The sequence below is a fragment of the Pseudoalteromonas sp. Z1A8 genome, assembly GCF_011378855.1.
GTDB lineage: Bacteria > Pseudomonadota > Gammaproteobacteria > Enterobacterales > Alteromonadaceae > Pseudoalteromonas.
In genome coordinates, this window is sequence record NZ_WTLB01000016.1 from 1 (window position 1) to 57,671 (window position 57,671).

Annotated in this window: 54 protein-coding genes and 1 tRNA gene (1 of these 55 running past the window's edge); 34 read left to right on the plus strand and 21 right to left on the minus strand. The window is 38.7% G+C overall.

Annotated elements, in window-relative coordinates; genetic code table 11:
• Nucleotides 1–126: 126 nt before the first annotated feature.
• Entirely contained in the window at nt 127–3,930 is a 3,804-nt protein-coding gene (gene putA, locus GQR55_RS08090) for a bifunctional proline dehydrogenase/L-glutamate gamma-semialdehyde dehydrogenase PutA (RefSeq protein ID WP_166420183.1), read from the minus strand.
• 169 nt (nt 3,931–4,099) lie between these two features.
• Between putA and GQR55_RS08095 the strand changes: the two genes are divergently transcribed.
• Nucleotides 4,100–4,582 carry a winged helix-turn-helix transcriptional regulator gene (locus tag GQR55_RS08095; protein ID WP_166420184.1) on the plus strand — a complete coding sequence of 161 codons (483 nt, stop codon included), beginning with the start codon at nt 4,100–4,102 and terminating at the stop codon, nt 4,580–4,582.
• A 76-nt stretch (nt 4,583–4,658) separates the two neighbouring features.
• On the opposite strand, the gene GQR55_RS08100 is transcribed toward GQR55_RS08095, so the two are convergent.
• From GQR55_RS08100 to GQR55_RS08130, 7 genes are all read right to left on the minus strand, one after another.
• Nucleotides 4,659–5,648 (minus strand): sensor domain-containing diguanylate cyclase, encoded by a 990-nt coding sequence (locus GQR55_RS08100; protein WP_165740718.1) that lies wholly within the window; start codon nt 5,646–5,648, stop codon nt 4,659–4,661.
• A 243-nt stretch (nt 5,649–5,891) separates the two neighbouring features.
• Nucleotides 5,892–6,266 carry a DP-EP family protein gene (locus tag GQR55_RS08105; protein ID WP_166420185.1) on the minus strand — a complete coding sequence of 125 codons (375 nt, stop codon included), beginning with the start codon at nt 6,264–6,266 and terminating at the stop codon, nt 5,892–5,894.
• Nucleotides 6,267–6,288: 22 nt separating this feature from the next.
• A complete protein-coding gene (locus GQR55_RS08110; RefSeq protein ID WP_166420186.1) occupies nt 6,289–9,543 on the minus strand; it encodes a winged helix-turn-helix domain-containing protein in 3,255 nt (1,084 codons plus the stop codon).
• A gap of 161 nt (nt 9,544–9,704) precedes the next feature.
• Entirely contained in the window at nt 9,705–10,541 is an 837-nt protein-coding gene (locus tag GQR55_RS08115; RefSeq protein WP_166420187.1) for a mechanosensitive ion channel family protein, read from the minus strand.
• A 38-nt stretch (nt 10,542–10,579) separates the two neighbouring features.
• Complete coding sequence (locus GQR55_RS08120) at nt 10,580–11,323, minus strand: LrgB family protein (RefSeq protein WP_166420188.1); 744 nt, start codon at nt 11,321–11,323, stop codon at nt 10,580–10,582.
• The gene (locus tag GQR55_RS08125) at nt 11,316–11,669 is read right to left on the minus strand and encodes a CidA/LrgA family protein (protein WP_166420189.1); all 354 of its coding nucleotides are present in this window, start codon (nt 11,667–11,669) and stop codon (nt 11,316–11,318) included. The genes GQR55_RS08120 and GQR55_RS08125 overlap by 8 nt, the downstream gene beginning before the upstream one ends.
• A gap of 71 nt (nt 11,670–11,740) precedes the next feature.
• Nucleotides 11,741–12,532 carry a crotonase/enoyl-CoA hydratase family protein gene (locus GQR55_RS08130; protein WP_165727562.1) on the minus strand — a complete coding sequence of 264 codons (792 nt, stop codon included), beginning with the start codon at nt 12,530–12,532 and terminating at the stop codon, nt 11,741–11,743.
• Nucleotides 12,533–12,898: 366 nt separating this feature from the next.
• Here GQR55_RS08130 and GQR55_RS08135 point away from each other — a divergent pair, with 366 nt between their 5' ends.
• From GQR55_RS08135 to GQR55_RS08145, 3 genes are read left to right on the plus strand one after another with little or no spacing between them, the layout of a single operon-like run.
• Nucleotides 12,899–13,219 carry an HI1450 family dsDNA-mimic protein gene (locus tag GQR55_RS08135; RefSeq protein WP_007581697.1) on the plus strand — a complete coding sequence of 107 codons (321 nt, stop codon included), beginning with the start codon at nt 12,899–12,901 and terminating at the stop codon, nt 13,217–13,219.
• A 42-nt stretch (nt 13,220–13,261) separates the two neighbouring features.
• The gene (locus GQR55_RS08140; RefSeq protein WP_007581700.1) at nt 13,262–14,074 is read left to right on the plus strand and encodes a DUF481 domain-containing protein; all 813 of its coding nucleotides are present in this window, start codon (nt 13,262–13,264) and stop codon (nt 14,072–14,074) included.
• Between the two features lie 25 nt (nt 14,075–14,099).
• Entirely contained in the window at nt 14,100–14,582 is a 483-nt protein-coding gene (locus tag GQR55_RS08145) for a hypothetical protein (protein ID WP_008168001.1), read from the plus strand.
• 41 nt (nt 14,583–14,623) lie between these two features.
• Here GQR55_RS08145 and GQR55_RS08150 read toward each other — a convergent pair whose 3' ends face one another.
• Both GQR55_RS08150 and GQR55_RS08155 read right to left on the minus strand, forming a co-directional pair.
• Complete coding sequence (locus GQR55_RS08150; RefSeq protein WP_007581704.1) at nt 14,624–15,109, minus strand: peptidylprolyl isomerase; 486 nt, start codon at nt 15,107–15,109, stop codon at nt 14,624–14,626.
• A 12-nt stretch (nt 15,110–15,121) separates the two neighbouring features.
• Nucleotides 15,122–16,033 carry a folate-binding protein YgfZ gene (locus GQR55_RS08155; RefSeq protein WP_166420190.1) on the minus strand — a complete coding sequence of 304 codons (912 nt, stop codon included), beginning with the start codon at nt 16,031–16,033 and terminating at the stop codon, nt 15,122–15,124.
• 164 nt (nt 16,034–16,197) lie between these two features.
• Between GQR55_RS08155 and GQR55_RS08160 the strand changes: the two genes are divergently transcribed.
• Both GQR55_RS08160 and GQR55_RS20175 read left to right on the plus strand, forming a co-directional pair.
• A complete protein-coding gene (locus GQR55_RS08160; RefSeq protein WP_024598759.1) occupies nt 16,198–16,449 on the plus strand; it encodes a succinate dehydrogenase assembly factor 2 in 252 nt (83 codons plus the stop codon).
• 55 nt (nt 16,450–16,504) lie between these two features.
• Nucleotides 16,505–16,861 carry a hypothetical protein gene (locus tag GQR55_RS20175; RefSeq protein ID WP_231615048.1) on the plus strand — a complete coding sequence of 119 codons (357 nt, stop codon included), beginning with the start codon at nt 16,505–16,507 and terminating at the stop codon, nt 16,859–16,861.
• Here GQR55_RS20175 and nadB read toward each other — a convergent pair.
• The gene (gene nadB, locus GQR55_RS08165) at nt 16,836–18,446 is read right to left on the minus strand and encodes an L-aspartate oxidase (RefSeq protein ID WP_166420191.1); all 1,611 of its coding nucleotides are present in this window, start codon (nt 18,444–18,446) and stop codon (nt 16,836–16,838) included. The genes GQR55_RS20175 and nadB overlap by 26 nt on opposite strands.
• Nucleotides 18,447–18,692: 246 nt before the next feature.
• On the opposite strand from nadB, the gene rpoE reads away from it, so the two are divergent.
• The 10 genes from rpoE (at nt 18,693) to pdxJ (ending at nt 27,401) form a co-directional block, all read left to right on the plus strand.
• Nucleotides 18,693–19,274, plus strand: a complete 582-nt coding sequence (gene rpoE, locus GQR55_RS08170; RefSeq protein WP_002958721.1) for an RNA polymerase sigma factor RpoE — start codon at nt 18,693–18,695, stop codon at nt 19,272–19,274.
• Between the two features lies 1 nt (nt 19,275).
• Nucleotides 19,276–19,893 carry an RseA family anti-sigma factor gene (locus GQR55_RS08175; RefSeq protein ID WP_166420192.1) on the plus strand — a complete coding sequence of 206 codons (618 nt, stop codon included), beginning with the start codon at nt 19,276–19,278 and terminating at the stop codon, nt 19,891–19,893.
• 4 nt (nt 19,894–19,897) lie between these two features.
• Nucleotides 19,898–20,848 carry a MucB/RseB C-terminal domain-containing protein gene (locus GQR55_RS08180; protein WP_166420193.1) on the plus strand — a complete coding sequence of 317 codons (951 nt, stop codon included), beginning with the start codon at nt 19,898–19,900 and terminating at the stop codon, nt 20,846–20,848.
• Nucleotides 20,849–20,867: 19 nt separating this feature from the next.
• Nucleotides 20,868–21,317, plus strand: coding sequence for a SoxR reducing system RseC family protein (locus GQR55_RS08185; RefSeq protein WP_166420194.1), 450 nt, complete (start codon nt 20,868–20,870; stop codon nt 21,315–21,317).
• Nucleotides 21,318–21,592: 275 nt separating this feature from the next.
• Entirely contained in the window at nt 21,593–23,380 is a 1,788-nt protein-coding gene (gene lepA, locus GQR55_RS08190) for a translation elongation factor 4 (protein ID WP_166420195.1), read from the plus strand.
• A gap of 16 nt (nt 23,381–23,396) precedes the next feature.
• On the plus strand, nt 23,397–24,332 hold the full coding sequence (gene lepB, locus GQR55_RS08195) for a signal peptidase I (protein ID WP_024589998.1): 936 nt from the start codon (nt 23,397–23,399) through the stop codon (nt 24,330–24,332).
• Between the two features lie 2 nt (nt 24,333–24,334).
• Complete coding sequence (gene rnc, locus GQR55_RS08200; RefSeq protein ID WP_166420196.1) at nt 24,335–25,012, plus strand: ribonuclease III; 678 nt, start codon at nt 24,335–24,337, stop codon at nt 25,010–25,012.
• Nucleotides 25,002–25,934 carry a GTPase Era gene (gene era / locus GQR55_RS08205; RefSeq protein WP_007581730.1) on the plus strand — a complete coding sequence of 311 codons (933 nt, stop codon included), beginning with the start codon at nt 25,002–25,004 and terminating at the stop codon, nt 25,932–25,934. The genes rnc and era overlap by 11 nt, the downstream gene beginning before the upstream one ends.
• Nucleotides 25,935–25,954: 20 nt before the next feature.
• Nucleotides 25,955–26,647, plus strand: coding sequence for a DNA repair protein RecO (recO, locus tag GQR55_RS08210; RefSeq protein WP_010553211.1), 693 nt, complete (start codon nt 25,955–25,957; stop codon nt 26,645–26,647).
• Between the two features lie 22 nt (nt 26,648–26,669).
• Nucleotides 26,670–27,401, plus strand: a complete 732-nt coding sequence (gene pdxJ, locus GQR55_RS08215; protein WP_166420197.1) for a pyridoxine 5'-phosphate synthase — start codon at nt 26,670–26,672, stop codon at nt 27,399–27,401.
• Between the two features lie 244 nt (nt 27,402–27,645).
• On the opposite strand, the gene barA is transcribed toward pdxJ, so the two are convergent.
• Nucleotides 27,646–30,420 (minus strand): two-component sensor histidine kinase BarA, encoded by a 2,775-nt coding sequence (barA, locus tag GQR55_RS08220; RefSeq protein WP_166420198.1) that lies wholly within the window; start codon nt 30,418–30,420, stop codon nt 27,646–27,648.
• A 109-nt stretch (nt 30,421–30,529) separates the two neighbouring features.
• Here barA and rlmD point away from each other — a divergent pair, with 109 nt between their 5' ends.
• The 5 genes from rlmD to eno all read left to right on the plus strand — a co-directional run bounded on the left by rlmD (nt 30,530) and on the right by eno (nt 38,191).
• A complete protein-coding gene (gene rlmD, locus GQR55_RS08225; protein WP_166420199.1) occupies nt 30,530–31,855 on the plus strand; it encodes a 23S rRNA (uracil(1939)-C(5))-methyltransferase RlmD in 1,326 nt (441 codons plus the stop codon).
• An 8-nt stretch (nt 31,856–31,863) separates the two neighbouring features.
• Nucleotides 31,864–34,020 (plus strand): GTP diphosphokinase, encoded by a 2,157-nt coding sequence (gene relA, locus GQR55_RS08230; protein WP_166420200.1) that lies wholly within the window; start codon nt 31,864–31,866, stop codon nt 34,018–34,020.
• A gap of 2 nt (nt 34,021–34,022) precedes the next feature.
• Nucleotides 34,023–34,820, plus strand: coding sequence for a nucleoside triphosphate pyrophosphohydrolase (gene mazG / locus GQR55_RS08235; protein ID WP_166420201.1), 798 nt, complete (start codon nt 34,023–34,025; stop codon nt 34,818–34,820).
• Nucleotides 34,821–34,982: 162 nt separating this feature from the next.
• Nucleotides 34,983–36,617 carry a CTP synthase gene (locus tag GQR55_RS08240; protein WP_010553216.1) on the plus strand — a complete coding sequence of 545 codons (1,635 nt, stop codon included), beginning with the start codon at nt 34,983–34,985 and terminating at the stop codon, nt 36,615–36,617.
• Between the two features lie 275 nt (nt 36,618–36,892).
• Nucleotides 36,893–38,191 (plus strand): phosphopyruvate hydratase, encoded by a 1,299-nt coding sequence (eno, locus tag GQR55_RS08245; RefSeq protein WP_024589994.1) that lies wholly within the window; start codon nt 36,893–36,895, stop codon nt 38,189–38,191.
• 301 nt (nt 38,192–38,492) lie between these two features.
• On the opposite strand, the gene mutH is transcribed toward eno, so the two are convergent.
• Nucleotides 38,493–39,164, minus strand: coding sequence for a DNA mismatch repair endonuclease MutH (gene mutH, locus GQR55_RS08250; RefSeq protein ID WP_166420202.1), 672 nt, complete (start codon nt 39,162–39,164; stop codon nt 38,493–38,495).
• 530 nt (nt 39,165–39,694) lie between these two features.
• Here mutH and rppH point away from each other — a divergent pair.
• The 13 genes from rppH (at nt 39,695) to GQR55_RS08315 (ending at nt 51,593) form a co-directional block, all read left to right on the plus strand.
• Complete coding sequence (gene rppH / locus GQR55_RS08255; RefSeq protein ID WP_002958704.1) at nt 39,695–40,213, plus strand: RNA pyrophosphohydrolase; 519 nt, start codon at nt 39,695–39,697, stop codon at nt 40,211–40,213.
• Nucleotides 40,214–40,242: 29 nt separating this feature from the next.
• Nucleotides 40,243–42,507, plus strand: a complete 2,265-nt coding sequence (gene ptsP, locus GQR55_RS08260) for a phosphoenolpyruvate--protein phosphotransferase (RefSeq protein WP_166420203.1) — start codon at nt 40,243–40,245, stop codon at nt 42,505–42,507.
• 89 nt (nt 42,508–42,596) lie between these two features.
• Entirely contained in the window at nt 42,597–43,406 is an 810-nt protein-coding gene (locus GQR55_RS08265) for a sulfite exporter TauE/SafE family protein (protein ID WP_166420204.1), read from the plus strand.
• Nucleotides 43,407–43,419: 13 nt separating this feature from the next.
• Nucleotides 43,420–44,223, plus strand: a complete 804-nt coding sequence (gene lgt, locus GQR55_RS08270; protein WP_007583122.1) for a prolipoprotein diacylglyceryl transferase — start codon at nt 43,420–43,422, stop codon at nt 44,221–44,223.
• A gap of 10 nt (nt 44,224–44,233) precedes the next feature.
• Nucleotides 44,234–45,085, plus strand: a complete 852-nt coding sequence (locus tag GQR55_RS08275; RefSeq protein ID WP_166420205.1) for a thymidylate synthase — start codon at nt 44,234–44,236, stop codon at nt 45,083–45,085.
• A gap of 23 nt (nt 45,086–45,108) precedes the next feature.
• Nucleotides 45,109–45,987: a UTP--glucose-1-phosphate uridylyltransferase GalU gene (galU, locus tag GQR55_RS08280; protein ID WP_166420206.1), complete on the plus strand. Its 879-nt coding sequence runs from the start codon at nt 45,109–45,111 to the stop codon at nt 45,985–45,987.
• A 330-nt stretch (nt 45,988–46,317) separates the two neighbouring features.
• Complete coding sequence (locus tag GQR55_RS08285) at nt 46,318–47,589, plus strand: IS4 family transposase (protein WP_166420207.1); 1,272 nt, start codon at nt 46,318–46,320, stop codon at nt 47,587–47,589.
• Nucleotides 47,590–48,052: 463 nt separating this feature from the next.
• Nucleotides 48,053–48,736: an SPOR domain-containing protein gene (locus GQR55_RS08290; protein WP_166420208.1), complete on the plus strand. Its 684-nt coding sequence runs from the start codon at nt 48,053–48,055 to the stop codon at nt 48,734–48,736.
• A 78-nt stretch (nt 48,737–48,814) separates the two neighbouring features.
• Nucleotides 48,815–49,399 carry an SPOR domain-containing protein gene (locus GQR55_RS08295; RefSeq protein ID WP_166420209.1) on the plus strand — a complete coding sequence of 195 codons (585 nt, stop codon included), beginning with the start codon at nt 48,815–48,817 and terminating at the stop codon, nt 49,397–49,399.
• Nucleotides 49,400–49,454: 55 nt separating this feature from the next.
• The gene (locus GQR55_RS08300; RefSeq protein WP_166420210.1) at nt 49,455–50,048 is read left to right on the plus strand and encodes a FlgO family outer membrane protein; all 594 of its coding nucleotides are present in this window, start codon (nt 49,455–49,457) and stop codon (nt 50,046–50,048) included.
• A 13-nt stretch (nt 50,049–50,061) separates the two neighbouring features.
• Nucleotides 50,062–50,763, plus strand: a complete 702-nt coding sequence (locus GQR55_RS08305) for a FlgO family outer membrane protein (protein WP_166420211.1) — start codon at nt 50,062–50,064, stop codon at nt 50,761–50,763.
• Between the two features lie 8 nt (nt 50,764–50,771).
• The gene (locus tag GQR55_RS08310) at nt 50,772–51,446 is read left to right on the plus strand and encodes a FlgO family outer membrane protein (protein ID WP_166420212.1); all 675 of its coding nucleotides are present in this window, start codon (nt 50,772–50,774) and stop codon (nt 51,444–51,446) included.
• 72 nt (nt 51,447–51,518) lie between these two features.
• A tRNA-Arg gene (locus tag GQR55_RS08315) sits at nt 51,519–51,593 on the plus strand.
• A gap of 86 nt (nt 51,594–51,679) precedes the next feature.
• On the opposite strand, the gene GQR55_RS08320 is transcribed toward GQR55_RS08315, so the two are convergent.
• The 8 genes from GQR55_RS08320 to GQR55_RS08355 form a co-directional block, all read right to left on the minus strand.
• Complete coding sequence (locus tag GQR55_RS08320; protein WP_166420213.1) at nt 51,680–52,042, minus strand: hypothetical protein; 363 nt, start codon at nt 52,040–52,042, stop codon at nt 51,680–51,682.
• Between the two features lie 236 nt (nt 52,043–52,278).
• Nucleotides 52,279–52,713: a type II toxin-antitoxin system antitoxin SocA domain-containing protein gene (locus tag GQR55_RS08325; RefSeq protein WP_166420214.1), complete on the minus strand. Its 435-nt coding sequence runs from the start codon at nt 52,711–52,713 to the stop codon at nt 52,279–52,281.
• A gap of 459 nt (nt 52,714–53,172) precedes the next feature.
• Nucleotides 53,173–53,373 (minus strand): hypothetical protein, encoded by a 201-nt coding sequence (locus tag GQR55_RS08330; RefSeq protein WP_166420215.1) that lies wholly within the window; start codon nt 53,371–53,373, stop codon nt 53,173–53,175.
• Between the two features lie 14 nt (nt 53,374–53,387).
• Nucleotides 53,388–53,741, minus strand: a complete 354-nt coding sequence (locus GQR55_RS08335; protein WP_166420216.1) for a replication endonuclease — start codon at nt 53,739–53,741, stop codon at nt 53,388–53,390.
• A gap of 37 nt (nt 53,742–53,778) precedes the next feature.
• A complete protein-coding gene (locus GQR55_RS08340; protein WP_166420217.1) occupies nt 53,779–54,372 on the minus strand; it encodes a DUF4303 domain-containing protein in 594 nt (197 codons plus the stop codon).
• Between the two features lie 116 nt (nt 54,373–54,488).
• Nucleotides 54,489–55,421, minus strand: a complete 933-nt coding sequence (locus GQR55_RS08345) for an exopolyphosphatase (RefSeq protein ID WP_166420218.1) — start codon at nt 55,419–55,421, stop codon at nt 54,489–54,491.
• 144 nt (nt 55,422–55,565) lie between these two features.
• The gene (locus GQR55_RS08350; protein WP_166420219.1) at nt 55,566–57,014 is read right to left on the minus strand and encodes a dihydrolipoyl dehydrogenase; all 1,449 of its coding nucleotides are present in this window, start codon (nt 57,012–57,014) and stop codon (nt 55,566–55,568) included.
• Between the two features lie 82 nt (nt 57,015–57,096).
• Nucleotides 57,097–57,671, minus strand: the 3' portion of a protein-coding gene (locus tag GQR55_RS08355) for a glutathione peroxidase (protein ID WP_166420220.1). The gene runs 154 nt beyond the window's last position; only the last 575 of its 729 coding nucleotides appear in the window; its start codon lies beyond the right edge, outside the window; its stop codon occupies nt 57,097–57,099.

Below are 57,671 nucleotides of genomic sequence, written 5' to 3' on the forward strand. Positions count from 1 at the left end.
AGATCTGATCATGACATTGAGATTTAGTTCAAAAAAATCCCCGCTAATTTCTTAGCAGGGATTTGTGTATAAGAGACAGCTTTTCAGTGCCTTTTTTTACTTATTTAACTGAAAATATTAAATAGTTTATTCATCGTCTTCAACAAGTGTCATTAGTGATGTGTTACCACCAGATGCCGTTGTATCAATACTAATTGTTTTTTCAGTAATTAAGCGCTTGATTAACGTATCGTAATACTCAGAGCTAATTACTGGTAAAATTGCACCTTTACGCTGTGCAAGCTGCTGGCTAAAGTAGCCTAAGCGAGACGAACGAGCTGCAACTACCGCACCTGCTAAATGAGGGTGAGCCAAAATAGCTTGTAACTGATTAGGTTTAGCTACTTGGAAAACACCTTCAGCAACACCTGTAGAAATAAACTTATCTCTAAAGGCAACGGCTTCATCATAAAACAGCTCAGACGCTACAGTAATTACCGTATTACCTGCGGCAATAGCGGTAATGATAGACAATGCCCAAAAGTTGAATGATGTGCTCTTATCTGCATAACACACCACACAACCACGCGCTTCTAGATGAAGTGTATTAGACTCACCCGTTGGCCCAGGCAGGGTAGTAAACTTACGCATGTGTTTTTCAAGGCGGTTAAGCTGAGCACGTGCTTCTGAAAGTGTTAATGCTAAATCATCTGCTAAGTCGTCGATAATTTCTACCGTCGCGATTTTAGCAAGCAACTGACGTACAGCCGAAACACGGTCGTTTAATGGTGTTGCACGCCAAATTTTTTCATCACGCATTGAGTTAGCCATCAGCTTTTTAACTTGCTCATTTGCACCGCTGTAGTGGTGTAAATCAAGTTCGTCAGGCGTTAGGTTAGTCATTTGTACGTTATCTGGAGATGCTTTTTCTTTCACTAAACGTTGTAGGTAGTTAGGGCCACCGGCTTTAGGGCCAGTACCTGATAAACCACGGCCACCAAATGGTTGCACACCAACAATAGCACCAATCATGTTACGGTTAATGTAAACGTTACCGGCACGTGACATTTTAGCTAGGTACTCACAACGCTCTTCAATACGTGAATGAACACCCATTGTCAGGCCGTAACCAGTGTTATTAATTTGGTCAATTACGTTATCAATGTCATTCGATTTAAAGCGAACAATATGAACACATGGGCCAAATACTTCACGTTTAAGTACTGATAAGTCTTTAATTTCGTATAAACGAGGAGCAAAAAAGTATGCGCCATTTTGCGTATTATCAGGAATTTTACATTCGTAATGAAGTATAGAATTACCTTTTAAGTACTCAACGTGTTCGTTTAAGTTTTTAAGTGCTTTTTCATCAATTACCGGACCAACATCAGTTGATAGTAATGATGGATCGCCAATGTGTAACTCAGCTAGAGCGCCTTTAAGCATTTCGATAATGCCATCTGCTACGTCATCTTGAATGAATAAAACACGAAGAGCAGAACAACGTTGCCCAGCACTTTGAAAACCAGAACTGATCACATCGTCAACTACTTGCTCAGGAAGCGCCGTTGAGTCAACAATCATACAGTTTTGGCCACCTGTTTCTGCAATTAACGGTACTTGAATATCGTTACGTGCAGCAAGTGTTTGAGAAATTAATGTGCCTGTTTCAGTAGAACCGGTAAACATAACTGCTTGAATGCGTTCATCAGGAACAATTGTTTTGCCTACTTCAGAACCGCGAGCAATAACAGGTTGAACAACATGCTCAGGTAAACCAACAGAGAGCATTAGTTCAATTGCACGAATTGCTATTAAACTTGTTTGCTCAGCCGGTTTAGCAATTACAGTATTACCTGTAACAATGGCTGCTGCAACTTGGCCTAAGAATATTGCAAGCGGGAAGTTCCACGGGCTAATACATAAAATAACACCACGGGCTTCAAAACGCTCATCTTGTGATAGCTCTTCAGCGCGCGCTGCGTAGTAGCGACAAAAATCAACTGCTTCACGTACTTCATCAATACCGTCTTGCGCTACTTTACCTGCTTCTTTAATACAGATAGCAACGAGCTCATCGTGATGACGCTCTAAAATATCAGCAACACGACGCAGTAAATTAGCACGGTCTTTTACTGGTGTTTGTGACCATGGTTCAAGTGCAGCTTCAGCATTAGCCAGTAATACTTTCATTTCTTCGCCGGTTTGCAACTTAACGTGACCGATGATTTCTTTGTGATTCGCTGGGTTTTTAACAGCCAATGAGCCTTCAGGTACTTGGCTTTGCTCAATTAAGTGCTCGTTAAACCATGTTTCAAGATTCTCTTTGAAAGGGGTAATAACGTTAATATCGGTTAAGTCCATGCCTTTAGAGTTAGCACGTTCTTCACCGTATAAATCAATTGGCATTTTAATTTGCGTATTGTACTTGTTACGCAGGCCTTGCAGTGTTTCTACAGGATCTGGTAGCAATGATTCAACAGGTTTTGTTGTATCTACAATGGCGTTTACAAATGATGAGTTAGCACCATTTTCTAATAAACGGCGAACAAGGTATGCAAGTAGGTCTTCGTGTTGACCAACCGGTGCGTATACGCGGCACTGAATTTTTTCCTCGTTTACGATTTGGTCGAATAATGACTCACCCATACCGTGCAAACGTTGAAATTCAAAACCGGTGTTGTCGCCTTTCGCTACTTCTAAAATAGTCGCTGCAGTGTAAGCGTTGTGCGTTGCAAATTGTGGATAAAGTACGTCGCGCGCTTCAAGCATTTTGATTGCACATGCTTTGTAAGAAACATCGGTAGTCGCTTTACGTGTAAACACTGGGAAGTGCTCTAAACCATCTTGTTGAGTGGTTTTAATTTCTGTATCCCAGTAAGCACCTTTAACTAAACGTACCATCATCTTACGGCCAACACGGCTTGCAAGGTCCGTTAGCCATTCAATTACAAAAATAGCGCGTTTTTGATACGCTTGAACTGCTAAACCAAAACCTTGCCAATCACCAAGATCTTCATCACTGAATACCGCTTCAATTACATCTAGTGAAATATCTAGACGGTCAGCTTCTTCGGCATCAACTGTAAAGCCGATATCGTATTTTTTAGCGGCAAGTGCAAGTTCTTTTAGCTTTGGTACAATTTCTTCCATCACGCGGTCTTTATGAGTGAACTCATAACGCGGGTGAATAGCAGAAAGCTTCACTGAAATACCAGGGCTCTTTACAGGACCACGGCCGTTTGCCGCTTTACCAATAGCATGAATTGCATTCATGTAGCTGTCAAAGTAACGCTTCGCATCTTTCATTGTGCGCGCGCCTTCGCCTAGCATATCGTAAGAGTATACATACCCTTTTTGCTCTGTATCGGCAGCACGTTCAATTGCTTCGTCAATGGTACGACCCATAACGAATTGCTTGCCCATAATTTTCATTGCAAAATTTACAGACTTACGAATAACTGGCTCACCTAAACGACCAATAGTCTTTTTAAGCATGCCGAACTGTTGTTCTTTCGTTTTGTCTGTGTAGTTAACCATTTTACCGGTAACTAATAATCCCCAAGAAGACGCGTTTACAAATAAAGAATCGCTGCTTCCTAAATGAGAGCTCCAATCACCTTTCGCTAATTTGTCGCGAATAAGTACATCTTGAGTTGCTTTATCTGGAACACGAAGCAGCGCTTCGGCCAAACACATTAATACAACGCCTTCTTCACTAGAGAGTGAAAATTCATTTAAAAGCGCATCAACACCGCCTTGCCCATCTTGCTCTTTACGAATGTTTAAAACAATTTGGCGGGCTCTTTCCCAGGCACGACTTCGTGCTTTTACGCCTACTTCTGCAAGCGGTAAAATATGATCAATAACCGCATTTTCATCTATGCGGTAGAAGTCACGGATTCTTTGTCTAATAGGACAAATCGTTGTTAAATCGCCGTTGAATAACATAAGCAACCCTCAGGAGTGTTAAGAATTATAGTAAAATTAATTACCAATAAATTACCAGTGATATTGTGAGTGCATTCTAATTAAAATTCAGCAGAATATGCTGGTTAAATTTCGCGATTTACGATAATTTACAGGGTATAAATTTAACTTATCCGCATAAAATTCTGTTATGACAATTCCAAATAGATTACGCATGCTAGATCGTATTGATTTAGCCATACTAGACGTTCTTCAAAAGAACGGCAGAATTTCTAATGTTAACCTCGCAAAGCAGGTTAATTTAAGCGCCAGCCCGTGCCTAGACCGGGTTAAACGTTTAGAGCAAGAAGGCTATATTGAAGGCTATTACGCCAAGCTTAGCGAAGCTAAACTTAATCAGAGCTTAGTAGCGCATGTTCAAGTATCGCTTGTTGCTTCAAATACTGCTGTATTTAAAGTCTTTAGAGAGCACATATTAAGGATAGATCAAGTAGTCGAATGTGACATGGTGGCAGGTGGCTATGATTATTTATTAAAAATCCGTGTTTCTAATATGGAAGAGTACAGACAAGTGCTAGGTGACTTAGTCGATATACCTGGCGTGGGCACTCATCATACTTATATGGTGATCGAAAAAATTAAAAAAGACGAAGGGTTGTTAATCGACATTTAGGCATCCCTAAAATAATAAAACCGCCAAGTGCGGTTTTATTTCAGTACATAAAGGCTCTATCAATATAGGTCGTACATTACCTTATACATAATTTATTACGACCTTCCGACTTCGCTCTATATAACGCCGTATCAGCCGCGCATATTAATGCTTCCGATGTCCTGTACTGATTATCGTATTCACACGCAATGCCTTGGCTCACACTAATTTTTACATTTGGTGGCAGCCCAATATCTCTAAAATTAATGTTGAGTATTTTTTCTTGAATACGTTTTGCGATCATTTCTGCATTTGAGATATGTGAGCGGGGTAATACAACAGCAAATTCCTCACCACCATAGCGAGCTACTAAGCTATCCTTGGAGGGTAGGCATGCTTCAATAGTTTGCGCTACCTTTTGTAAGCATTTATCACCTTTAACATGACCAAAACTATCATTAAACAGTTTGAAAAAATCAATATCGATTAAAATAAAACTCAAAGGTTGTTTGTTTACGATGCACTCTTGCCAATTTTTAATAATCGTTTTCTCTAGGGTGCAGCGATTAGCGACGCCAGTGAGGTGATCTATTTTGGCTATGTTCTCGAGTACTTTATACTTTTTAACATGCTTTGAAATGTCATGCATAATACAAATAAATAAAGGTGTATTGTTTGTGGTTGATGCAGGCATACAAGAAATTGAAAGTTCTATATCTAAACAGTTGCCGTTATTTTTTATTATTTTAACTTCTTTGGGACCATGATTGAGTGGTGTTTGATAATTATTTTTCCAACTTTCAAACATGTAAGCATAGTCATCGCGATATTGCTCTTGTAAGCAATCATGCCATTTTCTACCTATTAATAAATCTGACGTCACGTTAAAAAAACGTGCTGCAACGGGGTTTACTGATTCAAACACGCCATCTGCATTAACAATAAAAATAGCATCGGCCATGACATTCGTGACATTAATAATAGCGCTTATTTTTTCATTGTTAACGGTGTTAGAAATGCTGCTCATTAATGCAGATACAGCATTGTCGGCGTTGTTTGCTCTGCTATTTTCATTATTGTTAGACATGGTGTTGCTCATTTTTATTGTTAATGAAACTTTATGTCTAGTAGTTTATTTAATTTATGTTTTTTAAACCTTTCGGTAACCTTCTTTTTTAAGTTGTTGATTTTGCTGTGTTTTGTAAGGTGGTGCCTTTACTCAGTTTTTCATTATGCCTAGAGGGGGCGAAAAGGTGGTTAGTTTATAAAAAATTGCACAGGGATAAATCAGCTCTGTGCAATTTAAAAGTCAATAATTAAGCGTTGTTAGTTAGAGTATATCATCATTTTCAACCTGAGGATCGGCGCTTTCATAGGCTTTGCCATTACACTCAACATTAAAAATTAAACATACAGTACCGAAGTTTTTAGCTGTATCTGTGATGGTGATTGCTTGGCGGTTATCGCTTAGTTTATAACTAAAGTCTTCTGCACATGCTCCCACTTTATTAGTAATTGTTGCCCCTGTGAAAACAAAACCTTGTTCAATCGCCACTTTATCTAAGCTATAAATACCTGCAGTTTCTGTTCTGACAATTCCACCGCCAGTTGCTGGTTTGCCACCCCTAGAGTAGCTAAAAATAGCTTCATTATTGTTTAGCTCAATGTTTACTGTAAAGTTAATTTGCTCTTGATTGTTATTCATCTTATTTCCTTTTTGCTAATTGCTATAGCTGAAAATTAGTAATACCTAAGTTAACTAGGCTTAATTTTATTTCTGAGATTTCGTTTTCCCTGTTTAAACAGGTATAAGCTTGAACTAGCGGGTAAGTTATTTTTACGCTTTGGGTTGCTTTTTTTATTTCAGAGAGCGCCATAAGTGTTTGTTCACAAAATTTAATTTTCAATGCTTCATCATTAATTAATTTAGCTTTTATTAAATTTACATTCGCTAAAATTATATTGTTCTTAATATCATTCATTTTCCATTGTTGGTTTTTATAGCGCTTACTATTTTCAAGCGTATTTAAAAGTTGTTTTGCTTTAAGGAATGAATATCTATTTATAAAATAATGAATCAGGTTTATTTGTGTATTAATAATTTTTATATTTGAAAGGTCATTATTATTAATAAAGTTAATAATATCATTGGTTTTTGTATCAATATCAGAACCATCAGATAGCATTAATTGAAGGGTAAGTGATTGATTGTACATAATTTGGAAGTAATTGTTTTTTGGATCTTGAAGTCGAGCTTTATTTATCGCATTAGTAGCTTGTATGGCCTTTTTATAAGCTTGGCGCTTATTTGTAAAATAGCTAAGTAAGTGACTTTGTTGAATATAAGTATTCGCAAGGCTTTTGAGTAAGCTAGCATCATTTGGGGTACGTTCTAGCATGTTGGTTAATTCATTAGAGGCATTATCAAACATGCTCATAGCTGTATTGAAGTTACCTAAACTTTCCTCAGTACTAGCAAGCCAACTAATAGTATCTGCTTTATCACGTAATAAATTTTTGTTGTTTGGTTTTAGCTCAAGAGCTTTATTTTTAAGGGCGAGCGACTCTGTAAAGCGTTGTTTCGCGGCAGTGTAGTTAAATTGCTTTAAATACAAAGACCCCAGCGAATTATGTGAATACGATAACTCCATAATCGAGTTGAAATCATTCGGTGCTAACGAATACATGATTTCACTGTAAGAGTGGTACTTTTTAAATAATGGCTCAGTAGCAGCATAATCACTTTTATCATAACTAAGCTGCCCTAACCAAAAGGCATTGGCACCCGCAAGTGTGAGTAGCTCTAAGTTGTTTGGCTGGATTTTTAATAATGCCTCAAGGCGGGTGCGGGCGTTTTCAAAGGCGGTGAAGGCTTCGTCGGTTTTACCGCGAGAATAAGCTACCTCTCCCATTGCTTCAAGAGTTTGTGCGTACTGAAAACGGTTGTTAAATTGTGCTTTATCATCGCTAAAGCTAAAAAGTGAACCTGATTCGTCTGTTTGATTTGTAAAATATTCAAGTGCTTTATTACTAATACCATCAAGTAAGTCCATACGCTTTACGCTACGTAATTTATCGGCAAAATCGCCGACCATAAAACCGAGCAGGCTTTCAGCTTCAAGTCGTTTTTGCTGCGCCTGCTGTTGTGCTTTAAAACTGGTGAAACTCATTAATAACGCAATAAATGTGAGTAAACAGAGTGAAAATATTGTGCCGCGTTTTATGTTTGTTTTAGTTTTAGTGCTTTTAATGGATCTTTTAATAAGTGCATGTTCGTTATCGTCAAGCTCGAATACATTATCGTTGAGTAGTGAAATAACTTCTTGCAGTGGTTTACCCGGTGCCAAAAGGTAAGCATTACTTTTACCTTCATTAATCCAGTTTTGTGCTTGGTGTTGTAAGCGGCTTTTTATTGCCAGTGCATCTTTATGGTCATTAATCCAGTTTTTTGCACGAGGCCATTGGCGTAACAGTGCCTCGTGAGCAAGACTAAAACAGGCTTCGCCATTTTGTAAGTGCGATACAAATAAACGGCTTTCTACCATGGCCTGCACAAATTCTTTTTGGCTTTTATTATTTAATGTTTGCCAACGCGCTGCTCGGCTAGTAATAGTTTTACCATCAGGGTTTAGGGTCACTAATTGCGATAACACGCTATTAAGTTGTTGCTGTTGCTCGCTGTTTAGGCTAATAAATACATCTTCTGCTTTTTTACCGATTGCGCCCTCAATACCACCTAGTTTTGTATAAACACTGTGTAGTAGCTCGTTATTATCACTGCGTTGTAAATACAGTTCCTGCAGTGTGTATTGCAGCATGGGCAGTGCGTCGGGGTTATTAGCTGTATCGGCGCAAAGTATTTCATCCAGTGGCGTTTGGGTTTCTGGGTCATTCGAGAATGTTAAATTAGCGGTTAACGCTGGCAGGCGAATAATTTGTTGTAGATCGTGCCTGTTTGGTGGTGTTAAATCGTAGTGTGCGCCATGAGCTTTACCTGCCATTAGGCTGGGTTGTTCAACCACTAAAGGATAAAAGTCGTTACGACACGCACTAAATACAATCACTGTTTTAGAGGTTGCTAAGCGCTCAATAACCGATAAAAAATGGCTGCGTGTTTCGCTACTAAATAAAGGAGAAGAAAGTAGCACTTCTAGGCGGTCAATAAATAAAAATAACTGCGGTGTTTTAAGTTGTGTAGAGGTTTTGCCAAGTGCAGCTTGTATGGCGTTAATTACGTCATCTATTGCCAATTCTAGTTGTTCTGCAAGTGTTTGCGCGCTTAATCCTTCAAACACAGGCAGGTTGTTTATATCCCAATCAAGCAGTGCGGAAGCTAAATCTAAAAAAAGCCTATTTTGATGGACGTCTGCAAAGTCGAGCTGAGCGTAGGAAACCACCCCAATGCCATTATAGCCTCGCTCATCAAGTAATTTAGGCAATATACCCGCATTTACAAGTGATGATTTACCTGTGCCACTTGGACCGAGTATTAAGCAAAAAGCACGACCAAATTTAACTTGGCTCGATATTCTATTGAGTAACGTTTCTATAGATTGATTACGGCCAAAAAATAGGTGTGTATCGCTTGGGTTGTAGGCGCTTAATCCTAAAAAAGGAGAGCCACCTTGCCATGTGTTTTCAGTTGTTTTTATGTCTTCAGCTAGAGGAAACTCAAGTTTTGCAATAACGCGGTAACCACGCTTTCGAATAGTTTCTATGTAGGTAGGTTCACTTGCTTTATCACCAAGGGCTTTTCGTAACTGTGTAATTGTTTTATGAAGCGGGTTATCGCCCACCTCAACATTTTTCCAGCATTGATCTAATAGCTCGTCACTCGTAACAATTTCGCCTTTTTGTAAGCACAGATGGACTAATACATCCATGGCTTTTGGTTCTAACTGTTTAGTTTTTTCTGCACGCTGAAGAGTATTTGACTGGGGATTGACTTGCCAATCACCTAAATAAAAAGGGCTGCGATTCATAATGGCTCATTATTGTTATTATGTAATTAAAGCGAGTGATTTGCCGACTTTTTTAACTAAGTCTTTATATTACAGATAAAATAACAAACAGATAAAGAGTTTTATGCAGTAAAAGTGGTTTATTGATGTGGGTAATTCAATATTGAGTTACCCACTGAGTTTTATGACTCTATATCGCTTTTATTTATAGTAACTACGCGTTGAGGGAATGGGATTTCAATATCAGCATTATTAATTGCTTTATAAACACCACCGTTAATAGCTAGCTTAGTTTCGATAATTTTAGTTGTAGGTACCCAATACCTGTAACTAATAGTTACGCCGCTATCAGCAAAACGTTCAATACCCACTTGTGATAACGGATTTTGTGCGACTAATTCGTGTGCTTTAAGTACGTCTTCAATAAGGCTAATCGCATTATCAGAGCAAGCACTATAGGCTATATCTATTTCACCTTTGACCAATGAGTAACTAAATGAGTTATGAAGTATTTCACCTACTATATGCTTATTTGGAATGGTGATTTCTACTTTTTCTTCATTGATTAAAATAGTGTAGCCAAGCTCAATTGTTTTAACTTGGCCGCTTACATTTTTAACTTCAATAGTATCACCAACAACAAAAGGTCGAGTGGCTATAATGGCAAGGCCCGCACCATAGTTAGAGAGCATTCCTTGCAGCGCTAAACCAGCACCTAAAGATGCAGCACCAATGGCTGCTACAAATGGCGTAACGCTGATACCTATTTTGCCAAGTGCAATAATTATAACCATTACAATTAGCAGTACTTTTACCACGCTACTGACAAAGCTAGTAAGCGTAATGTCAACGTTATGACGGGTCATTAACGCGGCTACAAATTTGGCAAGCTTTTGTGCTATCCACAAACCAATGAGGACGATAAAAATAGCGCCAACAATTTGCATACTGTAGGTAACCATATACTCAGTAAGCATGGTGTAATATTTTTCAAACTGTTCGATTTCAGAACTGATCATAAAGCGCTCTATGTTAGGGCTATGTTGTATTTTTCCAACTATAGCAAAATGTTGACTAAAAATGGATATAACAGCGGCACTATAATTGCTGTTAATAAAGCACTTAGCGCCATTGCAACTGAGGAGTAAGCGCCTACTTTTGGATGTTCAGCAATAGCAGCAGCAGTCCCAATTGCATGACAAGCTGTGCCCATTGCAACACCTTGAGATTCGTGATTAAAAATATTAATGAGTTTAAAAAGCATAAAACCAAATAAAGCGCCTAGTAAACCAATAAAAATAACTAAAGCCGCAGCAAGAGAGCTAATCCCCCCTAATGAGTCAGTAACAATTAAAGATATTGGGGTTGTGACACTGAGTGCGGCAACAGATGCACTTAGCTGCGCAGGCGCATTAAATAATATGCTTAGCAAAAATGCCACAACGGTTGCGTTAACAATACCTAAGCTACATGTTGCGACTATGAGTAATAGATTTTTTCGTACGTGTGTAAACTGCTGATATAAAGGAAGCGCTAAAGCCACAATCGCGGGCTCTAATAACCAGCTTAGTAATTTGCTGTGCGAGGCAAATTGCGTATAAGGCAAATTTAGATTAACTAGTAATAAAGCGATAATACTAATACTTAAAAATACGGGGTTAGTGAGCGATTTAAATACGCTGTTTTTTATACTTTGGTTTACGGCCCTTAGTGCTAAAAACAATACAATAATAAAAGGAATACTTAGCCACCATAAATTAGGCTGTAGCTCTGAAATAGCGGAAAAAGTAAAATTAGTCATTATTTTCTCTTCCCTTAAAGTACGCAATTACACTGCTAACAAGCAACAAGGTAGTTATAGGGACTAGCACCATAACTGAGGCTAAAAATGCCCAGTGCGACTTTATAAGGCCGAGATGTTCAATAAATCCCACACCCGCAGGAATGAAAAATATAGGCATAATATTTAAAATAGGGGAGGCGCATGGTTTTACATGTTGCTCTTTTACAATACCCGATAAGAGTAAAACTAATAAAATAACCATAGCGAGTAACGGTGCAGGAAAGCTTCCACCAATAAAGTGCATAATGAGTTTAGCACAGGCTAAACATAGTAAAATAATAGCGCTACTGAGCAGATATTTCATCAAAGTGGCTCACAGAAAAGATAAGAGCTTAACTTTAACAAATCAAACTCTTTTATGCATTGTGCAATAGTCTACCAGTGCTTTGTATTTGCGTAGGTTATATCTGCTTTTCCTTTAGCTTTAGCAATTGCTTTTTTAGTGTTTGGGTTTAGCAGTAAGCGAATTTGGCTTAAGGTTTCTTTAGCGAGTATTTTTCGTTGGTTTGGTTTATAGCTAAGTTGTGTAACACGTTTAATAGCAGCAAGCGTATCGGGTGAACGCTCAAGTAATGTATCGAGCATGTTTTGCGTTGCTTGCTGAGTATCATCGGTAAGTTTAGTAACCAAACCTAGCTCATTTGCTTGTTGTGCAGTGATTGGGTTTGCGTGGCTTGCAAGCCAAAGTGCTTGGTCGCGCTTAACTAAACCGCTCATCATTACATTTGCGCCCATATCGGGGCACAATCCCCAACGCGCTTCCATAATGGCAAGTTTGGCATCAATATGAACAACTCTGTAATCTGCCCCCAAAGCTATTTGCAAACCACCCCCTAAACAGTTGCCATCAATTTGTGCAATAACGGGCACACTAAGTGACTGCCAGCCTAATACTACTTTTTGCGCTAAATTTTGATTGCCTGGTAACCATTTAAGCAATAATTTCACTATGTTCATTGGTGTAGCCATTACTGCAGATATATCAAGGCCTGCACAAAAATGCTCGCCATCACCTTTTATTACCACAGCACGAATACTACGATCTCTTTTTATATTTTTAATGGCTTTGTTTAGCTCTACAAACATTTCAAAGCTTAATGCATTTTGTTTTTTTGCTCTGCTAAGCGTGACGGTTGCAATGCCATTTTGTTTTTCTAGTTTTATCATTACACACTCCTCTGACCTGTTGCTTGAGCTTATGTTGTTATAGGAATTAAGTAAAGTGACGGTATTTTTTAAATAAATGGAATTTATTGCTAAAGCCGTAGTCTTAAAGGATTGGTTTTAGATGAGAAAAAGCTAAACAATTCGAACCTAAGATAATAAAAATATTTTACGTTGTTATTTTAACTAAAATAATAAAAGTAATCTTTATATTCAATAGTTTAGGTGAATTGTTATTTGTCGATTTAGTTGTATGCTGAATAAAGCATGACTCGGTTACAAAAAAGTCAGTGTTTTACGTTTTTTTTTATCAAAATGATGATGAGATTTGATAATATAGCGCAACTTAAAAGCTTAAGGTAAGCACATATGTCGGGTCCACGTTTATATACGGTAGAAGAAGCTACTCACCAAGCTTATGATATTTTTTTAGAGTTAGCGCCAAATAACTTGAGTGAAAAAGATGTTGAAGACTTTAATGAGTTTAGAGAAGACCTAGGCTTTATTGAAGAAGACGAGCCAGATGACCAGTGGCAAGACTTTGTAGCCCTTGAAATAGAGCCAGAGCACTTTATTCAGGTGTTGGTTGGTTTAGAATTTGAAAATGATGATGTTTTGTTTGCTAAAATTTTGATTAGTCGTGATAAAGATGCTCCGTTTTGTCATATTTTATGGAAAGAAACTGAATAAGCAATACTGCTTATTTTTATAATTGTGTGCAGAGAGAGTATTGTGCGTAAGTATTTATTTTTAATTTTTTTAATAATTAGCAGCCCAAGTTGGGCCGTTGATCCATTTGAAGATTTTCATGAATATGGCAAGCTCTCTGATGAAGAAATTCATGAGTTACACAAAGGTGACATGTTCTATGGTGATACTGAATTTGGCTTTATTCTAAGTAAAGGTAACACCAATTCGACCAGTTTTAAGCTCAAAGGTAATTTATACCAAGACTTTGAAAAGTGGCGTAACCAATTTAAAATAGACTCTCTTTATAAGCGTGATGAGAACGATGAAAGCGGTGGCACTGATGTTACAGCTAATCGTGTTTTTGTATCAGCGCAAGGTAACTATAAAGTAGGTGTTAAAAACTCCTCATTTTTTATTTACGGTGATTACGAAGAAGATGAGTTTAGTGGACTTGATTTTAAAAGTACGGTGGCGACAGGCTATGGTGCACGTGTATATCAAGGCTCTAAAAACAAAGTAGATATTGATATAGGACCTGGTTTATACCGTTCAGTAGCGGATGAAGATTCGGATGTGAGCGAAGATGAAATTAATAAAACCGGTTATTTAGTACGTGTTGCAATGCAGTGGGAACGTTTGGTTTCTAAGCGTACTCGTTTTAATCAAGATGTGAGTATAGAGCAGTCGCTCTCAGGTCTTAATTCTCGCTTAAAATCGGAAACCGCACTAATAAGCCAAGTGATTGGTGCGGTATCACTCAAATTTACCTACATGTATCGTTATAATTCAAAACCCGAAGATGATAAACTCAAGTTTGACTCAGAGCTGAGTGCTACATTGGTGTACAGCTTTTAAGTATTTATTTAATTTAGAGAATATTATGTATCAGCATAAACAGTATGCGGTGTTTATCTTTTTTGTATTAGCGTGGATAGGCGGTTTTGTAGCGCTTGCATGGAACTTGTTAGGCGCTGATGGACCTTTAATGATATTTGCTGGGATTTTAGTGCTGGTGGGCTTTTTGTTCCATGGTCTAACAGTAAAAGTAGATGATAAAAAAATTAGCTGGGCGTTTGGCCCAGGCGTTGCAGGGCAAAGCATTGAGCTTGGCGAAGTAGTAGAAGCTAAGGCAGTTCAAAACTCTTACAGACACGGTATTGGTATGCGAATTACTCACGATGGTTGGGTGTATACAGTATCTGGCTTTAGTGCAATACAGCTAACGCTTAAAGATGGCACTTTGTATCGAGTTGGCACAAACGATCAAAAAGGTTTACTAGCCGCTCTAAAAGAAAAGAATGTATCAATCGCGCTGCCTAGTAAGGCAAAAACTGAAACGGTTAAGCGCAACAATATGATATAAAAAAAGCGCCCTAGGCGCTTTTTTCTTGGTTTAACAGTGTATTAGTGGTCGTGACCACACCCACCTTCACCATGTACATGACCATGAGTGAGTTCTTCTTCGGTTGCATCACGTACTTCTAGTATCTCTACATCAAAGTTAAGTGTTATGCCTGCAAGTGGGTTATTACCATCTACAATAACTTCTTCATCTTGGATATCGATGATCATTACTGATTGGTCACCATCATCTGTTGATGCACGAAATTGCATGCCGACTTCAATTTCCATACCTTCAAACATCGACTTAGGTACAGCTTGCATTAGGTTATCGTGGCGTTCGCCATAACCTTCATCAGGTTCAACTTTTACGCTAAGTGTGTCGCCTGGTTGTTTGCCTTGCAAAGCATTTTCTAGGCCTGAAATTAAGTAGCCTGTGCCAATGATAAAGTGTAGTGGCTCACCACCGAACGAGTTATCAATGCTATTGCCATCATTATCCATTACCGAATAATGCATTTTTACCACTTTGTTTGCCGCAACGATCATAGTCATTCCTATTTATTCATCTTCAAGAGAGTAGGGTAGAGGCAGAATGCTTAGCTCCACCTGAGGTGTGTGTTTTGCACGAAGTACCTGAGTTACATCAGTATCGTTTGGCAACACAACGAGGCCTGTTAATTTATTTGTTTGTTCATTAAAGCTTTGTGCAATAAGTTTACCCGCACGGCGCCAATTTTCGCCTAATTGGGTTTCTAAATCGGGCTCTGAAAGTATCCCTTCGCTTTGACCTGAAACTATATACATTGCACGCTTATTTTTACCTAGGTACTTCATGCGAGCCACAGTTTCTTGACCGGTATAACACCCTTTTTTAAAGCTTATACCGCCAATAGCATGTAGGTTTACCATTTGAGGAACATACTCGCCAATTGCATCTGCACTTAACTGAGGTTCACCTGCAAGCATAGATGCTTGTTGCCAAGGAGCTTCGTTATCAAGTGTAGATACGTCATCAGGCATACTAAACTGGCTATCGACCATCAATAAAACACGGTTATCAGCTAATTTTAGTGCTTTACCGCTTTCAAAGTCACACGCGCTCGCATCACCTTCAAAGTTAATATCAAGTTGTGCGAGTGCATCAGATAAGTCATCACCAATTAAGCCAATTAAACGCCTTGAACACTCGCTGATATCAACTTTTGCAAATACAGCATATTTTTTAAGTTCAGCTAACGATTTTTCAACTTCGGCTTGGCTACCCGCAAGGTAGTAGCTATCTTGATAAGAAAATAATTTAAATACGCCCCAAAGTTTACCTTTAGCGCTGCAATGGCCAGCCCACAAATAATTACTGCTGGTTAATTTATTTAGATCTTGAGTGATTTGCCCGTGTAAATAAGATAATTTATCAGCACCGCAGAGGCTAATAAGTTGATGAGATAACGGACATGCATAAACGCTCGACATAAAAACCTTCTTTGCAATATAAATGAAGTGACATAATAACGCAGTTGCTACGTATGGTACAGACAAGCACCTAATGGTGTGGGTTTATTATTTAATGAGAGATTAATAGCTGCTAAATAGGCTTGTGTTTGTTAAACTCGAGTCAATTAAGTATGAGGTTTAAAATGGTTGAAATTCATAGTAAAGCACGTATTCGTTGGGCTTGTCGTCGTGGCATGTTAGAGCTAGATGTTTTGTTTATGCCGTTTGTAGAAGAAGCATACGACTCTTTAAACGCAGAGCAACAGGCTATCTTTCAGCGTTTGCTCACGGAAGAAGATCCTGATTTATTTGCATGGTTTATGGGCCATCAAGAATGTAAAGATGAGCAGCTAAATAGCATGGTACAACTTATCTTAGACCGAGTTCGTGTATAGGTTTACGGTTACAAATAATAAAGCTGACCACAAACCTATTGTGGTCTTTTTTTGCATGCTGAGTTTAATATTATGCTTATTTTTAAGTTCAGTTTTAGCTATGATTTTTTGCTTGGTAATGAATGTGGTCGCTGGTTTTGTAGTTTGGCAAAAAGTGTTAGCAATTCACCCAAATCACGGCGTTATAATATTAGAACCTAAACTATTTCGATTTGAGGGTGAAGCTTTACAAGTTCAGGGCGAAATTAGTAAAAAAAGTCGCTTTTATGGCAATAGCATCTGGCTGCATATTAAGGGTTTTAGTAACAGCCATTGGCTAATAATTTCAGCCAATGGTGTTAATAAACAAAGCTATGCACGCTTAAAGCGCGCGGCTTTAAATGCGATTAATTTCGCTTTGGAGTCAAAATAGTCGGTGTTGGGTTTTCATTTTGTTCAGGGTAGTCAATTGTGTAATGCAATCCTCGGCTTTCTTTTCGCTCCATCGCACTTCTAATAATTAACTCAGATACTTGCACTAAATTACGAAGCTCAAGTAAGTTATTACTTACTCTAAAGTTTGCATAGTAATCGTGTATTTCTTGCTGCAGTAACTCAACTCTGTGTAATGCGCGTTCTAAGCGTTTAGTTGAGCGTACAATACCTACATAATCCCACATAAATAAACGTAGCTCATGCCAGTTATGGGTAATAACTATTTCCTCGTCTGAATTACTAACACGGCTTTCATCCCAATGAGGCAGTTCCATTGGCTCAGGTGCATGTTCAATTTTGCTTAAAATATCTTTAGCTGCAGCGTGGGCAAATACAATACATTCTAATAGTGAATTACTTGCCATACGGTTTGCACCGTGCAGGCCTGTATAAGCCACTTCACCAACTGCATATAAGTTATCGAGATCTGTTTTACCGTTAAAGTCAGTCATTACGCCACCACAGGTGTAATGGGCGGCAGGTACAACAGGGATTGCTTCTTTAGTTATATCAAGGCCAACACTTAAGCATTTTGCATAAATAGTAGGAAAGTGCTCAATAATAAAGTCTTTATCTTTGTGGCTAATATCTAAATAAACACAATTAGCACCTAAACGCTTCATTTCAAAATCGATTGCGCGTGCCACTATATCACGTGGAGCAAGCTCTTCACGGCTGTCAAAGTCTTTCATAAAGCGAGTGCCATCAGGGCGTTTTAAATAAGCCCCTTCACCGCGCATAGCTTCTGTAATTAAAAAGTTTTGTAGTTCTGGGTGGTAAAGGCTTGTTGGATGAAATTGATTAAATTCCATATTGGCAACTTTACAGCCAGCACGCCATGCCATTGCAATACCGTCACCACTTGATACATCTGGATTAGAAGTATACAAATACACTTTGCTTGCGCCACCAGTTGCAAGCGCAACAAATTTAGCTGAAATGGTTTCTACCTTTTTCGCTTTTTTGTTCCACACATACATACCTTCAATGTGTGAGCCTGTTTTACCTGCGCTTTTATCTGTAATTAAATCAATGGCGTTGTATTGCTCTAAAAGCGTTATATTCTTATGAATTTTAACTTGGCTGATAAGTGTAGTTTGCACCGCTTTGCCAGTGGCATCGGCAGCATGCAAAATACGACGATGGCTGTGACCGCCTTCACGTGTTAAATGAAAACGCTCTTTTCCTTTGCTATCAAACTCCATATCAAAGGGAACACCTTGGTCAATTAACCACTGTAGGCAATCATGAGCATTAGTCGCTGTATAATGAACAGCGTCTCTGTCGCATAAACCGCCGCCCGCATCGAGTGTATCTTCAACATGAGATTCTATGCTGTCGTTTTGTTTATCAAATACTGCTGCTATACCACCCTGGGCATATAAAGTAGAACCTTCGGTAAGTGCTCCTTTACTGATCACGGTAACGTTACAATAATTAGCGAGAGATAATGCAAGTGATAAGCCTGCTGCGCCGCTACCGATAATAGCGACATCTGCAATGTGATGTTTATTTTGGTTCATGTCAGAGGTACTTTGCGGTTACAATGCCCATATAGAGCAATATTTGTTTTTAATATCTGTAGTTGTATCATATTTGTCATACTACTACGTAGTGATTTTAAAGGCTTAGCGCCGTTATTTATCATCTATTTTATAAAAAAATAATATTAAGCAGAACTTTTTATTCATAAAGAGGTCAGAGTATTTGTGAACAATGACGACAATATGAATAACAAGCAAAAATCAGACATAGGAGTACCGGCTCGAATGAGCGAGCAGGAATTAGATTTAGTGCTAGTAAAAAGGGTCCAGCAAGGAGATAAAAACGCCTTCAACCTATTAGTAAAGAAGTATCAAAACAAAATTGCAGGTTTGATCTCACGTTATGTATCTAACCAAGGCGATATTGCTGATGTAGCACAAGAGGCTTTTATTAAAGCTTACCGTGCACTTCCAAACTTTAGAGGTGACAGCGCCTTTTACACGTGGTTATACCGTATTGCCGTTAATTGTGCTAAAAATTACTTAGTAGCCCAGGGGCGTAAACCGCCAGCAAATGATATAGACGCCGAAGATGCCGAATTTTACGATTGTGCAGATTCAATGCGATCTAATGCATCTCCTGAAAACCTACTTTTAAGCGAAGAAGTACGCGCTGTTATTTTTAATACGATTGATAGTTTGCCTGAAGATCTTAAAACCGCAATCACCCTTAGAGAAATCGAAGGGATGAGCTATGAAGAAATAGCCGTGGTAATGGATTGCCCAGTCGGGACGGTGCGTTCGCGTATATTTCGTGCCCGTGAAGCAATTGATAACAAATTAAACCCATTAATAGGCGAGTCTTAGTATGACAAAAGCACACCTTAACAAGTTAGATAACGAAGCGTTATCGGCATTACTTGATGGCGAGCAACATCTGACCGATGCAAAAATTGCAGAGCAAGATGTCACTACGTTTGGCCGTTATGCGTTAATTGGTGATGCGATGCGTGCTCAAAAAAATAATAACGACATACATATTGATATTAGCGATCGCGTTGCATTAGCACTAGAAAGCGAGCCTGTTTATACTGACTTTAGTCAGACAAAAACACAGCCTCAAGCAATCACTGAAACAGTACAAGATAATAAAGTAGTCGCTTTTAATTGGCGCAAGCCAGTTGCTCAACTAGCTATTGCAGCAAGTGTGGCAATGTTTGCTATTGTAGGCGTTAATACGTTACCTCAAAGCAACAACGACCAACAAAGCGAAATTCCATTACTGCAAACCACACCGCTAGCGGGTATGGCGTCACCAGTAAGTTATTCATCTGAGCCTGCGCTTGAAAATGCAGAGCAAGGTTTGCGTGAACTGCAGCAACAACGTATTGGTGCATTAGTTCTTGAGCATCAACGCCAAGCACGAGTTGCGAATTCTTTAGAAACAGCGCAAACTAATACCAAAGCGTCTGAGGAAAAAAACTAATTAAATGAAAGTAATCACTTTTGTTCTGTCGTTGGTAGTAAGCTTTAATGCATTTGCCAGCGACACAAATCCTGCCAAAGATTTATTACTACAAATGGCTAATGCCGTTCATACCCGTAATTTTGACGCCTCGTTTGTGGTTGTTAAAGGTAAAACAATGGAACCCTACCGCTGGGTGCATGCTTTACAAGGTGACACAGAACTTGAGCATTTAAGTTTACTTAATGGTGCTGGCCTAGAAATGGTGCGCATTAATAACCAAGTTACTTATTTTGAACCTCAGTCTGAACCCTATTCTCTAAAAACAGATTCAATAGCTGGACCAATTCCTGAAGTACTTTTTAAAGATATAGATCGCTTAAGTGCGCACTATGACTTTGTGCTTGGCGGAAAGGGTCGTATCGCAGGGCGTGCTGCACAGTTAGTTCGCATAGAGTCCAAAGACGAGTATAAATATAATTATTGGATTTGGCTGGATATGGAATCGTCGTTGTTATTAAAAGCAGCATACGTAAACCATGAAGGTGAAGCCTTAGAGCAATTACAACTTACGCATATTAGTGTGACAGAGCAGCCAGCCAGTATGCTACTTGAAGTACTTAATCGAAACTTTCCAACGCCTTTACCAAATGATGCACTTATAAACGAAGATAGTGCTGCCACCAACTGGAAAATAAGTTGGTTACCAGATGGTTTTGAGTTACTAAAATCAGATAGGCATAAGCTCGATTTAAATAATGAATTAACTGACTATTACTTGTTCTCTGATGGTTTTGTTGAAATTTCGGTATTTATTCAGCGCCCATTGCCAGGTAAGCGTTTAAGCGGAGCACTAACCTCTGGTGCAACGACAGTATATGTGCATAATGGCGGTAATTTTGATGTATCGGTTGTTGGTAATGTACCGAGTATGACCGCAAAAGCGATTGCAGAGTCAGTTACTCGCGCATTATAAACGATTCGTAAGGATTGTTATGATTGAACAAACCCTCACTATTGTGGCCCTTGATGGCCACATTGCTCATTTAGAAGCAGAGCAAAAACAAGCTTGTGAAGGCTGTAACGGTCGTTGTGGTTCACAAGTGTTTGGTAAGCTATTTGGCACTGCAAAAAAAACCTTCCCCTATAAATTTGAATCCCCGGTCGAAGTGGGTCAAAAAGTTACCTTATCACTTGATGATAGTCATGTAGTTAGGCATGCTTTTGCTGTTTACATGTTACCGCTCCTTTTAAGCTTGGTTTTTGCATTTATTGCGGCGCAATTATTTATGGCTCCCGAAGGTTGGCAGATTTTAGCAGCAGCTTTAGGTGGTGTTACTGGCTTTTTTATAGCTAAAACTCGTGTGAAATCGCTAAAGCACGATATAAAAGTTATAAAAATTCATCCAATTAGTATCCCTTTAACTCAAATAGATGGTGATTGACGCCAATTAAATGTAAAATTGCCGTTTTATACCAAAGTAACTTGGAAATACAGGGAACCGTGGTTTTTTAAATTATTTTATCTGACTGAATTATTTAAGTTAAGTAAACATAACTTGTTGTTATTCAATAAATAAAATGGTTATAACCCATCTTAAAAAGCATTCGTGATGTTTGTTATATACAAATTTAGCTTATGGCATCCTATAGCAAGTATTTTCAAGTCACTTAGGTATTCATATTTAGTCCATTAAAATAGAAGTATAGAATCCAGTTTATGAAGCATATCCGTAATTTTTCGATCATCGCCCATATTGACCATGGTAAATCGACCCTTTCAGATCGTTTGATCCAAGTTTGTGGCGGTTTAACCGACCGTGAAATGCAAAAACAAGTTTTGGATTCAATGGATATTGAGCGCGAACGTGGTATTACCATTAAAGCGCAAAGTGTAACGTTGAATTATAAAGCGAACGATGGCGAAACTTATCAACTTAATTTCATTGATACTCCAGGACACGTTGATTTTACGTATGAAGTATCACGTTCTTTAGCTGCATGTGAAGGTGCACTACTTGTTGTTGATGCAGGCCAAGGCGTTGAAGCGCAAACATTAGCTAACTGTTACACCGCTATTGAAATGGAATTAGAAGTAATACCAGTACTTAATAAAATCGATTTACCGCAAGCGGATCCTTTACGTGTTGCAGAAGAAATTGAAGAAATTATTGGTATTGATGCTCTTGATGCAGTGCAATGTAGCGCTAAAACGGGTGTAGGTATTGCCGAAGTACTTGAAATGATTGTTAGAGATGTTCCGCCACCAGTAGGCGACAAAGACGCACCTTTACAAGCGCTTATTATTGATTCTTGGTTTGACCCGTACCAAGGCGTTGTATCACTAGTGCGTATTAAGCACGGTGAACTACGCACGGGCGACAAAATAAAAATAATGTCGAACGAGCATATACATACAGCTGACCAAGTAGGTGTGTTTACACCTAAGCAAACTAACACCGGTATTTTAAGAACCGGTGAGGTAGGGTTTGTTATTGCCGGTATTAAAGAGATACATGGTGCGCCAGTGGGCGATACTATTACTCATCAAAAAAATGCGGCTCCACTTCGCTTACCAGGCTTTCAAAAAATAAAACCTCAGGTTTATGCAGGTATGTTCCCAATTGCATCTGATGAGTATGAATCATTCCGTGATGCACTTAACAAATTAAGCTTAAACGATGCGTCGTTATTCTTTGAACCAGAGAATTCAACTGCGCTAGGTTTTGGTTTCCGCTGTGGCTTTTTAGGTATGCTGCACATGGAAATCATTCAAGAGCGTTTAGAGCGTGAATACGATATTGATTTAATTACAACGGCACCTACGGTAATCTATGAGGTAGTTACTAAAGAAGGTACATTCCAGATTGATAACCCGTCTGATTTACCTGCAGTAAACGATATTGTAGAAATTCGTGAGCCGATTGTTGAAGCTAATATTCTGGTACCACAAGAATACCTAGGTAACGTTATTACCTTGTGTATTGAAAAACGTGGTAGCCAAACAAAAATGACTTATCACGGAAAGCAAGTAGCTGTTACATATGAGCTACCTATGGCTGAAGTGGTAATGGACTTTTTTGATAAATTAAAATCAACAAGTCGTGGTTTTGCGTCGCTTGATTATAACTTTAAACACTTTCAAACATCAGATATGGTGCGTGTTGATATTTTAATTAATAGTGAGCGTGTTGATGCACTTGCGATTATTGTTCACCGAGATGGTGCGCAGTCTCGTGGTCGTCAGTTAGCTGATGCATTAAAAGAGCTTATTCCACGTCAAATGTTTGATATCGCTATTCAAGCAGCTATCGGACAACATGTTATTGCTCGTACTACGGTAAAACAGTTACGTAAAAACGTAATTGCTAAGTGTTACGGTGGCGATGTGAGCCGTAAGAAAAAGCTACTTAAAAAGCAAAAAGATGGTAAAAAACGTATGAAGCAAGTAGGTAATGTTGAAGTACCTCAAGAAGCGTTTTTAGCTATTTTAAAAGTTGGTAAATAAAAACAAAGGATTATAAATGGCTGGTTATTTTTCAGTTTTATTGGTGCTGTTAACTTTAGGCTCAGGCTTAATATGGTTAATAGATCACTTAATGTATGCTCCTAAAAGGCAGGAGCGTTTAGCGATAGCGCAAACGTCTGCTGGGGCTCCGTTAGATGAAGAAACTGCGGCATTAATTGCACCAGAACCAGTACTAACAGAAACCGCAAAATCGATTTTTCCGATGATTGCAGCAATTACTATTTTTAGATCATTTATTTTTGAACCGTTTCAGATTCCATCTGGTTCAATGATGCCTACACTACTAGTAGGTGACTTTATTTTAGTACAAAAGTATTCATATGGAATAAAAGACCCAGTTTGGCGCACTCAGTTAGTTGATGTCGGTGAGCCTGAACGTGGTGATATTGTTGTTTTTAAATACCCTTTAGATGAAAGTGTTGACTATATTAAACGTACGATTGGTTTACCTGGCGATAAAATTGTTTATCGTGATAAACGTTTGTATATTCAGCCAAACTGTAAAGAAGGCGAAACCCAACAGGGTGAGCTTTTATGTAATGAATTCAATAAAATTGATTTTAAACTAATTAATGATAACGAATTTAAACAAGGCCCAATGCCTCTAGCTCGTGTGAATGAAAATTTGACAACAGTTACGCATGATATATTAATCAACCCACAAGCGCCTGAGAGAAAAGGGCGTTACTACCAGCAACCGGGCACGCCTTCTGATGAATGGACTGTTCCTGCTGATCATTATTTTATGATGGGTGATAACCGCGACAACAGCCAAGATGGTCGCTTTTGGGGCTTTGTACCAAAAGAAAACTTGGTGGGTAAAGCTGTCTTTATATGGATGAGTTTTGAATTTGAGAATGGCCCTGATGATATTTTACCAGGATGGGTTCCAACTGGTGTTCGCTTTGAGCGCCTAGGTAATATTCAGTAACGATGAAAAAAAATGTAACAGAATTATATAAAAAAATTGGCTATGAATTCGCTGATCAAGGTTTACTTGAGCAAGCAATGACGCACCGTAGCCACAAAGGTCAACATAATGAGCGACTAGAATTTTTAGGCGACTCTATTTTAAGCTTTGTGATTGCCAATGCACTTTATGCCAAATTTCCTAAAGCGCGTGAAGGCGATTTAAGCCGCATGCGTTCAACGCTTGTGCGTGGTCAAACACTTGCCGAGTTTGGTCTTGAATTTGGTCTAGGCGACTATTTACGCTTAGGGCCGGGCGAGCTTAAAAGTGGCGGATTCCGTCGCGAGTCAACGCTTGCTGATGCAGTAGAAGCTATTATAGGTGCTGCATTTTTAGATTCAGGTATCGACAGCTGTGGCAATCTGATATTGGCGTGGTACCAATCACGTTTGGATGCTATTTCACCAGGGCTTAACCAGAAAGATCCTAAAACCCTGCTGCAAGAGTATTTGCAAGCCCGTAAATTATCTTTACCGGGCTACACTGTGGTTGATACACAAGGCCAAGCACACAATCAAACATTCACGGTTGAATGTATTGTTGATGGAATGGATAGCATAATTTCTGTTGGTAGCTCGCGCCGTAAGGCCGAACAAAAAGCTGCTGAAAAAGCATTGAAGATAATTAAAAATGAACCTTGATACCTTAATACAGCCTCATGAACGTGATGTAGATACATTTTGTGGAATGGTTGCCATTGTTGGTCGACCTAATGTAGGTAAATCGACTTTGCTTAATGAAATCATTGAGCAAAAAGTGAGTATTACCTCACGTAAACCACAAACTACACGCCATCGTATTATGGGTATTCATACTGTTGATAAACACCAAGCGGTATACATAGATACACCGGGTCTACACGTTGAAGAAAAGCGTGCTATTAACCGTTTAATGAACCGAGCAGCGTCTAGTTCTATTGGCGATGTAGAGCTTATTATTTTTGTCGTTGAAGGCACTCATTGGAATGCCGATGACGATATGGTGCTTAATAAAGTATCGCAAAGTGGTAAACCTGTATTATTAGTTATTAATAAAATTGACCAAGTTAAAGACCGTGACCTTGTGCTACCTCATATGAAGTGGTTAAGTGACAAGTTTGATTTTGTTGGAATTATGCCAGTATCAGCAACGCAAGGTAAAAACGTTGATTTAATTAAAGCAGAAGTAACTAAACGTTTACCGCCTTGCGAGTTTTATTTCCCAGAAGATTACGTAACAGACCGCTCGATGCGTTTTATGGCGGCTGAAGTTATCCGTGAAAAACTAATGCGTTTTATGGGTGAAGAATTACCGTATTCAGTGACTGTTGAAATTGAGCAATTTAAGTGGCAAGACAACGGTATTTGGCATATCAATGGGTTGATTCTTGTTGAGCGCGAAACGCAAAAACGCATGGTTATTGGTAATAAAGGCGAAAAGCTAAAAACCATTGGCCGTGAAGCCCGTAAAGACATTGAAGAAATGCTTGATAACAAAGTATTTTTAGAACTTTGGGTTAAAGTGAAGTCAGGTTGGGCTGATGATGAACGTGCACTAAGAAGCTTAGGTTACAGTGAAGACTAAACCAAGCAGTAGCTTAGTGAATGGATAGCGACTTTTACACCGCATATTTATTACATCGGCGTCCTTATAGTGACTCTCAAGTAATGTTAGATATGCTTGTAGAAGGCGTGGGCCAGCTAAGAATGCTGGCCCGAATTAGTGGTCGCCAGGCCACTAAACATAAAGCACAACTTCAGCCGTTTCAGGCACTCCTTGTTAATTACAGCGGCAAGTACGATCTAAAATATATCAATAAATTTGAACTGCATGGTAACTCGCACTTTTTAAAAGGCGATGAGCTTTATTGTGGCTTTTATTTAAATGAGCTTACCAATCGCATAGTGCCTGTTAACGAGCCCATTGAACAAGTATTTGAGCTATATAAATCTCACCTAGGAAACCTAAACAGCGGAGCCAATTTACAAGAAGTGCTTCGCTCGTACGAATTTCAATTATTGGAATTACTCGGTTATGGCGTGGATTTTAGTTTTGACGCCAGCGGTGAGCCAATAGATGAAAAGCAAACGTATAGTTATTTCCCCGAACTTGGTTTTTTAGTACAGGAAGATACGCGTTCTGGATTTAGCGGCAAACAACTTAATGCCATAGCTAATCATGACTTTAGCCAAAGCGATGTGCTATATATGGCAAAGCAATTAAGCCGCTATTTATTAAAACCCTTATTAGGTAGTAAACCATTAAAAAGCCGTGAGCTATTTATGGCCTCTCAATAAACGTAATTTTACAGGTAAGAAAATGAAAGATATTCTTTTGGGTGTAAACGTAGATCATATTGCAACACTTCGCCAAGCGCGTGGAACAAATTACCCAGATCCCGCTCATGCAGCCAGTGTAGCAGAGCATGCAGGGGCAGACGGTATTACGATTCACTTACGTGAAGACAGACGCCATATTCAAGATCGCGACGTTTATGTGATGGCTAAAACCATTCAAACGCGTATGAATCTTGAAACAGCTGTTACCGATGAAATGATAAAAATAGCGCTTGAAGTAAAACCTGAGTATGTGTGCCTAGTGCCTGAAAAACGTGAAGAACTAACCACCGAGGGCGGCTTAGACGTAGCGGGCAATATAGATAAAATTAAAGCCGCAACAAAAACACTTACCGACGCGGGCATAAAAGTATCGTTATTTATTGATGCAGATAAAGCACAATTAGACGCAGCCAAAGAGTGTGGTGCCCCTTATGTAGAAATACACACTGGTGCGTACGCTGATGCAACAAATGACACTGATTTACACAAAGAATTAGAGCATATTCGTGAAGGTGTTCAATACGCAGCAAGCTTAGGTTTGATTGTTAACGCTGGCCATGGTCTTCATTATCATAACGTTAAACCCATTGCCGCGATGCCTGAGATTTACGAGCTAAATATTGGCCACGCTATTATTGCTCGTGCAGCGATAGATGGACTCGATAAAGCCGTACGCGACATGAAACGATTAATGATTGAAGCAAGAATGTAATACCAATTCGCAATAATACTTAATCAATTTGAGGGATTAAATCTGACGCTAACTGCGTTAAAAATTTCTGATATAGAACAACTAAATAACGAAATTTTTGCCTGGTTATCGACACGATTTTCTCACCTCAGAATAGATCACTTAATTAAGCGAATTGGTATAATACCTGCCAATATAAGTATTTAAACAGCTTAATTAAAAAACGCGGTTAATACCGCGTTTTTTTGTATCTAAAATTCAAAGCTTATCTTTGTAGCTCAGTTACATTTGCATCAGCAAGTAAGTTTTCAAGCTCGTCTTGTAACTCAAATAATTCAGGTTCAATATTTTCTAGCAAGCATTTATTTTTAAGCGATGTTTCAATTGTTTCTGCAAGTGATTTTAGTTTTGGTACACCGGTGTAGCAACATGCACCATGAAACTTATGAACAATACTTAACACTTGTTGGCAATCGTTACTCTCTATCGCTTTAGCAAGCAATGTAAGAGTTTCAGGGACGCTTAAAAGTAACATATTAAGCATCTCTAGCGCTAATTCGTTCTTGCCGCCAGCACGCTGCAGGGCTTGTGCCCAGTCAATGCGACTGCTTTGAAATGGTGCTGGGCTTTGTGGTGTATCTGTTTTCGCTTTATCACGATTAATCGGGGTTTGTGGACTGTGGTCGCTAATGATTTGTTTAAGCATATCCTCATCAATAGGCTTAGTTAAATAGCCTTTAAAGCCATCTTTTAGTAGTTGCTCTTTTTCGCTTTGAAGGGCATGGGCCGTTACTGCAATAATTGGCGTATCTTCATTTAATGATGATTCGCGAATAAGCTTACACGCTGTAATACCATCCATTATCGGCATTTGGATATCCATAAAAATCACATCATATTTATGGCTTTTACTTAGACTATAAGCTTGAGAACCATTATGCGCAGTTTCTACTGTTTCAATTTGCTCGCATAAAAGCGTTCGAATAAGCTTTAAGTTGGCATCATTATCATCAACAACTAATACTTTTAACTGCAGCAAAGCTTGATCGTTTTGCTCAATATTATGAGTAGGGTGGTCAAGTCTGTAAGGCGCAGCAAGTACTTCACATAATTTACGATGATTAAGCGGTTTGCTCAAACACGCATCAGCACCGCTACCAATAAACGCTTCTCTCATATTGTGCGATACAGTATTAAGCATTAAATATAAGTAGTCAGTAGATTCACGCACGGCTTTTACGTAGCTTTTTAGCTGCTGCATATCATCAACAGATGCCATATGACCAATTAAGCAAATATCATATTTATATTCACTATTTTTTATAGCGTCTAAAAAGCTGGTCTCGTTAAAGCATGCTGTTACGCTTGATTCCCACTGGGTCAATAACGAAAGTACAGCATGGTGTGTATGCTCATGCGGCTCTAAATATAAAATACGCTTACCAATGAGCGATTTAGTTGGCAAGTCGTTAGTAAATACATGATTTGGTAAACTAAACACACTGTTAAACGTAAAACAGGTACCGTTACCTGGCGCAGAGTTTAATGTTATGCGACCACTCATCGCTTCAACAATATGCTTGGTAATGATAAGGCCAAGACCTGTTCCACCAAACTTACGTGTAATACTTGAATCGGCTTGCCCAAATGGAGTAAATAAAGAGTCTTGCTTATCCATTGGTATACCCACACCAGTATCGGTTACTGCCACAAGTAAAGAGGTACGTTCGTTGTCGAGTAACCGATGGCTTATGTCGACCTTAATGGAGCCTTTTTCAGTAAATTTAATCGCATTACTTAATAGGTTTATCAGCACTTGTTTAAAGCGAGTGGGATCGCCTGTTAAGTCATCTGGTACTTGTTGGTTAATGTAAATGGATAGCTCTAATTGTTTATCGTGTGCGCTAGGAGCGAGTAGTGTCATCACTTCATTTACAGCATCACGAAGTTGAAACTGAATCGACTCAAGTTCCATTGCACCCGCTTCTAGTTTGGAGAAATCTAGAATGTCGCTAATAATAGTCATTAAACTATTTGCTGATAGCATAATAGTATCGAGATAATCTTTTTGATGTTTATTTAGCGGGGTTTTATAAAGCTGGCGTGTAAATCCAATAACACCATTTAACGGAGTACGAAGTTCGTGGCTCATTTTAGCTAAAAAGTCTGATTTTACGCGGTTAGCATCTTGAGCTTCTTTTTTTGCAAACGAGAGCTCTATATTTGAAGTTTCGTATTGCTCTAGTGTTTCGCGGTAGTCGCTCGTTGCTTGATCAATATTTTTTTGCATTTCATCTTTTTGCATCACCATAGTGTGTGCAATGGTATTTAAGCCTTCTCGCAATAGCTCAAATTCACCTATCATGTTGTCGTTAAGGCCAGTACTTCTTTTACCTTCGACTAACTTGTCGGTTGCAAGTACTAACTTATTAAGCGGCGTCATAAACATGCGGCTTAACCTTAAAGCTAAAATTGCTGCAAACACTAACGATAAAATAATGACAATACCGCTAATTAATAAAGCACGTTGCTGCCCTATAACCGCTTGGTCTTTGTTTAGCTGTATAATAACGGTGCCCAGGGATGACTGAAAAGCCGATGGATCCCATTTAGAGTCGTGACTTGTATGATTAATAATGGGAGTGAAAAACGTAATAAGCTTATCAGTTTTTTGCACATGAGTTGTTTTTAAATTTATGAGCGTTTTTTGATTAATTAACTTTTCAAATGAGCGGTGATAATTACTCGTCATTAATAGCGCATTATTTTTATCAAAAATAGCAATCGACTTAATTGTAGGGGAGTGCTTGTTATGTGTGTAGCTTATAAGTCGATTCAATAGTTGTTTGTTTTTTTCGAGCATGGGTTGCTCAAGCGCAATAGCAAGGGGTTCAGAAATAGTAGTACCTTGCTGATATAAAATTTCATCAAGCTCAATGTAACGATTTATTGTAAAATAGCCACCAAGTAGTAATCCTATGATCACCGTTGGGATCAGGGTCAGTGTTAAAACAGAATCGCGTAAGCCTAATTTGGTCATAATGGGAGCGTTTTATCGTTATTAGTATGGTCTGAGTATATACGGTTCAACACGCATTCTAAAGCATCTAAATATAGGTGCTTCATAAATAAAGTGAAGGTAATGCCTAATGGCGCAAATTTTTAAAGCGAAAAAAAAACCGCTTAAGCAACAAACATTAGAATTAAATATAACGGGAATGGATCATCAAGGGCGTGGCATTGCTAAGCATAATAATAAAGTATGTTTTGTTAGTGGCGCATTACAAAATGAAACAGTTAAAGCAATGCTCGTCGAAGATAAAGCTAAATACAGCAGTGCAAAAGTAATTAAAGTTATTAAAGCGAGTGAATCAAGAGTAGACGCTTTTTGTGAGCACTATAATCAGTGTGGTGGCTGCCAATTACAGCATTTAGAAGTAAGCCAACAAGTTGTAGAAAAACAAACTGCAGTTACTCAGCTATTTAGTAAGTTTGCTAAATTAAATAGCTTAAACTGGCAAGCTCCATTATTAAGTAAGTCTGTGCATTACAGGCGCAGTGCTCGCATAGCCGTTATGTTTGATAAAGCAGCAAAAAAAATGCGTGTGGGTTACAGAGCCAGTGGTTCAAAAAATATTGTCAGTATTAATAAATGTGCAGTACTTGATGAAGTATTTGCAGATGTTTTTACACTTTTTGATGATTTAATTAATCAACACAAAGCGCTGCACAGTATAAGCCATTTACAGTTATGCCAAAGTGATGAGAAAAACTTTGTTGTTATTCGCCACACTAAAGCGATCAACGATGAATTTAAAGCAATAGTGGAACAAGCCTCACAAAGTCAGCAATATCAAATTGTATGGCAAAGCGAGAGCGATGTAATTGAGCATTCACACTTAGCCATGCCATTTTATTATCTCAAAGAATTTGATCTAAAATTTGAATTTGGTTTAGGTAATTTTATTCAGGTAAATGCGCAAGTTAACGAAGCTATGTTAAAGCAAGCAGCAAATTGGCTTGATTTAAAAGGTGATGAAAATTTATTGGATTTATTTTGTGGCATTGGTAATTTCTCATTAGTGCTGGCAAAACAAGCAAAATCTGTAATTGGCGTAGAAGGTGTAACTTCAGCGGTTGCAATGGCTGCTCAAAATGCGCAAACTAACTCTATTACCAATGCGCAGTTTCATTGCTTTGATTTAACGCAAAGCATACAGAGCGCCCCATGGTTTAGTAAAAACTTAGATGTGCTTGTACTCGATCCATCTAGGACGGGTGCAATGGCTGTATTAGAGCAATTACCTTTAAAGCAGTTTAAAACTATTTTATATGTCTCTTGTGACCCTGTTACTTTAGCCCGTGACAGCGCAATTATTTCACAAGCTGGCTTTGATCTTAATAAAATTGGGCTAATGAATATGTTCCCTCATACAGGGCATATTGAAACTATGGCGTTATTTCAACGGAGGTAGAACGCATTATGGTAGCTACACGACAATCACATCAACAAGATGAGACAACAGATTTTAGCACTCGGCTTTCATTTCTTGCCTTGTCTGAAGAAAAAACAGAGCTACTTACTAAAGCGCAAGCGCTCTGCGTAAAATGTGATAATGAAAGCAGGCAAACTACTGCAATCGAAATGGTTGAAATTTTAGCTGAGCTAAATCTCGACCCCGAATCGTTAGCTACTGCGTATTTAACCCCGTATTTTTTAAACGATTTAATATCACTTGAAACCATAGAAGAGCAGCTTGGTAGTAACATAGCCATGCTGTTAACTGGGGTTGCACAAATGGCCACTATTAGTACTTTATCGCATCAAGGTAAAGGTACTATGCAAGTTGATAATATTCGAAAAATGTTATTAACCATGGTCGAAGATGTGCGCGCCGTGGTCATTAAGCTTGCCGAGCAGGTATGTCATCTACGTAATGTAAAAAATGCGGATGAAGAAGACCGCGTTATTGCCGCTAAAGAAACGGCTGATATTTTTGCACCACTGGCAAACAGATTAGGAATAGGGCAGTTAAAGTGGGAACTTGAAGATTTATCGTTTAGATATTTGCACCCAGGTACCTATAAAAGCATAGCCAAACAACTTGACGACAAACGTCTTACGCGCGAAGCCTATATGGAAGATATGGTTGAACAAGTAAAAACCCGTTTAAGTGAAGCGGGCATTGAAGCCCAAGTTTATGGCCGCCCTAAGCACATTTACAGCATTTATAAAAAAATGCAGCAAAAAAACTACGAGTTTGATCAGCTTTTTGATATTCGGGCAATGCGTATTGTCGTTGAACGTCTGCAAGATTGTTATGGTGCACTTGGCATTGTGCACACCAATTGGCGTCATCTTAATAAAGAGTTTGACGACTATGTAGCAACCCCAAAACAAAACGGCTATCAGTCAATTCATACCGTGGTATTTGGGCCTGAAGGTAAAACAGTAGAAATACAAATTCGTACTAGCGACATGCATCAAGATGCTGAGTTGGGTGTGGCTGCACACTGGATGTACAAAGAAGGTGCATTACCAGGGCGCGGCTCGGGTTATGAGCAAAAAATTAGCTGGCTACGTAAGTTACTCCAATGGCAAGAAGAAGTAGTCGATGGCGGTGACCTAGCAGAAGAGCTTAAAAACCAAGTAGTAGAAGACCGCGTATACATATTTACCCCAAGCGGCGATATTATTGATTTACCACTTGGTGCTACACCGCTTGATTTTGCTTACTACATTCACTCAAATGTAGGGCATCGCTGTATTGGTGCAAAAATATTCGGCAAAATAGTGCCGTTTACGCATCAACTTACAACGGGGGATCAGGTAGAAATACTGACCCAAAAACAACCAAATCCAAGTCGTGATTGGTTAAATCCGTCATTAGGATACATTAAGTCATCACGCGCTAGAGCTAAAATTCATCACTGGTTTAAACAGCTCGATCGCGACAAAAACTTAAGTGCGGGTAAAGAAATTCTCGACAGCGAACTACAAAAGCTCAATTTAACATACAAAGATTTAGAGCCAGCAATCAAGCGTTTTAATTTTAAAGAGCTGGATGACTTAATGGTTGCAATTGGTGCGGGCGATGTACGCCTCAATCAAATGCTTAACTTTGTAAGTGATCGGACAGAAGATGAGCCGGTTATTCGTATTAAAGCGCCTAGCAAAGTAACCGGTGACAAAAACGGCATTGTGGTTGATGGCGTTGGTAGCTTAATGAGCCATGTAGCCAAATGCTGTCGTCCTGTACCTGGCGATGAAATAATAGGTTATATAACGCAAGGTCGAGGGATAGGTGTTCATAAAGAGGATTGTGACTCGTTTAATAACTTAAAAAATCAGCATCCAGAGCGTGTTATTTCAGTAAGTTGGTCTGATGATATCAACGGCTCGTACGCACTAAGTATTAAAATAGAAGCAACCGATCGTTCAGGACTAATACGCGATATAAGCTCTGTACTTGCTAACGAAAAAGTAAATGTTTTAAACATGAACGTAAATACGGTTGAAGATAATCAGTTAGCTATATTTACGATGCAAATAGAAGTACATGACTTATCGGGTACTAACCGTGTTCTTTCTAAGTTACACCAAATTGAAGGTGTACACGATGCCAAGCGTGGTCATTAATCATGAATGATAATGCAGCGCTTACACAACTTCTTAGCATAATGAAAACACTGCGAGATCCTAAGGGCGGTTGCCCGTGGGATCTCAAACAAGATTTTAAATCTATTGTGCCGCATACACTAGAAGAAGCTTACGAAGTTGCCGACTGTATTGAGTCAGGCAACTTAGGTGAGCTTAAAGGCGAATTGGGTGATTTGTTATTTCAAATTATTTTTTATGCGCAGCTTGCACAAGAGCAAAATCTATTTGATTTTAATGATGTGGTAGAGCAATTAAATAACAAGCTTACCCGTCGTCACCCGCATGTGTTTGGTGACAAAAAAGAGCTAACAGACGAGCAATTATCGCAACAGTGGCAAGCAATCAAAACACAAGAACGCAGTGCTAGAGCGCAAACAGAATCACCTTCTTTTTGGCAAGATATTCCTGCCAATATACCAAGTTTAAGTAAAGCTAAAAAAATTCAACAACGCGTTGCCGCACTTGGTTTTGATTGGCCAACGTATCATGGTGCACTTGATAAAGTGAGCGAAGAGGTGCTTGAAGTAAAAGAAGCGATTGAGCAAAACCCGCTATCAGATCATACAGCGGAAGAGCTCGGCGATTTACTTTTTGCGACTGTTAATGTTGTGCGCCATGTTAAACGCGACCCAGAGCAATTACTGAGAAGTGCTAATGATAAGTTTTCAGCGCGTTTTGAAAAGGTACACGCTTATTTGCACGCGCAAGGAAAAAGCTTAGATACAGCCACCTTTGAAGAAATGGACAGCGCATGGGATGCGATTAAAAAAGTAAAATAGGTTTAATGTTAAATAGTGCACATTTTTTGTGCGTGCATTAGCTAATTTTAGCTGGATTGATAAGCAGTGTTTTGGTACAATTTCGCCCCGTCTTGATGATATACCCTTAGGCTCTTCTTTGGGTGTTATATTCCTTTTAATTCCTGATATTCTAGGGTTCGCATGAGTACAAAATTTATCTTCGTTACTGGCGGAGTTGTTTCTTCGTTGGGTAAAGGTATTGCCGCAGCTTCACTAGCCGCTATTTTAGAAGCCCGTGGTTTAAATGTTACCATTTTAAAGCTGGATCCTTACATCAACGTTGACCCAGGCACAATGAGCCCAATTCAACACGGTGAAGTTTACGTTACAGAAGACGGCGCAGAAACTGACCTTGATTTAGGTCACTACGAGCGTTTTATTCGTACCAAAATGACTAGTCGTAATAACTTCACACAAGGCCGTGTATATGAAGACGTATTACGTCGTGAGCGCCGTGGTGAATACCTAGGCGCTACTATTCAGGTTATTCCACATATCACTAACGATATTAAGCAACGTGTATACGACGGTGCTGAAGGTTATGATATTGCTATTGTAGAAATTGGCGGCACTGTAGGTGATATAGAATCACAACCGTTTATTGAAGCAATTCGTCAGATGGGAACTGAAATTGGCCGCGAACGCGCGCTATTTATTCACTTAACGTTAGTGCCATTTTTAGGCCCTGCAGGTGAAGTTAAAACAAAACCAACTCAGCACTCTGTTAAAGAGTTACGCTCAGTAGGTATTCAGCCAGATATTCTTATTTGTCGTTCAGACCGTAAACTACCTAATAATGAGCGTGCAAAAATCTCATTATTCACAAACGTAGAAGAAAAAGCGGTTATTTCATTGCCTGACGTAGACAGCATTTATAAAATTCCAGCGCTATTAAAAACGCAAGAATTAGATAACTTCGTATGTCGTCGTTTTCACTTAGATCCGCCAGAAGCTGATTTAGCTGAGTGGGAACAAGTACTTTATCAAGAGTCTAACCCAACGGGTGAAGTGACAATTGGTATGGTTGGTAAATACACTGAATTACCAGATGCGTACAAATCGGTTAACGAAGCATTAAAGCATGCGGGCCTTAAAAACCGTTTAACAATTAATATTCAATACGTAGATTCACAAGATTTAGAAAACAAAGGTGTTGAATTACTTTCACACTTAGATGCTATTTTAGTACCAGGTGGATTTGGCGGACGTGGTGTTGAGGGTAAAATCTTAGCGGCTAAATACGCACGTGAAAATAAAGTACCATACCTAGGTATTTGTTTAGGTATGCAAGTAGCATTAATTGAATATGCACGTAATGTTGCAGGTTTAACGGATGCAAACTCTACAGAGTTTAATGCAAATTCAGAAGCGCCAGTAGTTGGCTTAATTACTGAATGGCTAGATGCTGAAGGTAATGTTGAAACTCGTAGCGAAAAATCTGATTTAGGTGGCACTATGCGTTTAGGCGCACAAAAATGTCATTTAACGCCAGGTTCTAAAGTACGCGAAGTATATGGCAGCGACGAAATTGTTGAACGTCATCGTCATCGCTACGAAGTAAATAATAACTTTGTAGAAATACTTGAAAAAGCAGGCTTAAGCTTTACTGGTTTATCAGAAGATAAAAAACTGGTAGAAATTATCGAAAATAAAGATCACCCATGGTTTATTGCCGCGCAGTTCCACCCGGAATTCACGTCAACTCCACGTGATGGTCATCCGTTATTTGAAGGGTTTGTAGCAGCCGCGCATATCCACCAAAAAGCGAATTCGTAATTTTAAAAGCCGTGCATATTGCACGGCTTTTTTGTTTTAAGGGCTGACCGATACCAATTTTATTAAAAACATGAGCATTGTATCGCATTAAATAACTCACTCACTGCGTTAAAAATTACTCATATAGAACAACTATATGTCATAATTTCTGCCTTGTTATTGAGCAATTTTCTTAGCGCTATAATAGCTCACTAATTAAATGCAATTGGTATAAACTATATAAAACGTAGTAAAGTTAGCTGAACTCACCATTTTGGGAATATAGAGGAATCAAGATGTCAGAAATCGTAAAAGTAATCGGTCGCGAAATTATGGACTCGCGTGGTAACCCAACTGTTGAAGCAGACGTACATTTAGCAGATGGCTCTTGGGGTCGTGCAGCAGCACCTTCAGGCGCATCTACTGGTACTCGTGAAGCATTAGAGTTACGCGACGGTGATAAATCACGTTACTTAGGTAAAGGTGTATTAAAAGCAGTTGGTTATATCAATAACGAAATTGCAGATGCTTTAAAAGGCCAAAGTGCATTAGATCAAAGCGCTGTAGATAAAGTGATGCTAGATTTAGACGGTACCGAAAATAAAGAAAAATTAGGTGCAAACGCAATCTTAGCTGTATCACTAGCAACTGCAAAAGCAGCTGCACAGTCTAAAAAAGTTGAGCTTTATGAACATATAGCTGACTTAAACGGCACACCAGGTGTTTACTCTATGCCACTTCCAATGATGAACATCATCAATGGTGGTGAGCACGCAGATAACTCTGTAGATATTCAAGAATTCATGATCCAACCTGTTGGCGCTAAAAACTTCCGCGAAGGCCTACGTATGGGCGCTGAAGTATTCCACAGCCTTGCTAAAGTACTTAAAGCTGATGGTCACTCAACAGCGGTTGGCGATGAAGGTGGTTTTGCACCTAACCTTGCATCTAACGAAGCGGCTCTTGCTGCAATTAAAGTAGCTGTTGCAAACGCAGGTTACGAGCTAGGTAAAGATATTACTTTAGCGATGGATTGTGCTGCATCTGAGTTTTACGACAAAGAAGCAAACATCTACGATCTTAAAGGTGAAGGTAAAAAATTCACTTCTGAAGAATTTAACTTCTTCTTACAAGATCTTACTAATCAGTACCCAATCGTTTCTATTGAAGATGGTCTTGATGAGTCTGATTGGGATGGCTTTGCACATCAAACAAAACTAATGGGTGATAAAATCCAATTAGTAGGTGATGATTTATTTGTAACAAATACTAAGATTTTAAAACGTGGTATCGACAACGGTATTGCTAACTCAATCTTAATTAAGTTTAACCAAATCGGTTCTTTAACTGAAACTTTAGCTGCAATCAAAATGGCTAAAGATGCTGGTTTTACTGTTGTTATTTCTCACCGTTCTGGTGAAACTGAAGATTCAACAATTGCTGATTTAGCGGTTGGTACTGCTGCAGGTCAAATTAAAACAGGTTCATTGAGCCGTTCTGACCGTGTTGCAAAGTACAATCAATTACTACGTATTGAAGAGCAATTAGGTGATAAAGCACCGTACAACGGTCTTAAAGAAGTTAAAGGTCAGTAATATTTATTTTTAACTCCGGTTAAAACAAATATTCAACTTTGATTTGTAAATCCTCGCATAAGCGGGGATTTTTTATGCCTGATACTTTTACTAAAAGAGATGAAAATTCATTGTAGGTATTAAGCTTGCTGACGCGCGCACGCAGTGCGAAAAGGAGGAGCAACAAAAAACGAAAACTCTTTATTTAAACCTCAAATTTTTTTATTAAAAAAGGTGAAATACCTTGTAGGCGTTAAGCTTGCTGACGCGCGCACGTAGTGCGAAAAAGGATTTGCTTAACTCATAATATTTTCTGCACAGCTTAAAGCTGAAATTGCTGCTTTAAAATATCACCCGTAAAACTGGTTTTTAAATAAAAGCCACGGGGTAGGGTTTTAATTATTTGTCCATTTGGGCCAATAGCATCAGTGACTATTTTACTATGAGCTGCTTTAGGGCGTATTTGCATCGCATCGCCTAAATGGCCTGATATTTCGTCGACTCTACCTAGTGCAATTAGCTCCATTTGCTCTTCCCAGTCGCGTTGTAATAAAGCGTCTTGTTCAAACGTGGGTTGCCACAAAAAGCCGCTGCCGATGGTTCTATCAAACGGGGCAATATCACGTTCACTTAATATTGGTAACCATAAAACATGGTTTAGCTTTTTACGCACGCTGCTTGTATGCCACGTCATACCTGTAACGTTCATTAAAGGTGTAACTGATACAAAGGTCGTTTCTAGTGGCCTACCTTTATAAGAAATAGGCAGTGTTTTTAGCTCAATACCTAAATCTTCAAAATCTGGAACTGGTTTTGAACCTGCCGTAGCACCCAGTACATATTCAATTAGCTGGCCAGTCCAACCTTTTTCACGCAGCAAATCATCAGGGGTTTTAAAATTATATTGGCTAGCAATTTGGCCTAAGGTCAATCCAGCAATACTATTTACGCGCTGCATTAAGTCATTAATTGAAAGAGGTTTTGATGGTCGCATACTATTAATTTCGATTGAATAAATACCATAGCCATGATAGCAAATTGGCTAAGCCGTGGATATCTCTAGGGTTGTGTGTTTTTTGCTCGCTTGTTGTTTGTGTTAATTTTGAACATGTTTTAATTAGAGTGCTTTACTTTAAGTTACTGACTCACTTGAGTTTTTTAAAGGTATACGTTCAGTTTTGATTAAGCCGTTTAAAAGTTGTAAGGATAAATACAACTATATGAACATGTTTATCCACAGAATCTGTGGAGAACACGAGTTTTTCGATCTTGTATTGTGGATTTGTTTGCAAAATGAGCGCGTTTTACAAAAGTTATGCACAAACTGTGAGTAACTAGAGGAAAACAAGAACCGCAATAGCTTCACTTAGTTATTTTTCAAATATTTACTCACTTTCTATTAATTTATTGATGCGCTAAAAGCTCAAACTTAGCTAACTAATTGGCTTGGGTATAATAGTATTTGCCGTATTGCGGCTAATGTGGAACAATCATAAAAAATCGACTTACAAATGAGGCACTAAGGTGATTGATGCCGAAGGTTTTCGTGCCAATGTCGGAATTGTGATTTGCAATAATCAGGGACAGGTTTTTTGGGCCAGACGTTATGGTCAACACTCTTGGCAATTTCCCCAAGGTGGTGTTGATGATGGCGAAACTGCAGAACAAACCATGTACCGTGAATTACACGAAGAAGTAGGGTTGCGACCAGAAGATGTAGAAATAGTCGCAAGCTCAAAACATTGGTTACGCTATAAATTACCCAAACGATTAATCCGCCGAGACTCTAGTCCGGTGTGTATTGGGCAAAAACAAAAATGGTTTTTACTAAAGTTACGCTGTAAAGACGAAGATGTAAATTTACTCAAAACCCATCACCCTGAATTTGATGATTGGCGCTGGGTAAGTTATTGGTATCCTGTAAGACAGGTTGTATCGTTTAAACGGGATGTTTATCGACGTGTAATGAAAGAGTTTGCTCCTTTCGCGATGCCTTTTAATAAGAGAGAACAACATAAAGATCATTGGCGAAGCAAAAGGTAGTTAATTTAGAATAAGTAAAGGAGCAGGACATGCTGGCTACACTGAGATCTATTGCGGAGTCTGTATCGCGACAAGCGAATTTAGACAGTGCATTAGTGTGCTTTGTGCAAATGGTTAAAGATGCCATGAAAACCCAGTGCTGCTCCATTTATTTTGCAGATTACAGCCAAGATAATTTTGTACTTATGGCAACCGAAGGGCTAAACCCCGATGCGGTAGGTAAGTTTAGAATTGGTTTTACCGAAGGTTTAGTTGGCCTAGTAGCGCAACGCGAAGAACCTATTAATATTGCATTTGCTAAATCGCATCCTCGTTTTAAGCTCTCTCCTGAAGTAAACGAAGAAGGCTATAACGCTTTTTTATCTGTACCTGTCGTTCATCAAAAAAAAGTACTGGGCGTTATTGTTGTTCAACAAAAAATGGCACGGGTATTTAGTCAAGACGAAGAATCGTTTTTAATAACGCTTTCTGCCCAACTTGCCTCGCAGTTAGCTCACGCCGAGATTAAAGAAATACTACGCCAAGATGAGTCATCTCATCAAACGTCTGTTTTAAAAGGTGTATCGAGCGCGCCAGGAATAGGCATAGGACAAGCATTTGTTGTATTACCAAAACTTGATTTTAAATCTATTGAGCTTTTAAAAGACAGTGATGTCACTGAGCAGCGACGTTTATTTACTCAAGCTGTAGCTGCAACGCGCAAAGAATTTAATACCCTATCGATGACGTTAAGTGATTCTATTCCGCATGAAGCTCTTGCGGTATTTGATGTGTATCAACAACTGCTTGATGCTAAAAGCTTAGGTCATAATGTTGAAATGCAATTACAAGAAGGCTGGTGTGCTAAAAGCGCCCTAAAAATTGTAATAGAGCGTTTAATATCTCAATTTAATGCCATGCAAGACCCTTATATAAAAGAGCGTGCTGTTGATGTTAAAGACATTGGCCTTCGTGTATTGCATCATCTTGTAAATACCGAGCACGCTGTTAAAAACTATCCACCCAATACAATTTTAATTGCTAACACTTTAACACCCGCCATGCTTGCTGAAGTGCCAAAAGGTCACTTAACTGGCGTTGTTAGTGTAAATGGCTCTGCAAATAGCCATGCGTCTATATTAACGCGTGCGATGGGTATTCCTGCTATTTGGGGTATAGAGGATTTACCCTTACTGCAGTTTAATGGCAAGCCGATGATTTTAGATGCATTTGCTGGGCGTTTATATATATCGCCTTCACAAATGCTGATGGACGAATACACAGAGTTACAGCATCAAGATAACCTACTAAATAACCGCTTTTTAGCAGAGCAAGATTCAGAATCAATTACGCTTGACGGTGAGCATGTTAGCTTATTATTAAACGCAGGCCTTGAGCTTAATACTGAGCAAAGTAGCGCGCATATTTGTGACGGTGTGGGGCTTTATCGAACCGAAGCGTGGTTTATGCAAAAGGGTCAGTTTCCTTCGCAAGCAGAGCAAGAAAACTGGTACCGAGAAGTACTAACTAGCTATCATCCCAACCCAGTGGTTATGCGTACATTGGATATTGGGGGCGATAAGGTACTTGATTACTTTAATATTACTGAAGAAAACCCATTTTTAGGTTGGCGTGGTATACGCATTAGCCTTGATCATCCAGAGTTATTTTTAGACCAACTAAAAGCGATGCTTAAAGCAAATATTGGTTTGGGTAATTTAAAAATAATGCTCCCTATGATCAGTGGCACTGAAGAAGTTGATGAGTCACTTGCGTTATTTGAGCAGGCTTATTTTGAGTTAAGTGAAAAATACCCAGAGCAAACCATAGAAAGACCTGATATAGGAATAATGCTAGAAGTACCTTCAAGTGTATTTATGCTTCCAGAGTGGTCAAAAAAAGTCGATTTTTGCTCAGTAGGTAGTAACGATTTAACACAGTATTTATTAGCAGTAGACAGAGCTAACGCACGTGTAGCCGAACTTTTTAATCCTTATCACCCTGGTGTACTAAGAGTACTAAATAAAGTGGCGCACGAATGTGAGCAATATGAACTGCCATTTAGTTTGTGTGGTGAACTAGGCGGCGATCCTGAAGGGGCTATTTTACTTATTGCCATGGGTTACAGACGCCTCAGTATGAACTTATCATCGCTTAATAAAGTAAAGTGGGTACTTAGGCGTTTAAATGTCAGTGACATGGAACAACTACTAAGTGAATGTTTAGCGCAATCGACAGCTAAACAAGTACTACGTTTAACGCGAAGCTTTATGCTAGAGCATAAATTAGGTGATTTGTTTTACACCCCAAAATAAGCTTGTACACCTAATTAATTGCAATACACAGATGCTATTAGTTTTATAATCCTTTAATATATAAACCTTCAAAGGTACTTGAGATTACTATGTATGACTTAGGTTTGTTAGTCGCAAGCTGCGCACTACTAGGCTGTATTGTTGGGTTTTTAGCTGGATTACTAGGCATTGGCGGTGGTTTAATTATCGTCCCAGTACTCAGCACTCTGCTACTTTCATTTAATATAACCTCAGCGGATCATGTATTAGTAATCGCTATTGCAACTTCGCTTGCTTCTATTTTATTTACTTCAACGTCTTCAGCGCTGGCTCATCATAAAAATGATAATGTGCCTTGGGCAATCGCCCCTTGGGTTATGTCGGGTGTGGCTTTAGGTGCACTTATTAGTGGCTTTGCAGCAAGTTTAATCCCTGAACAAATATTACGTACAGTGTTTGCTATAAGTGTTGTATTTATTGCAGCAAGAATGGTGCTCTCCGCGCGTAATAAACCGATGTCAGAAAAACCGTTACCGGCAGGTCCTATTTTAGGGGGCGTTTCTGCAATAATGGGCGGGTTATCAGGTTTAATAGGGATTGGCGGCGGAGCTTTAATAGTACCGATGCTTAATTATTTTTCGGTTGATATAAAAAAAGCAATTGGCTGCGCGGCGGCGTGCGGAATTGTTATTGCATTATTTGGCTCTATTGGTTACATCAGCGCAGGCTGGCAGGTTACCGATTTAGAGCATGGTTTTGCTGGGTTTGTTTATTTACCTGCGTTATTTGGAATTGTTATTACCTCGTGGTTTGTTGCGCCTATTGGCGCCAAAGCAACTCACTACTTACCTGTTAATACAATTAAGAAAGTTTTCGCGGTGCTGCTTGTAGTTATCGCAATTAAAATGGTTTTTAGCTAAAGGTTTATTTTTTATGGCACTTGAATTCCCTCAAATTGATCCAATTATTTTTTCTGTTGGACCGCTAAGCGTACGTTGGTATGGCTTAATGTACTTAATTGGTTTTGCATTTGCGATGTGGTTTGCTAATCGCCAAGCATCAAAGCCAAATTCGGGTTGGACTAAAGACCAAGTAAGCGATTTACTGTTTTACGGCATGTTAGGGGTAATACTAGGCGGACGTATTGGCTACGTATTGTTTTATCAGTTTAGTTACTTTATAGAAAACCCATTGTATTTATTTAGAATAGATCAGGGTGGTATGTCGTTTCATGGTGGAACGCTGGGCGTTATAACCGCCGTCGCAATTTTTTCGTGGACGCGTAAAAAGTCACTGCTTCAAGTGGGCGATTTTGTTGCTCCGCTTGTGCCTGTTGGCTTATTAGCTGGGCGTATTGGTAACTTTATTAATGGCGAATTATGGGGTCGAGTTACCGACGTGCCATGGGCAATGGTATTTCCAACGGGTGGTCCGCTTGCGCGTCACCCATCGCAGTTATACGAAGCATTTTTTGAAGGCTTAGTGCTGTTTTTAATCCTGCAATGGTTTATTAAAAAACCGCGTCCAGCTGGCAGCGTAGCCGGTGTGTTTTTATTAGGTTACGGCGTGTTTAGATTCTGTATTGAATATTTCCGCCAACCCGATGCACAACTAGGTTTATTTGCCGACTTTATTTCAATGGGGCAAATACTTTCACTTCCTATGATAGTGGGTGGTTTAGGTTTATTAATTTGGGCATATAAGCAACCACAACACGTTAAAACAGCTAAGGCATAATAAGAAAAGCATGAAACAATATTTAAAATTATGTCAGCGTATTGTTGACGAAGGTCAGTGGGTCGAAAACAAACGTACAGGTACGCGTTGTTTAACCGTTATTAATGCCGATTTAGAATACGATGTGGCTAATAATAAGTTTCCGATGATCACTACGCGTAAAAGTTACTACAAAGCAGCGATTGCTGAGCTACTAGGATATTTACGCGGTTACGACAGCGCTGAGCAGTTTCGTGAAATTGGCTGTAAAACATGGGATGCTAACGCGAACGATAACAAGGCATGGCTTAATAATCCTAACCGTAAAGGTGAGGATGACATGGGGCGTGTTTATGGCGTACAAGGCCGTGGTTGGCAACGACCAGATGGCTCAACGCTTGATCAGCTTTCCAAAGTTATTAATAACTTAAAAAATGGCATAGATGACCGTGGTGAAATAATCACGTTTTATAACCCAGGCGAATTTGAGCTTGGTTGTTTGCGCCCGTGCATGCATACACACACTTTCTCCTTACTTGGTGATACGCTATATTTAACGTCATACCAGCGAAGCTGTGATGTACCGCTCGGCCTTAATTTCAATCAAATTCAGTGTTTTGTGTTGCTTGCGTTAGTGGCTCAAATTACCGGCCACAAAGCGGGTAAGGCGTATCATAAAATTGCTAATGCACATATATACGAAAACCAACTTGAGCTAATGCGAGACGTGCAGTTAACGCGTGAGCCATTTGCATCACCTCAGTTAAAAATTAATCCAAAAATTAAATCATTAGAAGACATAGAAACGTGGGTAACACGAGACGACTTTGAAGTAACAGGCTATCAATGTCATGAAGCGATTCAATATCCATTTTCAGTATAATAAAAGATTAAGGAAAACATAAAATGAAAGCAGTGATCCCAGTAGCGGGCCTTGGTACTCGTATGTTACCAGCCACTAAAGCAATTCCTAAAGAAATGCTTCCAGTGGTAGACCGTCCTTTAATTCAATATGTAGTAAACGAAGCTGTTGCTGCAGGAATTAAAGAAATAGTGTTAGTAACGCACTCAAGTAAAAATTCAATCGAAAATCACTTCGATACAAGTTTTGAACTAGAAGCTACTTTAGAAAAGCGTGTTAAGCGGCAACTACTTGCCGAAGTGCAAGCAATCTGCCCTAAAGATGTAACCATTATTCACGTACGCCAAGGTGAAGCAAAAGGCTTAGGCCATGCTATTAGTTGTGCTGCGCCTATTATTGGTAACGAACCGTTTGTAGTTATTTTACCAGATGTAATTATTGATGATGTAGAGAGCGATCTTAAAAAAGATAACTTAGCAGAAATGATCGCTAATTTTGAGAAAACCAAGCACAGCCAAATTATGGTAGAACCAGTACCAATGGCGCAAGTGAACCAGTTTGGTGTGGTTGATTTAGGTGATGTTGACTTAAAGCAAGGTGAAAGCTCGCCAATTATTAATATGGTAGAAAAGCCGCCAATAGATGAAGCACCATCAAACTTAGCGGTAGTGGGTCGATACGTATTAAGCGAAAATATCTGGCCGTTACTTGCAAAAACTCCGCAAGGTGCAGGCGACGAAATTCAATTAACTGACGCAATTGCGATGTTAATGGAACACGAAAAAGTAGACGCATACGCTATAAAAGGCCGAAGCCACGATTGTGGAAGTAAAATTGGCTACTTAAAAGCAACGATTGAATTTGCACTACGCCGTGATGAATTTGCCGATGAATTAAAATCATTTATCAAAAAACTGATTTAACAGTTAACGCAAAACATGAAAGGCGCCTATAGGCGTCTTTTTTTATGAGTTTTATCAGGGCCTGTTTATCTTTCGAGGTTAAATTTTCAGCAGGCTGTTTGGTATTTAGGCAAGGCAGAGCCTATGTAGTGTGGTTATTCCCCATAAATAGGCGATAACGTAGCATAAATGCCAAACATGCGCTGCCCGAAGGGTTCTGCCTCGGGGCAATTTACTCTTTGTTGCCTACATGGATGTCATAGGTAAGATCTTAAGAAATTGAGTTGAAGCTCAATTCATGATCAAATGGTTGTTACCACACAAACCACAGAATCAAGAAAAGAGCTTCAAATGAATGCTAACATTTTTATTAATAAGTTAAAAAGTATCCTAAGTGAAAAAAAACTGAACCGACTTGGTAAACAAGTAGCATTTACTAAAAGAGAAAGAAATATTACCGCATTTCATATGGTTGTTAGTCTTGTTGCTGCGCTTGGGGATAAAAAAACGGCCTATTTATCCGAAATATTAAGAGTTTATAATCAGCTAACAGGGCAGTCTATTAAGTATAAGCCTTTTCATAACCAGTTAGTTAAACCTGAACTAGCTGAACTAATGCGAGAGGTAACAAATAGAGTTTTTAATTGTTGGATAAATGATGCGCTTAAGTACACGAAAAAAGATTTGTTCAAGTTTGAGAATATTTTAATTCAGGACGGTAGCTCTATTATGCTTCATCGTTCTTTAAAAGATGTTTTTCCTGGGCGATTTTCAAATACGTGTCCAGCAGCGATTGAATTGCATGCTACTTTAAATTTAACGCAAGGTTGCTTTGAAAAAGCAGGTATAACACCAGACAGTTACTCTGAACGTGAAGAACTTCCAACATTTAAAGAGTTGAAAGGACAGTTGTTACTTGCTGATAGAGGGTATTATTCAGGTAGTTATATTCATGAATTAGATAAAGCAGGAGGATTTTACGTATTAAGAGCGAAGGGATTAAAAGCAGTCAGAGTACATAATGCTTTTAAGCAAAATGGACAGGAATTAACAGGAAGTCATTCCCCAAAGTTATGTGAATTACTCCCCGAATTACCTAAAAATGATCTTATTGATATGAATGTTAGCATAAAAAACAAGCTTACAAGAGTCGTTGGGTATTGGTCAAAAAAAGAAAAACAATATACATTTTTAGTCACTAATTTATCTATTGATGAATTTACAGCGACGGAAATAGGCAAATTATATAGGTTACGCTGGCAGGTTGAATTACTTTTTAAGGAGTGTAAGTCTTATAATAATTTACGCGGCTTTCAAACATCAAACGCAACCTTACAAGAGGCGCTAATTTATGTAAGTTTAATAGTAACCACGCTTAAAAGGTTTTTAACTGGCTGTATTGAAAAGATATTTAAAACTGAAATGTCTACAATGACAGTAGCAAAAACAACGGGTGTTTGGTGGATTGGCATATTAACAGCGATTATTAGGAAGCATAGGAAAGGGTTGTTAAATGCAGTTAATGGAGCATTTGACTTTCTGAGGAAAAATGCAGCTAGGGCGCACCCCAAACGCGATCGAAAAACAGGAGTATTTCAATATGGGGTAGAGCCAAATTTTTAAGGCTGTATTTAATATTTTTCTTAAGTACCTACCTATGACATGGATGTAGATAAGGGGCGTGAGCAGGACGCGGAAGCTTTACTCGGTTTTTACTTAGCCCACTAGGTTACAAACCTCGCGCCGCGATTAAATGGCCCCGAGATTGAACAAATTTTAATCCTGAAAGGTCAACAGGCCCTAGATTAAAGTAAGGACGGGGCCACTCGAAAAATAAAAGTTTTTAAGTCATTACAGACATATTGTTATTTATGTTGTAAAGTTTGTGTTAACTGGCATTGAATTTGTATTAAAGAATGCTCTCAAGGAAGGGGTGGAGTATGCAACGATGTGTTTTACAAAACACTGACATGCATGCGAAGAGCTAAGTTTTATAGCTCACAGCTTAAATAAAGTTAAACGCTTTCTTGTGAGAATGTTTAACTGAAATGTAGTGAAAAAACACTGCTTTCAGGATAACTAATACATGTTTAAATATAAAAAAAATAACATAGGGCTTTTACTCAGTTTACTAATGCTTGTTTTTGGTACAGCATGCAGCGTCTCGCCTGAAATAAAAACTATTGATGAACAACCTCAAAGTAACTCGCCTGATTACGTCTCAATTACAGCCTTGGAGCTTGCTCAGCTAAAAGATGCCGCAATGCAGTGGCAACAAGCCCGTGAAGGCATAGAGCGAATCTTAAGGTTAGAAAAAGAAATAACTTACCTCGTAAATCATATTGATATTATAAACAGCAAAGCTATTGCGCAGTCTAATCAAGGGTATAGCAGCAAGTCAGTACGTTCACCACGAAACACTCGTAATGTTAAACCACGCCAACAAGTTAAACAAAACGACAGTAATAAAAAACAAGCTGTAAAATTAAATACACCTAAACATGTATTTGCTTTGCAGGTAGCTTCGGTTGACTCAGAGCAAGGTGTGGCTAAAGCATGGCAAGAACTAAATACTAAAGCAGCGCCGTTGTTTAGAGACAAAATATTGACGAATGTAGAAACCGCTAAAATAAACGACAAAATGTTTTACAGGCTAAAGCTTGGTTCTTACCAAAACTTTAAAAATGCAAAAGCAGACTGCGCCGTATTCAAGCTTTATAAACTCGATTGCATAGTAAGTAACTATACCGATAAGCCTATAAAGCTGTAGTTAAAATAGAAACTTGCTTAAAATATATTTATCCATAAAATATATTCTTCATAATTTAACTCGCTTTTGGAAAAGTAAATGCTTTTAAAACCGATATTTAAAAGCATAGTGCTATTAACGGTACTTGCTTTAGCTGCATGTAACTCACCCCAGCAAGTTAAAACGACTCAAACCAACCCGCAATCGATTCTTATTGAGAAGTCTGATTTGGAGCTGCTTAAAGTTTCGGTCGCACAGTGGGAAAGCTCTCAACCTAAAGTAGAGCAGCTACTAAAGTTAGAAAATAAATTAACGCAGCTTGCTACTAATCTAAAACAGCTAAATGAGTTTGATGTTCTAAATACTCCTGTAAATGATGTAGTTAATAACGAGAGTGTATTAAAAAACCACTCGGTATTGTTTGCTTTGCAAATTGCCGCTTTTAAAAATAAAAATGCATTACAAAAGAAGCTCAGCGAATTCCAAGAAAAAATACCACAAAATATTATCTCACCCACTGAGGTAAATGTAGAAACCGTAAGAGTTAATAACACAACTTTTTATCGATTGAAGTTAGGTGCTTATAGCAATTCAGCGGATGCTAAAAGTGATTGTTTAGCCCTTATAAAGCAAAAAGTAGCATGTTTTGTTAGCTATTACGTTCAACAACCTTACAAACAGTAATCTTTAGGCATAATAATTGCTTTAACTCTTATATATTTAAAAGAGGATGGCAACTATGCGCCTGTTATTGCCCTTATTATTTGTAAACCTAGCAGCTTGTAGTTTAACGCCTCAACCCGAGCCGAGTGTCAGTACTAATGCTCCCAAAGCAGCTATGGCAGCCTACACAGTAAGTGATTACGTTAATAACTTAACAGCCCAACTTAATAATCTTCAAGGGCCGCTAAGTAGAAATGCACGCATTGGTGTAAGTAGCTTTTTTCTTGCCGATAAGATCGACTCAAAACTAATGACAGAGCAAGGTTCTGGTTTAAGCCAACAGATCCAAGAAAGTCTTTTAACTCAAATGACCCAACTGGGATATAACACCGTTGAATATAGATTGGGAAACAGCTTAAACTTATCAGAACATGCCGACAGTATACTTAGTCGTGATTTAAATAAATTACGCGCTCGTCAGAATATTGACTTAATTATTACCGGCACAGTAACCCGTCAGCAACACGCTTATATTGTAAATGCGCGTTTGATAAATATTAATAATAAACAAGTTTTGTCTGCCGGCAGTACAGAGATCCCAATTAATGTAATGTGGGGTAATGAAAAAATACAGCAACGCGACGGCTACTTATACCGCAGCGAATACTAACCAGGAGCACAAAATGAGAAACCTATTAATTACCCTCTGTTTACCTTTGGGCTTTGGCTGTTCGCATATACTAAATGGTATGAATACAGGTACGGATGAGACCCAGGTTCAAAATAATAACCAAACAGCGCAACTCGTTAATAATCAGCGTGATGTTGCAGATCCGGTATCCAATGATCGTTTATTTCAATCGGACTTTGCTCAAAAAAATAGTCATACCAAGCCGGCTCTACCAATGCGAAAGAACATAAATCATTATGTACGCGGAATAATGCAAGACATGGTTGAAAACCTGCAATATGTTAATGGAAAAACACCATTAGCCGTTTCAAGCTTTGTATTTTTAGATGATGATTTTAATGACAGTAGTTTACTGGGGAATCAAATATCTGAAAGTTTCATGCACGAGCTACATAATTTTGGCATACCCGTTATTGACTTTAAAACAACCGACTACATGCGTGTTACACCTGAAGGAGACTTTGTATTTAGTCGAGATTATTTAGAGCTTAACCAAGATCAAAACTTTAAATACGTACTCGCTGGCACATTAGTAAGTAGTCAAGGAGGAGTTCTTGTAAACGCACGTATTATTGGACTGCAAAGCAAAGCCGTAGTAGGCACTGCGCAAGGTTTTATTCCACAGTCAGTTGTTGATGCACTTAATAGTAACTACCGCACTGATGGAATAATGCTTAAGCAAGCAAGCAAGTGAGGCTAACTATGTCGTATATACTAATTACTATCGTTGGATTTATTACTTTAATTGGGTTAACAGGCTGCTCAATGACGCAAAATAATGAGCATAACGAAAACACAACACGAACAGATTACACAGTAAACGGTGGTAATGATCAGCTTAATGTTGCTTATAACAATCAAGCAATACAATCGCAAGTTGAATACGATCCATCTCAGCAGTTCACACCACTTAAGCACCATAAAACACTTGCTAACTATGTAGAGCAAATGGCACTTGATTTGGTTGATACGCTTGAGTTTGAAAGTGATACCGACACCAATATTAATATTGCCGTTACTACCTTGGTCGATCTTGATTCATCGCTTACTAAAAGTAATCAATTGGGTAATCAAATTTCTGAAACGTTAATTCATCAGTTACAAAAGTTTGGTTATGGCGTGGTTGATTTTAAAACAACCCAAACAATAGATGTAAATAGCCGGGGGGATTTTGCTTTTTCGCGTGATATTGAAAAGCTTAGCGAAGAGCAAATGGCGAGCCATGTATTAGCGGGTACATTAATTTATCGCAGTGATGCTGTTGTTGTAAATACACGTGTAATTAACGTGCATACAAAAAAAATTGTCGCGAGTAGCCGAAAACTAATCCCACTATATGTACTAAATAAAGAAGATATATACTTATCAAGCAATTAAGTTCAGATGTTGCTTGATATGAAAAACTAGATGCCGTTATAATTCACCCTTCTAAGCACACAGCTTATTTGTGGCCTCTTAGTTAAATGGATATAACGGCCCCCTCCTAAGGGGCAGTTGCAAGTTCGATTCTTGCAGGGGCTACCAATTAAATCAATGATTTACAGTTTTATTTTGTTTTTAGTTTTTTTCTGTGTAGCACATATGTAGCTTGTTGATGTCTGTTATTCTATTTAATCTACGGAGTAAATTTGATGATTACGCTCATACCAAATCATATAGAAGTGGCCTTGGAGCTCTATCCCCCAAGCTCTTTTCTTATTACCAAGTCGAAACCTAAACAATGTATCAAATTGTTCTAAGTCTCGCTCTATCCAACGCTCTACGGCTTCATCACATAAATCACTGATATCATGGTCGTGATGCATTAAGTGCATTGTATCTGATGTCATAGCTTGGATTTCTTTCCAATCATGGCCTTCAAGAGAGTCTAAGTATTTAGCTATTTCGTTATTCCATTCATCACTGGCCCACCCTCTATCTTCACCCCATGACCACTGCTCATATTTATCAGCGGCTCTCGCGCACCATGTCATTTTTAGACCAAATCTAGAGCCAGATTGGTTTATAATTGGTTGTTTCGGAGTTTCTAATTCTGAGATATTTGCATCTAGTTTAGGGTACTTATCCAAATCGGGCAGAAATTGTATTTTAGGGATTTGTTCTGGGTTACTTTCGATAAAGTCAGCTCTGAATTTTACTGACTTTTCTTGACGTTTTTTTTTCCGAGCGTCTTTCCGAGCTTCCCTCTCTAGTTTCTTTATCATAATAGTTAAAGCGCAGAGTAATATTCTTCCATAGAGCCTTTAGATATAGCCTCATTTGATGAGTCCATTGCATTTAGTCCAGCACGAGCATCCTTCCAAGGAGATTCTTTATGTGTCAAATTACTTAACCATTGAGCACTTTTATCACCATAAAACTTAAGGACAGAGTCAATAGTGTCAATTTGATCTTCAGTTAAGTTTTTGGGATCACCTTTAGAAAAAGTATCACTTTTAACTTTAAACATACCTCTATGCTGTTCGTAAATTGTTCGAAGTACTGGACCATTAGCCCATGCTTCAAAGTCTTCTGAAAAGAGCTCTTCCTCATCCCAAACCAGCGACCACGCCTGACTATAGTAAACTAGTTTTTGCAATTTCATTGCAGAAATTTCACCTAACTCTTTTAATATGTATTTTACTACATCAAATTCATTTGCCATTTTTTACTTCTCCATTTTTCAGACATTTTAGTTGATAGAGGCTAATTTGTATATGATTGTGTTTATGAGGGAATGGGCGCATATAATGATTTGTAAACGAGTAATCAGGTTGGAGCGTTTTAAGTTGAATTTTATCCCTTAGTACAGTTATTTACAGAACTCCAAGTAAGAGCCTTTTTGCCATTCTGGCAAATGGTAAGTTAAAGGTAATTTTTGGCTTATTACTGGTGTTTGATATGAGCTAAAGCTTAGTTTAGTTAAGAGCTTTAGCTATTTGAAATGTTGTATTTAACTGCAATTTTATTTAACAGTGATAGCTTTAGCTCTTTTTAGATAATACTGAGCTTTAGCTGATACGTTATAGCTTTAGATTATGCCTTTTCTACCTTCCATGAATAGTGCCTTGTGCTATTACCTTTTTACAAGCGGCTTTCCCAGCGAACCACAAGCCTTTTACTTTTAGTATGAGTTCACCTCGTAATAGCTTTGTAAGTACTCGCCAGTATCCTCAACGATGTTTAAATTGGTGTATAACCTGATAGGTCTATCTTTTAGTTTTGTGTGTAAACCGCCCATAGCGAGTATGTAGCCTTTCCAATCGCTATTATCAGCAGCAAAGCGAGCTTGTTCTAATAGGCTATCTTTTTTATCATTAAACATAGAGCGCAAACGTCTTAATTCGCGCCATACAGAAACGCTCGCACCGCCAATTTGTTGAAATTGGCGAATACACCAAACGATGCCCACGCATCAATACGTTGTGCTACAAGTAGCGAATCGTTACCAAATTTATCTTCACCTACACCTTCACCATCTATATTTTTCGCTATGTATTTTAAAATATAGCCAGTTGCAGAGCCTTTGTTTGGGTCTATTTGTTTAAAGTCATAACGGTTTTCCGCTGCACCTTTTTCGTCACCATCAACTTCTAACGCGTAATGGCGAATAATAGATTTTAATGCGTCTAGCTTTTCGCTCTCAATAAAAAACAGCATATGCCAATGTGGTGTTTTACTTACCTTCCCCATACTTCATGTATAGCGTATATGTAGTAGTGTTTCGTTTTTAATTAAAGGCGTTTAAAGCTTCTTGCTCGCATTTTTCACGCTCTGCAATCATGGTTTCAAAGTCAGCTTGAATTTGCGTTAGAACGGCTGGTGGGTTAAGTCGTTTGATTCTTTTAAATTGAATGCTTTCTTCTTCATCATAGGCGAGTATAGCTAAAGTGATTTTTTCGCGTTCAATACCATTTGAAAATAATCCTTCTGCATCTAATTGCATAAGTACTTTTTCCATTGCTGTAAGCCATTGGTGCCAATTATCCATCGCCTCTATATCGGATTGAAACAAATCAATGCTGTTTTCTAGTTTTTGGCATTCTAGCGTTGTTTCATCAAAGTATTCTGAATAACTCTCAAGCGTTGGGTAGTCATCAGGGTTCCATTTAGCCATATAAAAGCTACTTACATCGTTGTTGTACTCTGTTTCAAATACTTCTTTTAAATCTGATAAAGTATTAAACATTGGCAGTAATGAGTAGCTGCCTGTGTGGTAAAAACCCATTACATAAAGATCGTTACCATATTTTTGAATGATGTCTTTAAATGTTTTTTTGGTATCTTGATAAAGTGTTTTTTCGAAGTTTTTAGTATCTAACATAAACGGGTTATTTCTTTTCTGATTACTGAAATTGATATGAAAAAAGTGAGTGATTAACACTCACCCTGCAAAAATAAAATAACCAGAGCGACTACTCTGATTATTGTAAGTTAATATTAGCCATCACTTGTAATTGTATCGATTAACTCACTAAGCACGGCTTCAGATTTACTAGTTTCTACTTGGCAAGTACCGGCATTTAAATGTCCGCCACCATTATATTTAAGGCACAGCTCGCCAACATTGGTGTTTGAGCTGCGGTTAGTGATTGATTTGCCAACGGCATACACTACGTTTTGCTTTTTAAGGCCCCACATTTTATGAATCGAGATATTGCAGTCGGGGTACATTGCATAAATAACAAATCGGTTTGTGGCGTAAATTGTTTCTTCTTGGGTTAAATCAAGGACCACTAAGTTTTTATGGACGGTAGCGCATTGAGAAATTTGCTCTTTGGCTTTTTCGTTATGCTCGTTATATAAAGCAACACGTTCAACTACGTCTTCCATTTTTAGGATTTCTTTGATGCTCTGATCTTTACACGCATCAATCAGTTTCATCATTAATTGGTAGTTTGAAATTTTAAATTCGCGGAAACGGCCTAACCCTGTACGCGCATCCATAATAAAGTTCATTAATACCCAATCGGTTGGGTTTAATATTTCGTCTTTTGAAAACTGAGCAGCATCGCCTTTATCTACTGCGTCCATCATTTCAACAGAAATATTTGGAAGTTTTTCAGCGCCGCCATAATAATCATAAACTACGCGAGCTGCTGATGGGGCTTCTGGGTCAATAATATGATTTTTTATATCGCTTGAGTTACGAACGGTTTCGCTAAGGTGATGATCGAATGCTATATGACAGCCCGCAACGTAGGGGAGGTTAGTGGTAATGTCGTTTTCGGTAATGTCTATTTTGCCGTCTTGCATGTCTTTTGGGTGAACAAACAAAATATCGTCTATTAGGTCTAAGTCTTTGAGCAATACGGCACACACTAAGCCATCAAAATCGCTGCGAGTGACTAGTCTAAATTTATTATTGGGCATAGTTATTCCATCTTTTTAATTTATTATCAATTTATTGTAACAGCAAATGTACTTTTTGAGAGGTTAGCTTAAAAAAAACACATAAAAAAGCCAAAACAGATGTTTTGGCTTTTGCTTAGCAAGTTTGTATGTGTGGTAAATAGGTTATGCGCCTGGGCCACATTCCATACATGAATTTACAATGTCTGGGCCAAATTTAAGTTTGGCGTTTAAGTCGCGAAGGGCGGTGCGTAACCCTTCTTCAATTACTGGGTGGTAAAATGGCATATCAAGCATTTCTGGTACGGTCATTTTGTTTTGTACAGCCCATGCGAGTAAGTGAGCAATATGTTCGGCTTGTGGGCCAATAAATTCTGCACCTAAAAATAAGCCTGTACCTTGCTCTGCATATACACGCATATGACCTTTATTTTTTAGCATTACTCGGCTGCGGCCTTGATTTTCAAAGCTGACTTCGCCTACTTCAAAACAACCACATGGGCCTAATCGGTCAGTAATTTGCTTGTAGCTTTCGCCTACCATTGCTATTTGTGGGTCGCTAAATACGGCTGCAATTTTTGCTCTACGCAGACCTATACGTACATCTGGGAAGCGCCCAGCATTTTGACCTGCAATAGCACCTTGGTCTGATGCTTCGTGTAGCAGTGGGAGCATGTTACTTGCATCACCTGCTATGAATATATTCGATTCACCACATTGCATTGTGTGCGTGTCTGCGTGCGGTACGCCGCGTTCATCAAGCTCAATGCCGGTGTTTTCAAGGCCTAGTTTATCTACGTTAGGTACTCGGCCTGTGGCTGCAAGTACGTAGTCAAACTGTTCGGTGTGTTTTTCACCTTGTTTGTCGGTGTAAGTTAGCTGTGCTTTGTCGCCAACTTGCATCATGTCAGATACGTTTGAGTCGGTATCTACAAAAAATTCTTCAGTAAAAACAGTGTTTGCATAGTCTTTTACTACTGGGTCTGTAAGTGGGCCAATTGCGCCGCCTACACCAAATAGTTTTACATTTACGCCTAGTCGGCTAAGTGCTTGGCCAATTTCAAGACCTATAACACCAGGGCCAAATACAGCGACTGATTCTGGTAGGTCATCCCAATCAAATACGTCGTCGTTGATAATAAGTTTGTCGCCAAAGTTATTAAATACGCCAGGGTATGAAGGGCGTGAACCGGTAGCAATTACAAAGCGTTTTGCTGTAATAATTGTATGGTCGTCTATTTGTACGCGGTTTGTATCTAAAAATTGTGCGTAGCCACGAATTTTATCACCATCAGGTAATTCATCTACGGCTTCTACTACGAATCCTGCAAAACGATCTCGTTCACTTTTAACGCGTGCCATAACTGCTTTGCCATCAATGACTGGCTTTGAGCTATGAACACCAAATGCAGGTGCCATTTCAATTGCGTGTGCGGCTTCGGCGGCTGCAATCAATAACTTACTTGGCATACAACCAACACGTGCACATGTGGTGCCGTATGGGCCTGATTCGATCATTAATACGTTTTGTGTAAACTGTTTAGCGTTACGGTAAGCACTTAAACCAGCAGTACCTGCGCCTATAACAACAACATCGGTTTGCAATTCTTTCATAGTATTTTTTCCTCTAATAAATAGGGGCATAAAAGCCCCTATTTTTTACCCACTAACTTTAGGTATCTAATTTACTTATTAATTAAGCAAAGTATTTTTCTAAGTCGTCTGAACCACCGATGTGTTTACCACCAATGAATATTTGTGGAACAGTGTCACGACCAGATACAGCTTTTAGACTTGTTAGTGATGCGCCTGCACCCATAACAATCTCTTCATATGCGAAGCCTTTTTCTGCAAGAAGCTCTTTCGCTTTTTTACAGAAAGGACAGCCAGGTTTAGTAAAGATGCTTACTGGTTCTGGTTTAGCTTGCTTAGGGTTGATGTAATCAAGCATTGTGTCTGCGTCAGATACTTCAAACGGGTCACCTGGTAAATCTGGTTCGATGAACATTTTGTCAATCACGCCATCTTTAACCAGCATAGAGTATCTCCAGCTGCGCTTACCAAAACCTAGGTCGCTTTTATCTACTAACATGCCCATGCCGTCAGTAAATTCGCCGTTGCCGTCTGGTAATAAAGTAATGTTTTGCGCTTCTTGATGCTCAGCCCATGCATTCATTACAAAGGTATCGTTTACTGATAAACATACAATTTCGTCAACGCCATTTTGCTTAAGTACGCCAGCTAATTCGTTGTAACGTGGTAAGTGAGTTG

Bases quoted from the DNA above. Each gene is read 5' to 3' on its own strand.
- GQR55_RS08150 (WP_007581704.1), bottom strand. From the start codon at position 15,109: ATGATCGTTGCGGCAAACAAAGTGGTAAAAATGCATTATTCGGTAATG.
- pdxJ (WP_166420197.1), top strand. From the start codon at position 26,670: ATGAAAGATATTCTTTTGGGTGTAAACGTAGATCATATTGCAACACTT.
- GQR55_RS08305 (WP_166420211.1), top strand. From the start codon at position 50,062: ATGAGAAACCTATTAATTACCCTCTGTTTACCTTTGGGCTTTGGCTGT.
- lepB (WP_024589998.1), top strand. From the start codon at position 23,397: ATGGCTGGTTATTTTTCAGTTTTATTGGTGCTGTTAACTTTAGGCTCA.
- GQR55_RS08160 (WP_024598759.1), top strand. From the start codon at position 16,198: ATGGTTGAAATTCATAGTAAAGCACGTATTCGTTGGGCTTGTCGTCGT.
- lepA (WP_166420195.1), top strand. From the start codon at position 21,593: ATGAAGCATATCCGTAATTTTTCGATCATCGCCCATATTGACCATGGT.
- relA (WP_166420200.1), top strand. From the start codon at position 31,864: ATGGTAGCTACACGACAATCACATCAACAAGATGAGACAACAGATTTT.
- GQR55_RS08240 (WP_010553216.1), top strand. From the start codon at position 34,983: ATGAGTACAAAATTTATCTTCGTTACTGGCGGAGTTGTTTCTTCGTTG.
- rlmD (WP_166420199.1), top strand. From the start codon at position 30,530: ATGGCGCAAATTTTTAAAGCGAAAAAAAAACCGCTTAAGCAACAAACA.
- nadB (WP_166420191.1), bottom strand. From the start codon at position 18,446: ATGAACCAAAATAAACATCACATTGCAGATGTCGCTATTATCGGTAGC.
- mazG (WP_166420201.1), top strand. From the start codon at position 34,023: ATGAATGATAATGCAGCGCTTACACAACTTCTTAGCATAATGAAAACA.
- GQR55_RS08110 (WP_166420186.1), bottom strand. From the start codon at position 9,543: ATGAATCGCAGCCCTTTTTATTTAGGTGATTGGCAAGTCAATCCCCAG.
- lgt (WP_007583122.1), top strand. From the start codon at position 43,420: ATGGCACTTGAATTCCCTCAAATTGATCCAATTATTTTTTCTGTTGGA.
- galU (WP_166420206.1), top strand. From the start codon at position 45,109: ATGAAAGCAGTGATCCCAGTAGCGGGCCTTGGTACTCGTATGTTACCA.
- era (WP_007581730.1), top strand. From the start codon at position 25,002: ATGAACCTTGATACCTTAATACAGCCTCATGAACGTGATGTAGATACA.
- GQR55_RS08335 (WP_166420216.1), bottom strand. From the start codon at position 53,741: ATGGGGAAGGTAAGTAAAACACCACATTGGCATATGCTGTTTTTTATT.
- GQR55_RS08155 (WP_166420190.1), bottom strand. From the start codon at position 16,033: ATGTCGAGCGTTTATGCATGTCCGTTATCTCATCAACTTATTAGCCTC.
- GQR55_RS08325 (WP_166420214.1), bottom strand. From the start codon at position 52,713: ATGGCAAATGAATTTGATGTAGTAAAATACATATTAAAAGAGTTAGGT.
- GQR55_RS08345 (WP_166420218.1), bottom strand. From the start codon at position 55,421: ATGCCCAATAATAAATTTAGACTAGTCACTCGCAGCGATTTTGATGGC.
- GQR55_RS08120 (WP_166420188.1), bottom strand. From the start codon at position 11,323: ATGACTAATTTTACTTTTTCCGCTATTTCAGAGCTACAGCCTAATTTA.
- GQR55_RS08295 (WP_166420209.1), top strand. From the start codon at position 48,815: ATGCTTTTAAAACCGATATTTAAAAGCATAGTGCTATTAACGGTACTT.
- GQR55_RS08300 (WP_166420210.1), top strand. From the start codon at position 49,455: ATGCGCCTGTTATTGCCCTTATTATTTGTAAACCTAGCAGCTTGTAGT.
- GQR55_RS08320 (WP_166420213.1), bottom strand. From the start codon at position 52,042: ATGACATGGTGCGCGAGAGCCGCTGATAAATATGAGCAGTGGTCATGG.
- GQR55_RS20175 (WP_231615048.1), top strand. From the start codon at position 16,505: ATGCTGAGTTTAATATTATGCTTATTTTTAAGTTCAGTTTTAGCTATG.
- GQR55_RS08265 (WP_166420204.1), top strand. From the start codon at position 42,597: ATGTATGACTTAGGTTTGTTAGTCGCAAGCTGCGCACTACTAGGCTGT.
- GQR55_RS08135 (WP_007581697.1), top strand. From the start codon at position 12,899: ATGTCGGGTCCACGTTTATATACGGTAGAAGAAGCTACTCACCAAGCT.
- GQR55_RS08115 (WP_166420187.1), bottom strand. From the start codon at position 10,541: ATGATCAGTTCTGAAATCGAACAGTTTGAAAAATATTACACCATGCTT.
- GQR55_RS08175 (WP_166420192.1), top strand. From the start codon at position 19,276: ATGACAAAAGCACACCTTAACAAGTTAGATAACGAAGCGTTATCGGCA.
- eno (WP_024589994.1), top strand. From the start codon at position 36,893: ATGTCAGAAATCGTAAAAGTAATCGGTCGCGAAATTATGGACTCGCGT.
- GQR55_RS08285 (WP_166420207.1), top strand. From the start codon at position 46,318: ATGAATGCTAACATTTTTATTAATAAGTTAAAAAGTATCCTAAGTGAA.
- GQR55_RS08340 (WP_166420217.1), bottom strand. From the start codon at position 54,372: ATGTTAGATACTAAAAACTTCGAAAAAACACTTTATCAAGATACCAAA.
- rnc (WP_166420196.1), top strand. From the start codon at position 24,335: ATGAAAAAAAATGTAACAGAATTATATAAAAAAATTGGCTATGAATTC.
- GQR55_RS08350 (WP_166420219.1), bottom strand. From the start codon at position 57,014: ATGAAAGAATTGCAAACCGATGTTGTTGTTATAGGCGCAGGTACTGCT.
- barA (WP_166420198.1), bottom strand. From the start codon at position 30,420: ATGACCAAATTAGGCTTACGCGATTCTGTTTTAACACTGACCCTGATC.
- GQR55_RS08185 (WP_166420194.1), top strand. From the start codon at position 20,868: ATGATTGAACAAACCCTCACTATTGTGGCCCTTGATGGCCACATTGCT.
- GQR55_RS08145 (WP_008168001.1), top strand. From the start codon at position 14,100: ATGTATCAGCATAAACAGTATGCGGTGTTTATCTTTTTTGTATTAGCG.
- GQR55_RS08310 (WP_166420212.1), top strand. From the start codon at position 50,772: ATGTCGTATATACTAATTACTATCGTTGGATTTATTACTTTAATTGGG.
- GQR55_RS08130 (WP_165727562.1), bottom strand. From the start codon at position 12,532: ATGATAAAACTAGAAAAACAAAATGGCATTGCAACCGTCACGCTTAGC.
- putA (WP_166420183.1), bottom strand. From the start codon at position 3,930: ATGTTATTCAACGGCGATTTAACAACGATTTGTCCTATTAGACAAAGA.
- GQR55_RS08275 (WP_166420205.1), top strand. From the start codon at position 44,234: ATGAAACAATATTTAAAATTATGTCAGCGTATTGTTGACGAAGGTCAG.
- GQR55_RS08180 (WP_166420193.1), top strand. From the start codon at position 19,898: ATGAAAGTAATCACTTTTGTTCTGTCGTTGGTAGTAAGCTTTAATGCA.
- rpoE (WP_002958721.1), top strand. From the start codon at position 18,693: ATGAGCGAGCAGGAATTAGATTTAGTGCTAGTAAAAAGGGTCCAGCAA.
- recO (WP_010553211.1), top strand. From the start codon at position 25,955: ATGGATAGCGACTTTTACACCGCATATTTATTACATCGGCGTCCTTAT.
- GQR55_RS08330 (WP_166420215.1), bottom strand. From the start codon at position 53,373: ATGTTTAATGATAAAAAAGATAGCCTATTAGAACAAGCTCGCTTTGCT.
- GQR55_RS08095 (WP_166420184.1), top strand. From the start codon at position 4,100: ATGACAATTCCAAATAGATTACGCATGCTAGATCGTATTGATTTAGCC.
- mutH (WP_166420202.1), bottom strand. From the start codon at position 39,164: ATGCGACCATCAAAACCTCTTTCAATTAATGACTTAATGCAGCGCGTA.
- GQR55_RS08125 (WP_166420189.1), bottom strand. From the start codon at position 11,669: ATGAAATATCTGCTCAGTAGCGCTATTATTTTACTATGTTTAGCCTGT.
- GQR55_RS08100 (WP_165740718.1), bottom strand. From the start codon at position 5,648: ATGTCTAACAATAATGAAAATAGCAGAGCAAACAACGCCGACAATGCT.
- ptsP (WP_166420203.1), top strand. From the start codon at position 40,243: ATGCTGGCTACACTGAGATCTATTGCGGAGTCTGTATCGCGACAAGCG.
- GQR55_RS08105 (WP_166420185.1), bottom strand. From the start codon at position 6,266: ATGAATAACAATCAAGAGCAAATTAACTTTACAGTAAACATTGAGCTA.
- GQR55_RS08290 (WP_166420208.1), top strand. From the start codon at position 48,053: ATGTTTAAATATAAAAAAAATAACATAGGGCTTTTACTCAGTTTACTA.